The organism is Ruegeria sp. YTSC199 (assembly GCF_059609725.1).
In genome coordinates, this window is sequence record NZ_JBXWMF010000001.1 from 221,343 (window position 1) to 276,329 (window position 54,987).

Consider the following 54,987-nt stretch of genomic DNA (forward strand, 5'->3'; position numbering starts at 1 on the left):
CTTGGCGCTCTCGCACGTAGCTGAGTGCTAAGGCGATAACCGCGCTATCAAGCTAATGTGTTCAGGCAATTTGGGCGGTGCGGACGGCTCCTTGCGCTCATTGGCTATTGCCGCGGCGAACGTCAGCTTAGAGCCCTGAGCGGTCATTGCGGCCAGATTGAGATGCTGTGGGTGCACACGGCTGCTTACAGCGCTTTGCCGACTTTGGGCGCCTATATGCCTGTCAATTGCCTGAGTGAAATGATCGAATGTCGGCTCCGAGCCCGGAAGCGGAAAGAAAATCGTTTTAGCTAGCATCATAATTTGCCTAGTTTTAACTGCCTAACGGCTATCGAAAAACGGCTGAATTAGCTCAGCAACAGCATCTGTGGTAGCGAGTTCACTCGGTAGCAAACCAAGAAAATCGAGTTCTTCGAGCCGACCGATATTAAGCGACCGAAGTCTTTCTTCCATGCATTCTTCGTCGTTCGTCAACTTGCATATTAGAGCGCTGCATATGTCCAGAGACGGTGTGACGAAAGCCAAAACTTCAACTGGTGACAGGGTTAGTCGACCTAACTCAGATAGCTCTTCTGCCGCGTCTGATATTACTCTCTTGACGGTCGCAATTTCGGCAAGACTGTCGGCCGCTGTGCAATTCTTGCTTGTTAATATAGCCACTTGGGCAAGGCCAAACATGCCATTGAGCGTGCTCTTCGGTTCTTGCCATTCGATGAATTCTGTCGCCGAAAGCGCAGCAGTCCAACTGGATAAAGTACATTCCCAGTCTTCTGAGCGATAGCATTCGTTGCCCTTGACCCAATGGTGCAGTCCAACGCTTCTTTGAGACTCATCTGCTTCAATCCTTGTGGTCATCGCGGTGATGAAAACGAAAACTAAGCTTATCAGAATGAAGTGCGTACGGTTCAAGTGTGAATGCCCTATCTACGAGGTTACTTAACTAGTGCACTGTTTATCCAGATTGGTCCACAACCGAACGGCTGCTTTGGTCCGCACAGCCAACCTTGCTGCCGTCTGAACCGGCACGATGTCCAACCGAAACCGTCAGATGACCGGTTTGAGCCCAAACTGACGCCAACCATTCAGTGGATTACTTCTTCTCAATGCACTACAGCGGGACCTGAAGCCCCGCCTTTACCCGGTTCACAACAACGTTAGAATGAAAGCGGCGGATGTTTGGATTATCTGTGAAGACCTGACGGCTGAACTCCTCATAAGCTTCCATGTCGGTCGAAGTGACAATCAGAATGAAATCGGCATGCCCGGTGACGTAATAGCATTGCTGCACATCATCGAGCGCCAGCATTGAGCGGCGATATTCGTCCAGAAGGTCAGTGCGCTCTCGCTCCAGCTCAACCTCAACAATGAAGGTCATAGGGCGGCCCACTGCCTTTGCGGACAACACGGATATGTCGGCCTCGATGATCCCTTCCTCCCGGAAGCGTTTCATGCGCCGCTGCACCGAAGACCGCGAAATGCCTATCTGTTCTCCCAGCTCATCAGCCGACAACCGGTTGTTTCGCTGGAGGACATGAAGAAGCCTTTTGTCTGTATCGTCGAGAGGATATGGCATTCTGTTCGACTCCACCCTTGAATTTGATGCGTTTTGCTCGAAGAGCTTAACCTAATGGGGTAAATTGCCCAGTATTTTTCCATACGCTCAACCTGGTAACCCAAACCCGTTCGCTGAAAGCCCGATCATGAGCAAATTGCCTACTCTGTCCCAAAGACACATTGATTCTCGCAACTATCCCCCGGGGGTGGCCTATATGGACGGTCAGTACCTGCCAATGCATGAGGCAAAGCTCTCGGTGCTGGACTATGGGTTCCTGCATTCGGATGCGACCTATGATGTGGTCCATGTGTGGAAAGGTGCCTTCTTCAGGCTGGACGACCACCTGAACCGCTTCTTTCGCGGCATTGAAGAGTTGCATATGTCCATCCCTTATGATCAGGCGCAGGTGGTTGAAATTTTGCACAATTGCGTGGCGCTATCCGAGTTGCGGAACGCCTATGTCGAGTTCATCTGCACAAGAGGAACTTCCCCGACATTCAGCCGCGACCCAAGGGACGCCGAAAACCGTTTCATTGCCTTTGCCATTCCTTTCGGCTCGGTCGCCAACAAGGAGCAGATGGAGCACGGACTGCATCTGGCAGTGACCGATGTGTTGCGCATTCCGCCAAGCTCGGTTGATCCTACCATCAAGAATTATCATTGGCTGGACATGGTGAAGGGGCTTTATGCGGCCTATGACCAAGGCGCAGATTCTGCGATTCTGGTCGACGGTAATGGCAACGTGTCCGAAGGCCCCGGGTTCAACGTTTTCGCAATCAGGGATGGCGTGGTTTCAACCCCTGACACCAGCGTTTTGCTGGGAGTTACGCGCCAAACCATACTCGATATCTGCGCAGGATTGGGCATCCAATGTCGCACGCAGGACGTGTCTGTCACAGCCCTGAAGACCGCTGACGAGGTATTTGTGACGTCGACCGCCGGGGGTGTCATGCCGGTCACCAAGGTCGATGGGCAACCTGTCGGATCGGGTGTTCTTGGAGCCCTCTCGAATACCATCTTGGCGAAGTATTGGGAAATGCATGACGACTACAGGTTCCGAGATGTGGTTCCTTACCCGGAAGCAGCGGAGCTGTGATACCACACACGCATTCTGCCGGTTCAGTCGAATGGCAGCTTTGTCCGCAAACTGTAAATTCACCCATCTTCTGATTGCGCACGTGCAGCGAATGTCCGCAATGTCGAGCCGTACTGCAGAATGCTGAACGACCGACTAAAGTCCGGTAAGGGCCGCACTGAACCGTACGGGCATGCACAGGTGACTTCGGGCATCGGCCTTAATCACCTAACTCGTCATCTTTCGGAGAATTTCCTATACTGTCCGCAAACGCGGCGCGAGGGATCGGTTTGGTTCAGGAGATGTTTCAACGTCGGCTGGCGGCCATCGTTGCGATCGACATGGTCGGCTACAGCCGCCTCGTTCAATTAGACGAGGCTGGCACCTTGGCGCGCCAAAAGGCGATCCGGACCGATCTGATCGACCCCGCAGTGCGGGGCTTCGGGGGACGAATTGTCAAGACGACGGGCGACGGCGCGCTGCTTGAGTTCTCAAGCGTGGTAAGCGCCGTCGAATGGGCCGTCGCGGTGCAGCGTGAGATGCCCGAACTCGAAGTGGGCATTCCCGAAGACCGCCGTATCGCCTACCGGATCGGTATCAATCTCGGCGAGATCGTGCATGATGGCGACGACATCTTCGGTGACGGGGTGAATATCGCGTCCCGCCTGGAAGGTTGCGCCGACCCCGGAGGGATCTGCATATCCGAACCGGTCTTTCTGAACGTCCACGGTAAGCTCGACCTCGGCTTCGTGAATCTTGGCCCGCAACAGGTCAAGAACATCCAGGATCCAATCACAGCCTTTACGGTGCTTCCGAACCCCGAAGATGCCGGTACCGTCGTCACTGCCCGCCGCACGCGAAAGCCGACCCTGCGCTTCGGGGCCGTGGCGATTGCCTTGGTGCTTCTTGTTGCGGGATATCTTGCCTGGTTTTGGTTGGCACCATCTCAGACGGAGGGCGACCGACTGCTGATACTCCCATTCACCGCTGCCACGGCCGGAGATCGGCAGTTTGCCGACGCCGCAACCGAGGATTTCATCGCTTCGCTGTCGCGGGTTGAGGGCTTGCAAACTGTCCCGCACTCCGTCTCCCTCGGATACAAGGGAATTGCGCCTGAACCCGGTGAGATCGGCTTGGATACCGGCATACGTCACGTTCTCGACGGAATGGCGGCCCGTGTGGGTGACCGGATTGAACTGGCCGTAAGACTCAGGGATTTCGGCGATGCTGGCGCGGTAGTCTGGGAGGAAAGCGCTAGCGGTGCGCCTGGGGACTTCTTCGATCTTTTGGCCGGACTCAAACAAAGAGCCACCGCCGAACTTGTGGGTCCCTTGTCGGCACCGGAACGCTCCGTGTTGCAGGCTCCGGTCACAACCGATATCGGTGCGTTCCTAGCCTATGCCGAAGCCGAAAGGTTCCTAGCCAGCGGGAACTTCTTCGAACTAGAACAATCTCTCCCTCTCTACGAACGCGCGATCGAGTGGGATCCCGATTTTCTGGCTGCCCATGCAGGCTACGCCACCGCAAACTTCATCATCTGGAGCCGCAGCTACAACACCATCCGATATACGCTCGACGCGTTCAACGAAGCGGAGCGAACGGTCAGCCACATCCTGGAAATCGACGATACCCATCCGGATGCCCTCGGGATTCAGATCGGCATAAAAATCGAGAAACGCCAATGGAATGCTGCCCTGACCGAGGCCCGGGGTGCCGTCTTCCTGCAACCTGATGAACCCCGGCTGCGGTACGTTTTGGGTCAGGCTCTTCTCGCGGCCGGGCGCTATGACGAAGCGCGCAACGAATTCACAGCCTACGAAGACCTTTCGCCTCGGCTAAATGCATCGGAATTGCGAGATCTTGCCTTTCATCGCCTTCTCTTGGGCGAGGTCGACCTGGCGCTTGTGCTCCTGAACCGTGTCCCGCCCGAAGAAAGCGAACGGATTGACCAGTACATATTTGCGGCGGCGGCGCATGCCGTGAACGGGGATATTGAGATCGGGAAGCGGTTCATGGACCTGTTTCTGAAGGAAACAGTCTGGAACAATCTCCTTTGGCAAAAGGGTTACTTCGGTCGGTATTCAGATCCGGCTCTCTATGCGGCGTGGGCTGAAGCGCTCTCCGCCGTCGGAATGCCAGCCTCGCCATTCGATTTCGAGAAGGGGCGGGAAGCCGACAGATTGGAGCAAGATGAACTGGTCGCGCTCTTTTCGGATGAGTACGAGGAATTTATCGACACCGGCCCCTTCGGTATGCCCTACCGGCAGGATCATCCGTCCGAGGGTGTGACCGTTATGCATTTCGGCTGGATGGATGGCCAACCAATCACGTCGCGTTGGGCAATCCGGGACAGTCAGTACTGCCATCGCTCGGAGGCGGTCCATGTCGGCCGCGAAGAGTGTAGCAACGTTTATATCGACCGGGAAAAATCAACGGGCGCGGTCAAATTCGTCGCGAATGTCTATTCATTCGGTGTATTCGAGTCCGAATTCCGGCGCCGGGTAGACTAGGCGGCGCTATACAGATGTTGCATGGGCCCGGGCAAAGTAGATCTGCTGTGGGTTCATCCAGGTCCTTACTTTAAGGCTTGCGGCAAATGTCCGCAAAGCGGGCTGCACTCGCAGCATTTCAGGATCCCGGCCAAGGTCTGGTCTGCGCCGGTTTCAAGCGACACTGGTTGAAAGACGATACTTTCGGAACAGCGCTCCATCGTATGTCAACTCGCCTTCAAACTCTGCGCCCATGCGCTTCAAAGCCCCCAATTTTGTGCGACTAGGTGGAAGCAGAAACGTCACGGATGGGATGCGATCGTCGCCGTGCGCAAACTCCAGCGCCTGAACGGTTATCCTCATACCCAACCCGAAGGCCGAGGGTTTTAGAACCAGGCCGAAGTCCCAGTCAAGACCCTCGCGCTGAAAGCCGCCCCATCCCACATACGCGCCGTCTGCCAGAATTGCCCAATGGCCCAACCCGTCCTGCTCCCACTTGGCTTCCTTCATTGCCACGAAGTCAGCTGTGCGCCGCTCGTCCCAATTGCCTTGGAGCAAAGGCATGTGCTGAGCCAGAGCTGTATCGGACATATGCTTCGCAATATCCTCGACCGCGATCTCGGATAGGCGCGTGAAGGTGATTTTTGTCATGTGCTCGTTTGCGACACGCCGTATGCCGCCCCATGGGTCTCAGGGTCGGAGATGGCATCAATCAGGAATTGTGCAAGGGCAAATCGGGAAACTGCTGTTCCGTTTTCGGGGAGAGCATCTCTTTGGGCACGGTATGTCGCCACGTTGGAGACATTGAGGAAACCCGCGCGGGCCGAGGTCCAGTCAAGGCCAGACCTTTCCATGATATCCTCCATGCGACCGGCGCTGCGCACAACGTTCGGCACAACGAAACGAAGGAGCTTTCCCAGCAGCATTTGGTCTGGAAATAGCAAAGCCGTCGAGGTCACCAGAACTCGTTTGAGGCCCGTCACGGACGCAGCTACGACGATGGCGACCGCAGATCGGTAATACACCGATGTCGCGACTTTCGAAGGCAGCCGACCGCCCAAGGCCGAAATAACGACGTCATGATCGCGAAACACTGATGCGAGGAACACGGGGCCACAGGGATCACCGACCACCACTTGCAGTCTTTTATGCTGGAGATCGGGTGCTTAGCCTGCAGAACGAACGACCGATGTGACGTCTATATCCTTTGCAAGCGCAGCTTCGAGTACAAGCTTACCTGTCCGCCCATTCGCGCCCAAAAGAACGAGTTTCAAAGACTTCTCCTTCCAATCGGAAAGTGCGTTTGCCACCTGCCTCAGGCGGAGAGGCAAATCTTGTTTCTGTCCAGATCCCTGACATAGGCGGAGAAGCGTGGTCCACGTTGGTTCGGTTCGCCTTCGCTCATGCCACCAAGCTCGATGGCCAATGCGTGCAGCCTTTCGACCTCTTCAGCCGACCCGACGCTGAAGCCGACCATGGTTCCGTTGCCATTCGTGGCGGGATTTCCGTCGAACGGGATGGCGGCTGCAAAGGCAAAGCCAGGTCCGAGCCAGTATGTCATTCTATCAGTGGGCGAGACACGCTCCACGCCCGATTGACCGAAAAGCTGGTCATAGAAGCGCGTTGCGGCGGCCATGTCGTTGGTACCGACGACGAAGTAGTTCATCTGCATGGTGCGATGTCCTTTGAGTTTGTGCTGAGTATTGTGGGCGTCACTGACCGGTCAGTCTGAAAAACTCGATCAGCTGACCGTTGAGGTCGGTAATCTTGAGCAGGTGGATACCCGGCTCTTCGATGATCTCCGGCGCGGTCACACCGGCAGCGGTGGCGCGGGCGTGCAAGACTTCCAGATCGGCGGATTGCAAGTAGGGAACCGCGCCCGAACCTGCCTCGGACCCCGGTGCGTACTTGTCCCGTGACACGATTGCGAACCAGCCACCAGCCACGTCGAAGGCCACAAAATCCGGCAGCCCGATTGCGGGGGCGCTGTCGAATAGGGCGCGGTAGAAGGCCTCCGATTCCTCCATATCGTCCGTCGGCACGTAGGCGCCCATGGCCATGATCGGCGCGGTTCCCCGCTGCTCTGCTGGCTCCGCAACAAGTGCTGTTGGCATAACAGCGGCGAGCGTTAGAGTAATGAAGTGTCCCATATTTTGACCTCCTTTTTTGATGTCTTTCCTGCTTCTACCGCGCCTATGCTGACAGCGTGTTGTCAGCATCCTGTCAGTATGCTCTGTTTCATCGAAAGGAGATCAAATGAGGCGCGGCGACAGGCTATTTGAAGTCATCGAGATCCTGAGACGTGCCAAAGGCCCGATCTCTGCCCAGTCTATTGGTGAAGAACTTGGCGTGAACAAGCGTACGGTGTATCGCGATGTTGCTGCGCTGATAGGTCAGGGCGTGCCGATCAATGGCGAGGCCGGGGTCGGCTATGTGTTGGAGCCCGGCTTTCATATGCCACCGCTAATGCTGACCCCGGACGAGATCGAGGCCGTTACGCTTGGCATGCTGTGGGTCCGGACCCGAGGCGAACCCGAGCTTGCGCTGGCGGCAGAGAAGCTGATCACCAAGCTGGAAGCAGTCGCACCTGACAAGTACCGGACGTCGTTTCTTCAGCCGGCGGTAAGCGTCGCGCCTGTCGCTCGGCCGGATGAAGTACTCGGCGCCGCTGCCATTCGTCTGGCTATTCGGCGCCGCCAAAAGATAGCCCTGAAGTATTCGGACCACTCAGGTCAAAAGACCCGTCGTGTGATCTGGCCCATACTGCTGGGTTATCGGGACACCAGCCGCATCATCGCCGCATGGTGCGAGATGCGAGATGGCTTTCGTTACTTTCGGACGGAACGGATCATTGAGGCGGAGGTCCTCGAAGACAGTATCCCTCGGCGAATGGACCTACTTCGCGCGGAGTGGCGCAATGCGACGGATGCAGAACGTAAGCGCTATGAAGAAGGGGCATAAGCAAGGGTTGCCGAAGGACTGCTTTGGGGAAGCTGCAGCGCCGCGGAGCGCTGCTTAAGCAAAGGCAGGATTGGGCCGCCCTTGAAGGCGACCCAACTGCACTATATTTCAATGTCTTCGGCGATGGCCAACGCCCAGGTACCTGACCGTACTGTCCATCTTGGTGTGGCCGAGAAGGAGCTGAACGGCTCTAAGATTTCCGGTCTTCTTGTAGATTTGAGTGACCTTGGTTCTTCTCATTGAATGGGTTCCGTAGGCGGTTGCCTCAAGGTCGATTGACGTGACCCAGTCACGAACAATCCGTGCATATTGGCGTGTCGAGATATGTAGCCGTTCGTGGAAACGACCCGGCCATAGGTACTCGGAGCCGACCATCAACTCGTGTTCCATCCACTTTTCGACAGAGGCTCGTGTGCCCTCTGAAATCTCGAAGCGCACAGGCTTCTGCGTTTTGCTCTGAAGAACCGATGCCCGTTCTTTGATTTGGCCGGAAGCCATGACATCGACGACTTTCATCTTCACCAGGTCACAGCCGCGCAATTTACTGTCGATGGCCATGTTGATTAGCGCGAGGTCGCGATGGTTCTCGGCCAGTTCAAGTCGCACCCGGATTGCCCAGACATGCTTTGGTTTCAATGGTCGCTTCTGACCGACAATGCGACCCTTGTTCCATGCAGGGCGAAGTGCGCGAATTGCTGGTAAGTTTGGTGTTTCCATGACTGATCCTCCGATCCGCCATGCCCTCCCAAAACGACAACCCGACGTTGACCGGAGCATCCTATCAAAACGTGTTGCGCTTGCTCCAAGGACTGTTCGAGCCCACTTTGACCGACGCTGCGCAATTCAAGAGCAGCGGCTATGCGTAGTAAGCGGATTTTGCAAAGTTGGGCCTGCGGCCCCCCAAGGGCGCCACGCGATTCTCAACAATTGATCGAAAACTTCGCAATGATAGGATGAACGCGAAGAACTCGTAGCTATTGTTGTTCTTCTTTTGATTTCTTTGGGAGGTTTGATTGATGGTTAGACGCACAACCACTTTGGGGATGATAATTGCCCTGAGTCCGATTGCAGTGTTGGCACAGGATGACCCGGTTATGAAAGAACCTCTCGGCTTTCCTGGCTTCAACGGGAAGATCGAGTTGGATGTCAGAGACTCTCAGTCAGACTGGACGCCGTTCACACCGAAGGCGGCACCAGAAGGTTCACCAAATATCCTGTTTGTCCTTTATGACGACACCGGATTGGGTGCGTGGTCGCCCTATGGCGGCAAAATCAATATGCCGACGATGGATGATCTTGCCGAACAGGGGCTGACGTTTACTCAATGGCATACCACTGCACTGTGTTCGCCAACGCGTTCGACCCTGTTGACCGGCCGCAACCATCATCTCAACGGGATGGCAGCGATCACGGAAACCGCGGACGGGTTTCCGGGGGCCAGCGGACGGTTGCCTCCGCAAGTGACCACAATAGCTGAAGTTTTGCAGGCCAATGGTTATAGCACATTCTGGATTGGCAAGAATCACAACGTCCCCGAGCAGGACGTCGCTTCGGGTGCAAGCCGCACAGAATGGCCGTTGAACCAGGGCTTCGACCGGTTCTATGGATTCCTGGGCGGAGAAACCAACCAATGGTATCCTGACCTTGTCGAAGATAACCGTTTCATAGAACAACCCTATGGCCCAGAAGACGGCTATCACCTGTCCAAGGATTTGGCTGACCAGGCTATTTCGATGCTGCGCGACCAGAAAGCGACAAACCCATCAAAACCCTGGTACATGTGGTTCAACCCTGGCGCCAATCATGCGCCCCATCACGCATCAACGGAATGGTCCGACAAATACAAAGGCGTCTTTGATGAAGGTTATGACGTCTATCGTGAAGAAATCACAAAGGCCATGATCGAAAAGGGAATTGTACCTGAAGGCACGGTTAATACGGAACTGAACTTTCTGCCGGAAGAGATCGCCAACCCGGATGACACCATTCGCCCGTGGGACACTCTCAATGACGACGAAAAGCAACTGTTCGTTCGCATGGCCGAAGTCTACGCAGGATTCTCGGAATATACCGACAGTCAGATTGGGCGAATTGTCGATTACCTGAAAGAAACAGGACAGTATGAAAACACCCTGATCATCTACGCCGCCGACAATGGAGCCTCTGGTGAAGGGTCTCCAAACGGATCTGTTAACGAGAACAAATTTTTCAACGGCTTTCCGGACGAGTTGGCGGAGAATATGAAATATCTCGACACGCTGGGCAGCCCTGACACCTATAATCACTATCCAACAGGCTGGGCCGCTGCCTTCTCAGCTCCGTTCAAGATGTTCAAGCGCTATTCGAATTATGCTGGCGGAACCAATGATCCGCTGGTCATGTCCTGGCCAAACGGCATCAGCGATGGGGGAGAAATCCGACACCAGTATCACCATTCGGTTGATATCGTTCCAACTATTCTGGAGATCACCGGGCTGGAGATGCCCGCGACAAACAATGGCGTCGAACAGTATCCACTATCCGGTGTGTCGATGGCATACACCTTTGACGCAGAACCGGACGATCCCACCCAAAAAGAGGTGCAATACTACACGATGCTTGGCACGCGCGGCATCTGGAAGGATGGCTGGAAGGCCGTCGCCGTTCATGCGCCGCTGACCGGGACAAGCAACTTTGATAAAGATGTTTGGGAGCTTTATCACGTCGACGTCGACCGTTCCGAGGCAAACAACCTCGCGGAACAGGAGCCGGAAAAGTTGCAAGAGCTGATCCAGGTCTGGTTTGATGAGGCCGCCAAAAACAATGTATTGCCTCTCGACGACCGAAGCGCAGTGGAAATCCTTGGAATCGAGCGTCCAACGGCCGAACCCCCACGTGACACCTATGTCTACTATCCGAACACGACCTGTGTGCCAGAAGGCGTAGCCGTCAACATACGTGGGCGGGACTACAAGATCCTCGCGAATGTCGAGATCGAAGATGCAGACGCGGGCGGCGTGATTTTTGCCCATGGCTCGCGCTTTGGCGGCCATGCATTGGTCGTGAAGGACAAGAAGTTGTACTACACCTACAACTTCCTTGGAATTCAGCCCGAGCAGACCTTTGAGTCCAACGCAGAGCTGGAACCCGGCACCTACACCTTGGGCATGGAGTTTGATGCGACTGGCACAGGTGACAACGGTGAGGTTCTGGGCTCAATGAAGCTCTACATTGATGATCAAGAGGTGGCTTCAGGCGATATGCGCGCCCAATCTGGCAAATTCACATTGTCCGGCGATGGGTTGTGTATCGGATACGATAGCGGCGACGCAGTCAGCCAACTGTACAGCACACCGGGAGAATTCGAAGGCGGAACAATCCAGAAAGTGGCCGTATCGGTGTCTGGCGACAGCTATGAAAGTCTGGAAGCCGCTGCGAAACGGATGCTGAAGCGGCAATAAACGGCACCATGCAAAGAATTGGGGTGCGCAACTAGCGCACTCCTATCATCTGAAATCTGCAATCAAACATCTCGATAACAAATCACCCGCCCAGTTTAAAATTGCGGTGACAATTCGTATGCCCGGTTTGGGCTGCCTGCGTTCTTGATCCCGAACAGGCGAAGGGCAGAAAAGTCCCACAAACTGTGAACAGCGGCAGTTCCGTTTTTTGCTCCCGCAGCGAATGGCAGCAAAGCGGGCTGCGGATGCAGCATTCAGGCGGGGTGCACAATGTCGGCTCTGGGCCGTCCGAGTGGTCAGTTCTTAGCGGCCATGCCTCACAAATCGTCAGCTCTTCTGGTCAATGGCAACCCTAAACCAATCAGTCATTTCACCATTGTAGTAAGCTCGGTTTTTGTGCCTTAAAGCCTTTTGCCGTTGGAAAAAGCGAGCGCATCCTTGCAATTAACTCGATTTCTCCTTCAAGCATCGTTTGGACAGTGTTCAACCAATTCTTGAATGTTTCAGATTCCCAATGGTCCTGAACCGCTGTTTCGTCTGTGAACACCTCGTAGAAATAAAAACGGTTAGGGTTTGTTTCATCCATCATGATCTGAAACTGAAAAACCTCGGGGTCTTCGCTGACAACAGTTTGCGCCTTGAATATGCTGGCATCCAAAAAAGACTGTCGATGCTCCGGCTTTACGTTGACTGCTAGAAATCCTCCGAGCATTGCATCTTCCATTTCCTGCCTCCCCCTTTTGCCAATGGACCAATTCAGGGTATCAACCGCGTTGATCCTGTACGTGGGTTGGATCGTTGACGGTAGGTTGATCGTCATCCTATGCGGATATCCTATTCACACCCGCATCATCCCAGCCCAGCGTAAATGAAAGTTCCTGCGACATCGCGGTTAAGGCTTGCCCGACTTTTTCTCGCATATTGGGTGTGAAAACCCGAATGGACGCTGTTGCGCCAATGGATATTGTTGAACCGATACCAGTATTCGCCAAAGCGGTGGCCACAGAACTAATGCCCCGTTCCAGTTCCTCCACACATTCGGCGTAACCCTTCGCTCGGACAGCATCAAGTTCTGCCGCCAGATCTTCAGGATTGGTAATCGTCCGGTTGGTGTATTGTTTGAGTTGCCCTTTCAGTCGGTTGCTGGATAACAACTTTGGTGACACCGCAGCAATTGCCTTGGCACAAGAGCAAGCGTGCAATGGACGCTTGCCCACACCGGGATGAAGATAAGACACACCCGTTTCTGGTGTGACCACGTGAATGATCTCGACCCAATCGCCGCGCAGTCGGGAAAGAAAAAAAGCAGCACCGTAATCCCGCGCGCCCTTGGCGAGGACGGGTGCGATTAATTCTATAAGCGCGGGATCAGAGTGATCACTCAGCGCAATACGCTTCAATCTTGTTCCTACGGAAAATTCTCCTCGCGCGGACGTCTCAAGCAGACCAGACGAAACGAGGTCTTGAACCAGTCTATAGGCGGTCGGTTTGGGGAGATCGGATTGCGCACAAATATCAGCTACAGTCGCACGTCCTTTTTGACCTACGACTTCCAATATCAGCGCTAAACGTTCTAGATGCATTTTTCTCACTATACGATAATATGAATTTTGATATACGATACAAATGTTGTAATCAAGGGAGGGTGCTAAGATGGGTGGTGCTTGTTGCGGACCGGGCTACGCCAGCCCGCAAGAGGCGATTCAGGCCCCTCGCGAGAAGCTTCTGTATACGATTGCGATATATACAGGCACGGGCATTCAGAAGCCCGACTACCTTGCGACGGTAGATGTAGACCCGGAAAGCCCGACATACTCTCAGGTGATCCACCGGCTGGAAATGCCGGGGATCGGGGATGAGCTTCATCATATGGGCTGGAATGCCTGTTCATCCTGTCATGACGACGGTTCCATGTCGCGTAAGTATCTGATCCTGCCTGGCGTGCGTTCCAACAACCTTCACATAGTCGATACCGCCACCGACCCGCGCGCGCCGCGGCTGCACAAGGTTATCGACGGGACCGAGATCAAGGCCAAGGCCGATCTTTCTGGACCGCATACGGTGCATTGCCTGGGTTCTGAAATCATCATTTCCTTTCTTGGAAACGCCAAAGGCGAAGCTCCGGGCGGCTATCTGCATCTCGATAAGGAGTTCAACATCGTCGGCCGCTGGGAAAACTCCATGGGCGGAATAAAATTCGGTTATGACTTTTGGTATCAGCCCCGCCACAACGTGATGGTGAGTTCAGAATGGGCCGCGCCCAACACCTTTATGCCGGGCTTCGACCTGGAGGAAGTGGGCCATCTGAAATACGGGCGTGAGCTGCATTTTTGGGATTTTGAAAAGCGCGAACCTGTTGAAAGCTTTTATCTGGGTGAAGACGGGCTATTGCCGTTGGAAGTCAAGTTTCACCACGACCCAGACAGTACCCATGGGTTCTGTGGCGCGGCTTTGTCGACCAATGTCATTCACTGGTGGAAGGACGACACGAATAAGTGGCAATGGGAAAAGATCATCGACGTCGATAATGAGATGCACCCCGAGTGGCCTATCCCGTTGCCGGGGGTGATGTCGGCGATTCTGATCTCGATGGACGACAAATACCTCTATCTCAACAATTGGCTGCATGGCGACATGCGCCAGTACGATATCACCGATCCACATAACCCTAAGCTGACCGGTCAGGTGTTCATGGGCGGTCTTTTGGGCAAGGCTCCAACCGTTAATGGGGTTGAGGTCGCTGGTGGGCCGCAGATGTTCCAACTCTCTCTCGACGGACGAAGGCTCTATGTCACCACCTCGTTGTTCTCGACTTGGGACAATCAATTCTATCCCGAGATCCGCGAAAAGGGCGGGGTGATGGTTATGATTGACTGCGACCCCGAAAACGGCGGAATGAAGATCAACGAAGACTTCATCGTGGACTTTGGGAAAGAGCCAAATGGCCCCTCGCGATGTCACGAGAGTCGGTATCCAGGCGGTGACTGCACAAGCGACATTTGGCTATGACAACGCATACTGTGACAATCGCCAATAGGGATGGCGCGACATATGAGGTGGACGCGCGACGCCCACTTCTGGACACGCTGCGCGAGCAGGGCGTTGATTTGCCATATGGCTGCAAATACGGCGGGTGCATCACATGCGCGGCCAAGCTGACCGCAGGCACGGTGGATCAGCGCCGACAGGTCGCCCTCAACAATCGGCAAATCACAAACGGCTACGTGATCCTGTGCGTGGCACGCGCGACGTCTAACATCACATTGGAGATCGGGGTCGAGAGTCACGACAAGCTTTATCGTAATCCATTTCTTGATCCGCTCAGACCCGATGAACTCAAGGCGGACATTGCGACGCCAAAGGAAGGTTAACCGATGCCCGAAGCAGATATCGACCGACTGTATGATTACGACCCTAAATATCTTGCCGACATTCTGAAGTCCGTCAAAACTATCGCGATGGTCGGCGCGAGCGCTGACAAAACCAAATTCAGCTACGGCGTACTGCGGCAGCTCAGTGAAATCGGGTACGATATATTGCCGGTCAATCCGAACCCGAACGTCTCTGAAATCAGGGGTTTTAAGGTCTACCACTCACTGGAAGAGATCGACAAACCCATTGATATGGTTGACGTCTTCCGTCCCAAGGAAGAATTCTATGGTTTCGCCGAGAAGGCAATCGCAATCGGGGCCAAAGTTCTTTGGGGTCAGATCGGCGTATACGACGAAAAAGCGGCATTACTCGCCGAAAGCGCGGGTCTCAAAGTCGTAATGGACCGTTGTCCTAAGATCGAACTTTTTCGCCCGTTTTGGAAGCCGCGCCTTGATCTGAAGATATGACCGACATCCAGATCACAGACCCTGTCGGACAGGAGCGCTTCTAGAAAGGTCTTCGCGAGGCAGGGCTTCCAGAATAATGTAGTGTTGATCCAATCCGAAGTGCGGTTGTTGGGCGCTTCAATTTGGCAGGTCCGAGCAGCATCTGCAATCAGCAGCTTAATCCGCACACCAGACGTTGCTACGCCGTGCACGAAGGTCCGGTTCGGGGAAGAAACTTTGTCGACTAGCCGGGTATAAGAATGTCGGCTTTGGGCCGATCCGTGTGATCAGTTATTGGCGGGGCAGGGAGCCTTTCTGCAACGGCACTGGGGTCCGTTGTGAGCCCAAGTTGCTCACGGGTGTTATTACTTTGGATCATACAGGTAACCGATTCCGCGTACGGTTCTGATTATCTCCGGCTTTTCGGGGTTGGATTCGAGCTTGCGACGCAATCTTGAAATTCTGATGTCGATGCTGCGGTCGAAAGGATCCCAGGATCGATCGTGTGCCTGTTCCAATAGCTGATCTCGGTTTAAGACGCGCCCTTTGTTATCCGCGAAAACCTTTAGCAACCTGTATTCCATTGCGGTCAACTGAACTTCGGACCCATCCGGGGCCAGAAGTTTTGCCGCTTCGTTGTTCAGCGTGTAGTTCCCAAAACGTGCTCCATCACTGTCGTTCGTGACAGACGCCGGTTCAGTGATGGCCCCTCGACGTAGGATCGCCTTGATCCTGGCCTCAAGCTCACGAAGATCGACGGGTTTGCCCAGATAGTCATCAGCACCCATTTCCAAACCGATGATACGATCTACAACATCACCCGCCGCAGTGAGCATGATCACTGGTGTTGTGTTTTCTGGGCGAAGGGATCGCAGTATTGATAGACCGTCTTCTTTGGGCATGTTGATGTCCATAATCATGACATCTACGGCCTCTGCTGAAATTATCGTCCGAAGTTCTTCCCCTCCAGACGCGGCGGAAACCCTGTAACCACGTTTGCTTAGGTATTCCTGAAGCATCTCGCGCACATCGATTTCGTCATCGCAAACCAGTATGTGAGTGTCTTGATTATCCATCGGAGAGGTCCTTCTGGTCGGCGAGTAGTGTTCCGACAAGCGTTCTGAGCTCTGACGGAGAGACAGGTTTTTCCAGGTATGGAAGGCCGGATTCGCGCAGCAATCCCAATGAGCTTTCCCCCATTGTGTCGCCGGTAATGTATGCTGTTCTGCTTAGCATATGAGGGAAATGTACCAACAGAGCTTCATAGATCTTTCGACCGTCAATGCCCGGCATGTTCAAATCACTTAGAAAGATATCGTATTTGGCAGATTGCAGACGGCTGAGCGCCTCTTCACCCGACGTGACAAAATCAACATGGAGCCCTTCTTTTCTAAGAATTTCGGCGTTCAGTTCACCTACTTCAACTTCATCATCTACGACCAAGGCCCGGTGTCTGACAACGTTCGGTGAGATTTCAGGCGGCTCGTCAGTAGTGCTGACGTCAGACACCGCGACAGGCAGGGTGATCCGAAAACAAGTTCCAGTTTCGTTGGCTTTTTCCAACCCGATCTGACCACCATGAGACAGGACAATCCGGTGGCAGAATGCCAATCCAATTCCGGTTCCGTCGCCTACTTCTTTTGTGGTGAAAAATGGCTCGAAAATGCGTTGACGAATGGCCTTGGGAATTCCGGGTCCGTTGTCCCGAACTGTAATTTCCACAATCCCTTTGTCCGGTTTGATTTCGGCAGACAACACGATTTCGTCACCGATGCCGGCCGACGTCATCGCTTGTTCTGCGTTGATTATCAGGTTGAGAATGACCTGCGTCAGCTGATCAGCATCCCCGGCAATAGGTGGCAAATCCGCAGGTATGCTTCGCTGAATTCGAATTTCATCCGACGTGCTGCCGTAACCCGCTACATCCGCTGCGGTATCGATCATTCCGGCTACATCGACATGTTCGATCTTGCTGGGTTGTTGACGCGCCATGGCAAGGAAGGTCTTTACGATCTTTGCACAGCGCTCGGCGGCGTTGCCGATCTTGTCGATTCTGAGTGTCAAATCGGGATCCGAAATTTCTTCTCTCAGCATGAGCGAATGGCCCACAACAACGGAGAGCGGGTTGTTCAGCTCATGCGCAACCCCGGCAAGCAGCTCGCCAAGGGCGGACATCTTTTCGTTCTGAAACACCAGCTCTCGTTGTTTTTCAAGTTCTGCTTCGATCGCCAGCTCATCGGTCAGGTCGCGCGTGTTTGAAACAATGACTTCTTCACCATTGAACTCGATAAGGCGGGATGAATCTGCAGCCCAGAACGTCCGCCCATTAACGTCGACAAATTCCATGCGGCGGTCTTTCAGCCAGCCCGCCTGTCGCAGATCCTTCAGATAGCGTTGGCGCTCGTTGGGATCTGCATAATACGATTTTGAGTTTTTGGAGTCGCCAAACAACGCTCTGATTTCCGGGGTGGCGAAAAGCACTTCACCGGTTTCGGCATGTGTCATGTTGATGGCGGCAGGATAGGCCTCCATGACCTGACGGATGAGGGCGTCCGCCTCTTTTTGAACAGTCAGATCGATAATGCTGGTAACGATGACTTCTTCGCCCTTGTAGTCAATCAACTGAGAAGAAATCGAGGCGGGAAAGGTTTTCCCTTCCGCGTTAACCAGATCAAGTTTGTAGTCCTTCACCTGCCCATCAGCCAAAAGCAAAGTGATAAAATCCGCGCGCTCTTCTGGCCTGAGGTAATGCTCTCTTGCTGACCGTGCGGGGCCGAACATCTGAAGAGCGGCGGGTGTGCGGTACAAAATCTGACCGTCACCAATCCGTGCCATTGTAACAATCGCCGAGCTGGCATCCAGAACCTTACGGATCAGAATATCACCGTCGCGTTCTTCGACTTCGGCCTGCTTTCGGGCGGTAATGTCTTCGCGCGTGACAACAAAACCACCGAGTTCCGTCGGATGCACGGAAACCAGATAAGTTCGCCCGTCAGTTTCGGTCAACTCATAGTCTTGAATGAACTCGATACCGTTGGCCAGCCGATCTGAAACCCATTGCTGTTCGTTGCCTATGGCGTCGGCATAGATTCCCCGGCGCGCGGTTTCCCGCATCAGTATTTCCCAGTCTAGACCGGGCTCCAGCAGGTCCGCGACCCCTTTGTTCATCTCGGCATATCTTTGATTGAACATGACAAGTCGACGATCGTCATCGTAAAGGGCGAACCCTTCCTTGAGCGCTTCAATGGCGTCACGAAGAAGATCTCTTGCCTTCTCGACTTCTGCCAGATCGTTTGCCTTACCCATCGTCATCCCTAATTTCTAAGATATCATTGTTTCAGTGCCATTTCAAAATCAGAGCCTAGTGTTTCAATTGTTTCAGAGTGTGCGACTCCGTTCCAGTGGCTGCCTAAAATCTGTTTTTATTCTAGGTGGATAGCGCGTTGAGTGACCTGGTTCACATAGCTACAAATGAAACATTTTGCGCTGCTTTCAGAAATCACATTGAAACATTGGAAGGTCAGTTAATTCCCATCGCTAATGCAATTGGGTGAGTACGATGACCATTTCATTTAAACCTACTGAAACGATAAACGCACCTGTTGTTGCCTTACATTCTTCAGCGTCGAATGGTGGACAGTGGAGCCAGCTGGCAGCAGATCTGGAGGGCCGCTTTGAAGTGCATGCTTTCGATCTGCCTGGCTATGGCAGCGCCCCTCTGGTCGGAGACTTCGCGCAGAAGGGGGCAGCAGTTTCAGCAATCCCCGTGATCCGGGAAATTGAGGCCATGGGACGTGCCGTACATCTGGTTGGTCATTCCAATGGGGGCGGCATTGCCATCAAGATCGCGCTGATGCGTCCCGATCTTGTCAAAAGCCTGACGATTTATGAACCCGCCGCGTTTCACTTTCTCAAGCATGGGGACATGGTCAGCCGGCAACTGTTCAATCAGATCCAATTGTTATCTGGCGTAGTGACGGCTGCGGCTGCGGATGGCGACGCCGAAGCTGGGATGCGTCATTTTCTGGACTTCTGGAACGAAAAGGGGTTCTGGGATGCGCTGTCCGTTCCCGCTCAAACCCGCTTTGCTCAGCAGATCGTTTCAATCATGACCGATTTTGCCAACGGGTTTGCTGAAAACTGGACGCTAAAGGATCTGTCCAGTCTGGAAGTTCCCACGCTGGTCATGACCGGCCTGGAATCACCAGAGATCACCCAGCATGTGTCGGTGGCTATTGCTAAGGCTTTGCCAAACGCAAGGAGCGCATTGCTGCCAGAGCTTGGCCACATGGCGCCGGTTTTTCAGCCCGAGTGGACCAATTCGAGAATTCTTGAGCACGTGGCCAGCGCAGAACGGCCCGTCGTAAACATCAGCTGGCCGGAACGGGAAGCTGCATAAGCCGTCTGCGCTCTGTGTCGCAGCTCGGATTTCAACCGCTGGTGTCAAGCCAGTAACTGCCAAGAGGAACAAGAAATGAGTATTCAAACTGCAATCGATTCCACAACGGATTTCACTGTGATCAAAGCCAAGCAAAACGTTGCTTGGGGGTCAGGCGATTACAGCAAAGTTGGGGTGACGCTCCAGATCACCGGCGAAGAACTTGCCGAGGCCATGGATATGATGCCGGATGCCAAAGTGCTTGATGTTGCAGCCGGGAATGGTAACGCCACACTGGCCTTTGCGCGGCGCTTTTGCAATGTCACCTCGACGGATTATGTCGAGGCCCTGCTAGAAGCCAGCAGCCAGCGCGCCAAGGCAGAAGATCTATTTGTCACCTACAAGGTCGCTGATGCGGAAAACCTGCCGTTCAAAGATCAATCGTTTGACGCCGTCGTATCTACGTTCGGGGTAATGTTCACGCCAAATCAACAGCAATCCGCAGCGGAGCTGCAGCGCGTCGTGAAACATGGCGGCAAGATCGGTATGGCGAACTGGACACCTGAGAGCTTCATCGGCCTGTTGTTCAAAACAATTGGCAAGCACGTGCCGCCGCCCGCTGGCGTACAATCACCCGCTCTGTGGGGAAGCCAGGACTGGGTCGAAGACACCTTCGGTGCCAATTGTGATGTTACGTCGTTTAGACGCAAGAACTTCATGTTCCGTTACAGATCAGCGGAACACTTTCTGGAGTACTTCCGGACTTTCTATGGCCCCATGCAAAAGGCGTTTGACGCTCTGGATGCGGAAGGGCAAGCCGCTCTGCGCAATGATATCATGGCGCTGATCGAGAAATTCGATATCTCGACCAATGAAACGCTGTGCATTTCATCGGAATATGCCGAGTTTATCGCGCAGCGTCGCTAGTCGTATTACCCGCACTCACTGCTCTTTGGCTTTATGCGAAAGAGCAGTGACGATTTGCGACAGGCATGTCCGATTAGTCAGTTTTGGAAAGGTTTTAGTATGGCTGCACCTACACTTTATGAGAAATACGGTGGTTTTTCGAGGATCAGCAAGATCGTGATCTCATTCTATGACATTCTTCTTGAAAACGATGAGGTCGGACCCTTCTTTGACAATGTCGACATGAGCCGGATGGTCGACCACCAGACCAAATTTATTGCGTCACTTCTTGGCGGTCCGGCTTCGTACACGGATGAACAGTTGCGTCGCATGCATTCTCATCTGGACATCACGAACGCCCATTTCGATGAGCTTGAAGCAGTGTTGCAAGGTGCTCTGGAAAAACACAACGTAGCGGCAGAAGACATTGACGCGGTTGTTACGGAATTCGGCAAACGCCGTTCCCTGATTGTTAGGTAAGCCATGACTATAGAAGCCATCAATGAACAACTGCTGCGCGCGATTGGTGTGGGCGTTGCACTTTTGGATCGTGAAACGCTGAAGTTCGGTTTCCGCAATGACACATTTGACGAGTGGTTCATTGGTGATAATCAGTCGGATCACCTGCAGCAGCTTTTTCCTGATCTGGATCTGATTGCGGTTCAAAAAAGCTTGTTTGAGACACGGCGATACACGTCTGAGATCAGTTTCAAGAAAAAGCGCAGAACGTTAGTCATCGCGCTCGACTTTACGGTCGCAGATGAGGATGTGCTTGTTCTTGTCTGCCAGAATATCACCCGCATCAAAGAACTGGAGTCGATGATCGATTCATACTCGATGATGGTCGAACGCAATACGCGCGAGCTGAAGCGGGAAAAGGAACAGGTGGAAAAACTACTGCTGAACCTGATGCCGCGATCTGTTTATGAAGAGTACAAAACATTTGGCGTCGTGACACCTCAGCTTTATGATCCGGTGTCGGTGCTGATGCTCGATTTTGTCGGGTTCACGGAGATGGTCGCCGCGCAAGATCCAAGCGTCACTGTAACCGAACTGAACGATATCTACAGCGCGTTTGATCGCATCGGTGAACAGTTTGGTTGCGAACGTATCAAGACGATCGGTGATGCCTACATAACCGTCGCTGGTTTGCCAGACCCAACCCCAGATCACGCCAAGGCGATTGCCAATACGGCAATAAGGTTCGTGCGCTATCTGAATCGCCGAAACCTGAGCCACCCCCACCAGTGGCGGTGCAGGATCGGGTTGGCTTCGGGTTCCGTTGTGGGGTCAGTCGTTGGCATTCAAAAGTACGTCTACGACATTTTCGGACCAGCGGTTAATCTGGCTTCCAGGCTTCAGGAGTTTTCCGAACCTATGCAGATTACGGTGCAGGGCAACGTTGCGCATATCCTCAACGATGAGTTCGACATGGAAGATATGGGCGCGAAGATGATCCGAGGCTTTGGTGAACAGCCAGTTTGGCGCCTTTCCGATAAAAAATAATCGGCTTCGTCGCAAGGTGCTGAGCCGAGCGAATTGTCTTGGCGAGGCAGCCTATTCCGGTCCACCGATACTCCCCTAAAATCAGAACTTGCCGTTCCCGCATGCCATTTCCGTTGGGGTGAATGAAGCGACATCCCAATGCTTGACGATCTTTCCATCCTCAACACCCCATAGGTCGAAGAAAGACCAGGATTTCTCACTGACGCTGGCATCTGAGTTGACGGAGACAAAGTTGCCTTCTGCCACGGCTATCTGAGGCTCAAATTTGATAATCACATTTCTCTGTTTGGGCCGCAGTTTGTTGGATATCCTTAAGTCATTTGTATTCTGATCGTATGAACAAATGGATCGAGTCAGATTATTTCGCATGCAATTCGACCGTGAGCTGGCGTGTTGATCGCAAAGCAGACCTAAAACCGACGACTTCAGGTGGCGGCTTTGCCCGCAGATTGTAAGTTCTACAAACCCTAATTTCGCAAGCGCAGCGAACGGCAGGTTCGACGGGCCGCAGCGCAGCATCTCGGTCGCCGGTCCAATGTCCGCAAAGGCCCGTCCTCGGCATGGCGGTTCGGGACTTGAGGAGAGATGCTGCGGTGACTGCGATGACTGCAACGAGCTCAGAGCGACGGATGCTGCAGAAATGACGAACGGCAGCTTCACAGGTTTGCAGATCTATGGATACCTGCAAGACCGGAAATAGAGATCGGCGACCTGCAAATCTCTCGAAAACGGTCAACCAACGCTGTCTGCGCGGCTTGGCGCGAGCGGGCAATCACCACCCTGTAATGACCGATGCTTTCCTTGAGCGGCCGCGCAACGATTGGGTCGCCTTCAGTTGTGCAGTCCTGTTTGGGCGGGAAGCCGGCAAGCGTGAAGCCGAACCCCTTGCCGACGTAAGCCTGAACAAGCTCGCGTGACTGGGACTGGAACGGCACTTCGGGGTGAATGCCTGCGGCCTGCAGCAGTTGCAGGTAACTGGGCCCGGGGCCAGCGGGCGAGACGGAGATATATGGCAGACCGGTCAGGTCGGACAGGCTGATCCGCGCTTTCGCTGCCAAAGGGTGCGAGCCTGACAACAGAATCAGGGGCGGCAGCTCCAAAAGAACTTCAATCTCATGCCGGCCGGGATCGAACCCCTGGTCAAAGACCACCAGCGCATCAACCTCGCCAGTGTCCAGCGCGGCCACCAATGCCGGGTAGTCCGCTTCCTTCACCTCAATACGGACGCCCGGATGGCTTTCGCGGAAAGCAAGCACCGCAGGCAGGACGATCTGCTGCGCCAGTGCGTGATGGGTGCCAATGTGGATCCTGCCGGTGCGGCCAAACGCCAGATCCGCGGCTTGCCGGTCCAACGCAGCGGCCTGCGTCAGCAGTGCCTCGGCCTGGGTGGCGAACGTCTCGCCAGCACGGGTCAGCCGCATGCCTTGTGCCGGAAACCGGTCAAACAGGGTCAGGCCGGTGGCGGCCTCCAGTTTGTCCAGTGCCGAGGCGATAGCCGCCGCAGAGACATTCAGCTGCCGCGCCGCCTGGGCAAAACCGCCCTGCCGTGCGGTTTCCGTTAGGTAGGTGAGCTGGCGAAGGGTGAAGCGAACCATTGGAAAAATCTCTCTTTGAGTCAGATTTAATCAGTTTTTCCGGTTTTAGGACAGACCCTATACTGCCTGCAGGCGACAGCGGAGGATGTCATGGAGATTTTGCCAATGACCGGCGGTTTGGGTGCGGAAATCCTGGGGGCGGATATCCGCCGCAGCGAGGATTTCAGCGCCATCCGGGACGCATTTGCGGAATATTCGGTGATCGTGCTACGGGGGCAGACCGCAGGGCCAGAAGATCACCTGGCCTTTGCCCGCCGTTTCGGGCCGGTGAATGTCAACAGGTTCTTCAAACCGGTCGAGGGCCACCCGGAAATCGCCACGGTCCTGAAAGAGAAGGACCAGACAGAGGCCGTTGGTGAGGGGTGGCATACCGATCATTCCTATGATCAGGAACCGGCGACGGGTTCCATTTTGCACGCCATAGAGATGCCGCCCTATGGCGGCGACACGCTGTTTGTCTCGATGGGCGCCGCCTATGAGGCGCTCTCAGCGCCCATGCGCCGGTTTCTAGATGGTCTGACGGCCGTGCATTCCTCGCGTCATGTGTTCGGCGCCGCCGCGATGGACAGCGAGGCGGTGAAATCGGGCCGTCTGAGCAATGCAGAGGCTGCCACCCAGGACGCCCGGCATCCGGTGGTCATCACCCATCCGCTTAGTGGACGGCGCGGCCTTTTTGTGAACCCGGTCTTCACTACCCGCATTGAAGGGCTGACCCCGGAAGAATCCTCGGCGCTTCTGGCCATGCTTTATGCCCATTGCCAGCAACCGGAGTTTCAATGCCGCGTGCGCTGGCGGGCCGGTGACATTACCATGTGGGACAACCGTGCCACATGGCACAAAGCGATCAACGATTATCGCGGCTTCCGCCGCCTGATGCACCGTGTCACTGTCGAGGGCGGTCCGCTTGCCTCCGCCCCCGTATCCTGACCGCTGATGAAAGCTCAGTATGACCAGCAATAGCCCCCAGGGTAAATCCACCCGGCCCAATGTCATCCTGATCCTGGCAGACGACATGGGGTTTGCTGACCTTGGCTGCACCGGGTCTGAAATCCAGACTCCCAATATAGACGCCCTTGCGCGCGAGGGCTTGATGCTGTCTGCGATGTACAACTGTGCCCGCTGCTGCCCGACGCGGGCGTCACTGCTGACGGGGCTCTACCCGCATAATGCCGGCGTCGGACATATGGGCGCCAATCTGGGCACGCCTGCCTATCAGGGCTTCCTGCGCAATGACAGCGCCACCATTGCCGAGCATCTGCGCGCCAGCGGTTATGCCACATTGATGTCCGGCAAATGGCATGTGGCCGGCGATTTCGAGCCGCGAAGCGTGGACTGCTGGCGGGTGGGTGACGTTGAACACCCGACCCCGCGCCAGCGCGGCTTTGACCGCTTCTACGGGATCATGGACGGGGCCACCCATTTCTTTTCGCCGCATTACATACTGGAGGATGACAGCCGGGTCGAAACCTTCCCGGACGATTTCTATTTCACCGACGCCATCACCGATAAGGCTATCGGTATGATCGAAGGCGCTGTGGCGGATGAAAAACCCTTCTTCCTCTACCTCGCCCACACCGCGCCACACTGGCCGCTGCACGCCCACCCCGAGGACATCGCAAAATACGATGGAGTCTATTCAAGAGGCTGGGACCATATCCGCACCGCGCGCCATGAAACCATGAATGGTCAGGGCGTGTTCCAGCGCGGCTGGGAAATCTCGCCCCGCGACAGCACCGTACATGACTGGGAACAGGAACGGCACCGTGACTGGGAGGCCGGCAAGATGGCCACCTATGCGGCGATGGTGGATCGCATGGACCAGTCGATCGGCACGCTGGTTGCGGCCCTGAAACGGCTCGGACAATTCGACAACACGCTGATCCTGTTCCTGTCCGACAATGGCGGCTGCGCCGAGTTCATGGCCGAGGACGGTTGGGCCAAGTTCTACCCGGACAAGACCCATGACGGCAGGCAGATTACCATGGGCAATGTCACCGGTCTGCGCCCCGGCGATGCCCAGACCTTTCAGAGCTATGACAAGCCCTGGGCCAATGTATCAAACGCACCCTTCCGCCTGTACAAGCACTATGTGCATGAGGGAGGCATATCGACCCCTCTGGTGGCCCATTGGCCAAAAGGATTCAAGCCGCGCGGAGCGGCTCATGCGGCCTGCCATGTGGTCGATATCCTGCCGACCATCCTGGAAGCCACCGGCGGCGCCTATCAGTCAGAGGTGGGCGGCCATGAAATCCAGCCTCTGCAGGGGGAATCTCTGCTAGGCCTTATGAAGGGTAAGGACTGGCAACGCGAGCAGCCAATCTTCTGGGAGCATGAGGGCAATGCCGCCATCCGCCTGGGTCAGTTCAAGCTGGTTCGACTGCATGATTGCCCCTGGGAGCTTTACGACATCGAGGCCGACCGTACCGAGTTGACCAACCTTGCGGGTCGCAACACCGCCCTTGAGAAAGACCTGATCCGCCAATACCAGGCTTGGGCGGAAACCGTCGGCGTGATGGACTGGAACGAAGCGCTGCCGAAACTGCTGGCGGCGTGGGGAATGGAAAACGCGGATGGCTAAGCGGCCACTGAAGGTCCCCTGGTAAATGCTGGGTTTGTCCGCAGACTGTGAGTTCGCTAGCTCCTGATTTCGCAGCGGTAGCGAAAGTCCGGTCTGGAGAAGCTGCATCGCAGCGCTTGACGAGATCGGCAAGGTCAGGATTGGGCCGAGTTAACGTTCGCACTTGGGGCGAGCATTTCTCGACTGCAACTGAAAGTGCAGCTTTCGAGTGGGTAAAGGGGGCTGCCCCCGCCGCTCTTCCCGGGCGGCTCTCCCGGGATATTTTGGGGCCAGATGAACTGGGGGTACGCTCTTCATCTGGCCAATAGTGTCCCAGCCGGCGGCACCACGCGCGGCACGGTTCCTATCTGCGGCGAATTACCGGTTTCCCTGTCGCTTTGTCCTCGTTATACGAGCCGAGTTTGGTAATTCAGCGCAAAAGGACCGGATATGGCCAATGTGGTTGTTGTCGGCGCCCAGTGGGGTGACGAAGGAAAAGGCAAGATCGTCGACTGGCTCAGCGAGCGAGCAGACGTGATCGCGCGTTTTCAGGGCGGGCATAATGCCGGTCATACGCTGGTCATTGACGGTGAGGTCTACAAGCTGCACGCGCTGCCCTCGGGCGTGGTGCGAGGTGGCAAGTTGAGCGTCATCGGAAACGGTGTCGTGTTGGACCCGTGGCATTTGATCAAGGAAATCGGAACCATCCGTGCGCAGGGCGTCGATATCTCGCCTGAAACGCTGATGATCGCCGAGAATACGCCGTTGATCCTGCCCATCCATGGTGAATTGGATCGCGCACGCGAAGAGGCCGCCAGCAAAGGCACCAAGATCGGAACCACTGGCCGTGGCATAGGCCCAGCGTACGAAGACAAGGTTGGCCGCCGGTCTGTTCGCGTCGCAGATCTTGCCGACGAGGCCACGCTTGAGGCCCGCGTGGACCGTGCGTTGCAGCACCATGATCCTCTGCGCAAGGGGTTGGGGATCGAATCTGTTGACCGGGACGCGCTGATTGCTCAGTTGAAAGAAATCGCGCCGCAAATCCTGCCCTTTGCCGCTCCGGTCTGGAAGGTTTTGAACGAAAAACGCAAGGCGGGCAAACGTATCCTTTTCGAAGGGGCACAGGGCGCGTTGCTGGATATCGATTTTGGCACCTATCCCTTCGTGACCTCGTCCAACGTGATCGCCGGTCAAGCGGCAACAGGTGTAGGTATTGGTCCGGGGTCGATCGATTTCGTTCTGGGCATCGTCAAAGCCTACACGACCCGTGTAGGTGAAGGCCCGTTCCCGACCGAGTTGGACGATGCAGACGGCCAGCGCCTCGGTGAGCGCGGGCATGAGTTCGGCACCACTACCGGGCGCAAGCGCCGCTGTGGTTGGTTCGATGCCTGCCTGGTGCGCCAGACCTGTGCGACCAGTGGCGTGAACGGAATTTCTCTGACCAAGCTGGACGTACTGGACGGGTTTGAGACGCTGAAGATCTGCGTCGGCTATAATCTGGACGGTGAACGTCTGGGCTATCTGCCCACTGCTGCCGATCAGCAGGCGCGCTGCAAGCCGATTTACGAAGAAATGCCAGGGTGGAGCGAATCCACAGAAGGCGCGCGCAGCTGGGCTGACCTTCCCGCCAACGCCATCAAATATGTGCGCCGCGTCGAAGAACTGATCGAATGCCCCGTAGCCCTTCTGTCCACCAGCCCGGAGCGGGACGACACCATTCTGGTGACTGACCCGTTTGCTGACTGATGGGTGACGACGGGAAGACCGGCCTCAGCTACAAGGCCCGGCGCCGCTGGTCGCTGGTGCTGCTGTTGATTGGGTTGCCGGTCTATATCGTGGCGGTGGTGACAATTGTGAATTGGCTCGACCGCCCGCCAATCTGGCTGGAACTGCTGGTCTATATCGCTTTGGGTATTGTCTGGGCGCTGCCGTTCAAATTTGTGTTCAAAGGCGTCGGCAAAGAAGATCCGGATCAGCCGCTTGAGTAACAGGTCCAGACGCTGCCCGGGGCGACGGCTTGGGTCAATTCACCCCGGATGCCGATCCGGCCCGGGCCAACTGAGGATTGCGCGTGCCATTGCGTAGTACTCGCCCGAAATCTCTTCAGCAACGCTGAGCGGGGTAGGCCAGGGCGCGGTCAGAGTTGCCTGAATCTGCCCTGTCATCAGGTTCAGGTCTGCATCATGCTTTGCGGCCAAGCGGCGCATTTTCTGGTTGGTGGCCAGACACACCATGTGCACTTCGCGAATTCCGCGGTTCCGGGCAGCTGTGATGATCCGCGAAAACAGAGCATCCCCGATGCCGCGATCCTGCCACGCGGTTTCGACAGTAAAAGCGGCCTCGGCCACATGCGCCTGATTGTCAGGCAGAACGCGCAACTCCCCCACGCCGCGCAGACAGGAATCCGGAAACGCGCCGAAGATCAATGCCGCGTTGCCAAACATCCCGGACAAATAGGTCTGAACATATGCGGCACCGACCGGAGCACCAAAACGCGACGTAAGAGCCTCGGTATCCAAGCTGTTGAAATGACTCTCTATTTTAGATCTGTCGTACATCCTGAGGCGTCGAATAGGCAGTTCATACATGGTGTGGCCCTTGTTTGAACGGGAGCTGGATAAGCTGTCACCCTACGCCTGATCGTACCATTTTTCTGCGACGCAGCATAGCGGGGCGCCTGCAAATGAAGAAAAAGGGAAAAGCGGTACCTTTGTGCAAGAAAAATGGGCCGAAGAAATCTCCGGCCCATCGTCAATAGATTTCGTTGGGATTACCCTGCGGCGCGCGCGTCATCCGGGCGGAACCCGATCTGAGTCGAGGCTGCGAAACGCCCACCGCCTGCCTTTTCGATCTTGCCGTCGCGCAGCAACTGGCCGAACGAACGCAGGCTTTCCTCACGGTTGAATTCATCTTGCTTTAGCGACCGAATCTTGTTCATCAGTTGCGGGCGCGAAAACTGCTCCTGCCCTTCGATGAAGGACAGATAGGCGGCCGCCGCTTCCAGCAAATCCGGTAGTGATTGCGCACCTTGTTCCTGAGCGAACAGGGCAAATCCACCTTCTTCCGCAGCACCTTCCTCGCCCTCGGCCTCGGATGTCACGCGACGGGGGGTCACCGGTCCGGCATCCTTGGTCTGGTTGTCGATGCGCTGTTCAGCCACCAGCTTGAGCGGCGCCGATGTATCATTGGTCGGGCGTTTGCTGGTGACCTCTACTTCTGGACGGCGCGGGCTGACGACCGAGGACAGATCGCCGCGGTAGTCCTGATCACCATCCTTCTGATCGGTCTGACCTTTTTCACTGCGTTCGGCCTCGGTTACTGCAACCGCTGCACGCAACTGAGAGTAGGCTTCACGATTGTTGTTTGTGTCCGGGTTGTCCAGATGCTCGCCGACCTTGTCCATCAGGCGCGAAACATCATGTTCCAAGTCCGGTTTCTCAGCGTCCGAGGTGCTGGCACGATCGGCCAAGATGGATTCCACACTGGAAATCTCATCCAGCAGTAGGACCTCGTCCTTTTCCGTCATGACACCTTCAGGTGCGGCCGCAACGGGTTCTACGTCAGTGCTGGCATCGCTGAGTATGTTGGTCATCTCATCGCCTTCAGGCTCGCTCTCATCGTTCTCATCGCTCTCGTCGAGATCCGAGAACAAGGCATCTGATGTGGTGGCTTCGTCTTCGACTTCTTCCGCTATTGCCGCAGCCGGGGTCTCGGGTTGGGTTTCAACAGCCGGAGCGGCAGATTCTTCGATCTCGACCTCGACCTCGATTTCAGTGGCCGAGATATCCGGTTCGATTTCCAATGTCGGTGCGGCAGGCTCTTCAGCCTGTGACATTGCCGGTTCAGCTTCGGGGGCTTCGGACAGTGTGTCGACCTCTGCGGAGGTTTCCAGATCAGTCGGGTTCAGCGAACCGGCCGCAAATGCCGCCGCGACCGCGTCTGACGGACCGGTCGTGCTTTTCATCAGGGCCGTTTCCTCGTCCTCGGTGTAGATGACCGAGTTTTCTTCGGAATGGGATACGACGGCGCGGATGCGCTGTAGCTTGGCGGCGATGCTATCACCGGCAGGGGGGGGCGAGTCCTCGACGGCTTCGGCGTCGGTGAACACGGGTTGAGTGGGGGGCGAGGGGGGGGGAGTGTTGATAATGTTAAGGTCCGGCGTGTTGGTGGCGGGTTCGTTTGTAGCGCGGATAAGCAGGCCGGCGTCGCTCTGGCTGGTTTCGACCTTGCGGGACGCATCGCGCTGCGCGATTTTCGTCAGCATTTCTGTGTCAGGTTGCGGAGGTTCAGAACCGAAAAACCGATCATCGGCGGCAAGATCGCGAAAGTATTCCGTAATCGCTTTCATCGTCTCAAAGGAATCGTCAAAACCTTCTAAAGTGCACGAGAAGGTTCCATAGGAGACGGTTAAAACCTTGTTATTCTGTACCATCAGACGCACGTCCTTTACAAACTACAAGAGCCATTCACCCGGCGACGGGCACACCTATGGCTCGCAACTCTCAGCATGAACCTATCATTTTGTGGTCTCAATGTGTCCAAATCCGGGAAAAATGATCAATCTTCAAAAAAATATCCAAATTGTGCTCTCTGAGGCGCCAATCGGGCTGGTCGGGGGCGGTGAAATCGGACCCGATGACCTGAATCTGATGCTTATTCGCGTCAATACCGTCGTGGCAGCGGATGGCGGAGCGATTCCAATTATGGATTCGGGGCGGACGCCGGACGCGGTGATCGGTGACTTTGATTCGCTGAGCAGCACGTATCTTGATCGGATTCCTGCGGACCGCCTGTTTCCTATACGTGAACAGGACAGCACGGATTTCGACAAGGCTCTGCGCAGCATCGAAGCGCCCCTTGTGCTGGGGGTCGGGTTTCTCGGCGGTCGGCTGGATCACCAGATGGCAGTTCTCAATGCTCTGGTACGGTTGCAGGATCGGCCGTGCATCCTGTTAGGAGAGCACGAGGTCGTTTTCCACGCGCCCCCGCAGATCGGGTTAAACCTTACGCCAGGCGATGTGATTTCATTGTTTCCGTTTCAGCGCGTAACCGGCCACTGCACCGGGTTGGAGTGGCCGATCGACGATCTGGTGCTGGAACCGAATGGCCGCGTTGGTACATCCAACCGGGTCATGGCGGATGTGGAACTGACCGTGGACGGTCCGGGCCTGTTGGTGATGGTCCCGCGCGAAGCTTTGGATCAGGTCATGCAGGCGTTTCTGTCGGGTCGGACTAGGCGCTGGCCCGCCCGCGCTGATTGATCTCGGGGCAGATCGTCTTGCTGCGGACCGCGCTTAGGGCAGGGGCTGGACCTTGGTATAGTCGGGCCCGATGCAGGTGGGCAGGTCGTCGCCCAATTTCAGCCAGCACAGCTTTTCCTCATGCGCCACGTGCAACGTGGGTTCCAACTGGCTCGGGTCCTCCAGCGTCGCCACGTACAGGTGCAACACGCCCGACATCGATTGTGAGCGGAATGAGATAGGCGTACCGCAGTTCGGGCAAAAGCTGCGCTCGACCCCGGGGGAGGAGTTGAAAACTTTCGGCGCGTCGCCGGTCCAGCGCCACTGGCCGTCGCGTACGCCGAAATAGGTCGTCATCGGAGCAGCACACTGCCGTCTGCAACTGTCGCAATGGCAGGTGACGCAGGACAGGGCCGGAGGATCAACCTCGTACCGAATGGCGCCGCACAGACAATGACCCCGCATGGTATCCCCTCCTGTCGTTGTATCAGCAGTTGGGTACGTTCACCGCCAGACCACCCAAAGACGTCTCCTTGTACCTTTCATGCATATCGTGACCAGTTTGTCGCATGGTTTCGATCGCTGCGTCCAGCGGCACGAAATGCTGACCGTCGCCACGCAGCGCCAGTGAAGCCGCTGAAACCGCCTTGATCGCCGCCAGACCATTGCGCTCGATGCACGGCACCTGCACCAACCCTTTGACCGGGTCGCAGGTCATACCAAGATGATGCTCCAGCGCGATCTCGGCGGCGTTTTCCACCTGTTCCGGTGTACCGCCCATCACAGCGCACAGACCTGCCGCAGCCATGGCCGAGGCGCTGCCGACCTCAGCCTGGCACCCTGCCTCGGCGCCCGAGATCGAGGCGTTGTATTTGACCAGTCCGCCGATGGCGGCGGCGGTCAGCAGGAAATCCTCAACATGGCTTTCCGAGGCGCCGGGCACGTGGTCGAGGTAATACCGCAGCACTGCAGGCAGCGTACCCGCCGCGCCATTGGTCGGTGCAGTGACGACCTGACCACCGGCGGCGTTTTCCTCGTTCACCGCCATGGCATAGACGCTCATCCAGTCATTAATGGTGTGCGGTGCGTTCAGATTCATGCCGCGTTCGGCCAGGAGAGCTTCGTGAATGCCTTTGGCGCGACGTCGCACGTTCAGGCCGCCGGGCAGTATGCCGTCGGTCTTCAGGCCGCGTTCAATGCAATTGTTCATGACCTCCCAAAGGCGCGCGGAACCCTTCGCAAAACTAATAGGGCAGCCGCGCGCGACTTCGTTTTCGCGCTTCATCTGGGCGATGCTCTTGCCACTGGCTTTTGCCATCTCCAGCATCTCCGCAGCCGAATGGAACGGGTAGGGCACGGCCGGGCCGTCATTGGTGTCCTTGCCCTCGGCCAGCTCCTCTTCGGTCAGTACAAAGCCGCCGCCGACCGAGTAATAAACCTGCCGCAGGATCACGTCGCCTTGCGCGTCGGTTGCCATCAGGATCATCCCGTTGGCGTGGCCGGGCAGGTTGTGGTCGTAGTCAAAGATCAGGTCGGTCTTGGGGTTGAAATGTAGTGTCGGCAGACCTTCGGGTGTAACCGAATGGGTATCGGCGATCTCGGCCAGCGCGACCTCGGCCCTGTCGTTGTCATAGGTGTCGGGCACGAACCCGGCCAGCCCGAGAATGGTGGCGCGGTCAGTGGCGTGACCCACCCCGGTAAAGGCCAGTGAGCCGTGCAGTGAGCCGCGCAGGCCTGCGAATTCGAACGGCGACGCACGCATCAGGTCCAGAAACCGGGCGGCCGCAACCATCGGCCCCATGGTATGAGACGAAGACGGGCCGATGCCCACTTTGAACATATCGAAGACAGATAGAAACATGTCAGGTAGCTGAGCCTTCTTGAGGAGTAGCGTAACTCGGGGATGTGAATGGTGTAACCCCCAACCCTTCGGCTGCGGTTGCGGCTTGGGTTGCGGGGCGGGTTTCAAGCCGCGTCAGGATCGATTGCAGATGAGGGGTATCCGACAACTGAAACCAGCTGCGGTCGGCGCTGGCGGGGTAGAGCGCCATCCACCGCATCTGGCAGGCCAGATAAATGGTCAGAACCGAGGGCTGCTCAGGGTGCAGCCAGTTTGGTGCGTTCTCCGCCTCAGCATCCAATACCTGTAAATGTCGGCGCAGGCGCGGACGGATACCTGCGCGCAGATTGTCGGCCTGCGCGGCGTCAATGTATTTCTCGGCATAGAACAGAATGCGGAGGTCCGCGTGCAGCGTGTTCGATGCAAAGAACAGCCATTTCAGAAGTGCCGCCCGTTCTGGGGCTTCGGGCGACGGGGCCAGGTGCCCGTGTGTATCAGCCAGCCACAACAGGATGGCCGCCGTTTCAAAGATTGGTCCCTGTGGGGTGTCCAGCACCGGAATCAGCCCGTTTGGGTTCAACTGCCGGTAGGCTGCACTGTCTTGCTCATACCGGCGGCGGTCAACCAATACGGCATCATAAGGCAGGCCCATCTCTTCCAGCGCCAGTCTGATCACCAGAGAGGCGTTGTCGGGGGCATAATGCAGGCGATAGGGCGCGTTCATGAAATCTATGTATATCGTCGGAGCTACCGCGAAAGCCTCGATTGCGACGTTTCCAATCGGAAACGCGTATTTTCGAGATATGTTTGCGCGCCAGTGGGTCGAATTGGCTCTCGCAGTCGGCGTTTGCATTCCGTATAAACCCTACAGCAATACAGGGAAACGCTGCCATGACCCGAGATATGTCCCCCATCGACAAGGCCAAATATGTCGCCGCCCGCCGTGCCGCCGATATGGTTCAGGATGGGATGCGCGTCGGGCTGGGTACCGGATCGACCGCCGCTTGGATGGTGCGTCGTTTGGGTGAGAGGGTGCAAAACGAGGGGCTGCAGGTCAAAGGGGTTCCGACCTCGATCCGCACCGCGCAACTGGCCCGCGAGGTCGGAATCGAGGTGGTCTCGCTGGATCAGGCCGGATGGCTGGACCTGACCATCGATGGCGCTGATGAGTTCGACGGTGAGCTGAACCTGATCAAAGGCGGCGGCGGCGCGCATCTGCAGGAAAAGATTGTGGCAACGGCGAGCGATCAGATGGTTGTGATCGCCGATGCCGGCAAAGAAGTTGAAACGCTGGGTGCGTTCCCCTTGCCGGTCGAGGTGATCCCATTTGGCTGGCAAACTACGCGGACGCTGATCCAAGAGGCCTTGGACACGATGGATGTTCTCGGCAACTCGGCGATGCTGCGGATGAACGGTGAGGCGCCTTTTGTTACCGACGAGGGCAACCATGTTCTGGACCTGCACCTTCAGCGTATCGGCAATGTTCGCCAGCTGGCTCTGGTGCTCAATCAGGTGCCGGGTGTGGTCGAAAACGGATTGTTTATCGACATCTGTGACAAGGTTGTGATCGGCCACGGCGATGGCCGGGTTGAACTGCGCGATATCAATGCCGGCACCACCGAACTGGACCAGTTGGTTGAGAGTGGCGACAATCTGTTCTCGGATTTGGCCGATTGAGACCTGAAACTGACGCCACAGCGGTAGCGCAAAACACACTTCGGGGCGGTGCCTTAAACAAAGTTTACACACCGACAAGGGTTGGCAGCGCGTCTTTCGACCCCAGATAATCATCGAATTTTGGCCTGACGAAATGAAGGAACTCAGGATGAGCTTTGACTATGATCTGTTCGTCATCGGAGGCGGCTCGGGCGGTGTCCGCGCGGCACGTGTGGCAGCCGGTGAGAACGGCGCCAAGGTGGCACTGGCCGAAGAGGACCGTTATGGCGGAACTTGCGTCATTCGCGGCTGTGTGCCGAAAAAGCTGATGGTCTTTGCCAGTGAATACGCGGATATGGTCAACGATGCACAGGCCTATGGCTGGGATGTTAAACCTGGTGCGTTCAACTGGGACATCTTCCGCGGCAAGCTTTACGCCGAGCTGGACCGGCTGGAAGGCATCTATCGCAACATCTTGAACAACAACGGCGTCGAAAGCTTTGATCAGCGCGCCCATGTGGTCGATGCGCATACGGTCGAATTGGCTGATGGCACCCGCAAGACGGCCAAGCACATTCTGGTCGCTACTGGTGGCCGTCCGGTCGTGCCCGAGTTTCCGGGCTCGGACCTGGCCATCACGTCAAACGAGATATTCCACCTGGAGAAGCTGCCCGAAAGCATCCTGATCGTCGGCGGTGGCTATATCGCAAGCGAATTTGCCGGGATCATGAACGGGATGGGCGTGAAAACCACTCAGTTCTATCGCGGTGCGCAAATCCTGCGCGGGTTCGATGAAGAAGCGCGCGGGCTGATCAGCGAAGAGATGTGCCAAAACGGCATTGATCTGCACCTTGGTACAAACGTGCTTGAGATGAAAAAGCAGGGCGACAAAATCTGGGTCAAAGCCACCAACGGAACCGAACAGGTTTTTGACGTGGTCATGTACGCCACCGGGCGTGCGCCAAATGCAGACAACCTGGGCCTTGAAGCAATCGGCGTTGAACGTGGCCGCAAGGGCGAGATCGTGGTGGATGAATACAGCCAGACCGGAGTGCCGTCGATCTATGCCATCGGGGACGTGACCGACCGCGTGAACCTGACACCAGTTGCGATCCGCGAAGGCATGGCATTTGTCGAAACCGTGTTCAAAGGCAACCCGACACCCGTGGATCACGAACTAATCCCAACCGCGATTTTCACTCAGCCGGAATTCGGCACCGTGGGCCTCAGCGAGGAGGAAGCCGCGGCGCAGGAACCGATCGAGGTTTATGCAACTTCTTTCAAGCCGATGCAGAAGGCCTTCGCAGGCGGGACGCAGCGTGTCTTGATGAAGCTGATCGTCAGCCAGGCCACCCGCAAGGTGCTGGGTTGTCATATCGTTGCGCCGGGCGCGGGCGAGATGATCCAGCTGGCGGGGATTGCCGTAAAGATGGGTGCAACCAAGGAAGATTTCGACCGCACAGTTGCCGTTCACCCGGTCATGGCCGAGGAACTGGTAACACTGCGGCAACCTGTGCGCACTGCTTGATTTGCAAGTACGCGTACACAAGTTACAAGGGAAACCGTGATCACACGGTCCAACACAAGGAATAGATACATATGGCGGGCAACAGCGGTGGCCCCTGGGGGGGCGGAGGCTCCTCGGGTGGCGGAGGAAATCGGGGTAACAACGGGGACGGGCGCAAGCCCCCCGAAGGCGACGGCCCGCAGATCCCCGAGATCGATGAACTAATGAAGAAAGGCCAGGAACAGCTGCGCGTCCTGATGGGCGGCCGCGGTGGTTCAGGCCGAGGTGGCAACGGTCAGGGCTCTGGCGGCGGTGGCCCCATCTTCACAAAGGGTACGGTTCTTATTGGTGTCGTCGTCGCGGCGGTATTGTGGGGGGCGGCCAGCTTTTATACGGTCAAGCCCGAAGAACAGTCGGTTGAGTTGTTCCTCGGCGAATTCTCGGCCATCGGAAATCCGGGTCTGAACTTTGCGCCGTGGCCTTTCGTTACCGCCGAAGTCATCCCGGTCACCCGCGAACAGAACGAAGATATGGGCGGCGCGCGCGGCAGCGATGATGGCTTGATGCTGACCGGTGACGAAAACGTGGTCGATATCGATTATCAAGTCGTCTGGAACATCAACGACCCTGCGAAGTTCCTGTTCAACTTGCGTGATCCGCGCCAAACGATCCGTGCGGTGTCGGAGTCAGCGATGCGCGAGATTATCGCTCAAAGCGAGCTTGCACCGATCCTGAACCGGGATCGTGGTGTTATCGCAGATCGCTTGCAGGTATTGATCCAATCCACGATGGACAGTTATGATTCAGGGATCAACATTGTCCGCGTGAACTTTGACAAAGCCGACCCACCGCAGGATGTGATCGCGGCCTTCCGAGACGTTCAGGCTGCTGCGCAGGAACGGGACCGGTTGCAGAACGTAGCCGATGCCTATGCGAACAAGGTATTGGCAGAAGCGCGCGGTGAAGCAGCCCAGGTTCTGGAAGAAGCCGAAGCCTATCGCGCTCAGCAGATTAACAGCGCACAGGGTGAAGCCAGCCGATTCAGCGCAGTTCTGGAAGAATACTCCAAAGCACCCGATGTGACGCGTAAGCGTCTGTATCTGGAGCGTATGGAGCAGATTCTGGGTGACGTTGACAAAATCATTCTGGACCAGAACTCATCCGGGCAAGGGCAGGGTGTTGTGCCCTATCTGCCGCTGAACGAGCTGCGTCGTAGCCCTGCCGGGGAGAGCAACTGATGCGTAAATCACCCATTATCCTCATTCTTGTCGTGATCCTTGGCGTCGTTGGCCTGTCTTCGATCTTTATCGTTGATGAACGTGAACGCGCGCTGGTCTTGCAGTTTGGCCGTGTCGTCGCGGTCAAGGAAGACCCCGGGCTAGCGTTCAAAATCCCAGTGATTCAAGAAGTTGTCCGCTATGACGACCGTATCCTGTCGATTGACGTACAGCCCCTTGAGGTGACCCCTCTGGACGATCGGCGTCTGGTTGTCGATGCATTCGCACGTTACCGGATTTCAGATTTGAATCAGTTCCGTCAGGCCGTTGGTGTCGGTGGTATCCCGGTTGCCGAGGATCGCCTGGATCGTATTCTGCGGGCCGAAACCCGCGAAGTGCTGGGTTCGGTTTCGTCCCGTGACATCCTGAGTTCGGACCGTGCGGCGCTGATGCTGCGCATCCGAAACAGCGCGATTGCCGAAGCACAGGCTTTGGGCGTGACTGTAATCGACGTGCGATTGAAGGCGACCGACTTGCCACAGGCCAACCTTGAGGCGACATTCGATCGCATGAAGGCCGAGCGGGAGCGTGAAGCAACAGACGAACGTGCCCGCGGTAACGAGGCGGCGCAGCGTGTGCGTGCGCAAGCTGACCGGACGGTGGTCGAACTGGTGTCAGATGCGCGTCGTGAGGCCGAAATCACCCGTGGTGTAGCAGACGCCGAGCGTAACGCGATCTTTGCCGAAGCCTACGGCGCGGACCCGGAGTTCTTTGAATTCTACCGTTCGCTGACCGCGTATGAGAATGCGTTGCAGGGCGGCAATAGCTCGTTGGTTCTGAGCCCGGATTCCGAGTTCTTCAACTACCTCGCTTCGCCGACCGGACGACAAGCTCCGGCTGCTGCGGCCTCCGAATAATGGGGCTGATCCTTCTGGCTTTCGGGCTGGTATTAATTGTCGAGGGGCTGGCCTATGCGCTGGCCCCTTCGCTCATTGAACGTATGTTAGAGGCGCTGCGGTCGCTTCCCGAACAGGCGCGGCGGCTGGCGGGGCTGCTGTGTGTCGTCAGCGGTCTGGTGTTGCTTTGGGGTGCGTATCAGGTCGGGTTTTAGTACAGTCATTTCAATTGCCGGTGATTTCCCCGCGATCCCGAGTTGCGGGCTTGGACAAACTGACTACATTGGTTGCTAAGAAGGGTTGCCGAGGGGCGGCAACAGAAGAATTGTCGACAAGGAGTTCCCAAGTGCAGGCACAAGCACGAAGTATTTCCGTCCGGCGGGACGATAGTGTTGGTTTCATGCGGCTGATGTGGCTGGCTTTTGCGGGGATGCTGCTTGTTCTGGCGCAGACCGTCGCTGCGCAGGCGCGGGGCGAAAGCTTGGCGCCGCTGGCCGAAAAGATTAGTCCGGCGGTGGTCAACATCACCACCACAACCCTGATCGAAGGGCAGACCGGGCCGCAGGGGATTGTGCCCGAGGGCTCTCCGTTCGAGGACTTCTTTCGTGAGTTTCAGGACCGCAACGGTGACGACGATAACCGCCCGCGCCGCAGCAACGCGCTGGGTTCTGGCTTCGTGATTTCCGAGGACGGCTATATTGTCACCAACAATCACGTCATCGCCGAAGCTGACGAAATCCTTGTGGAATTCTTCCCCGGTGACGGGCAACCCATGAAGGAACTGCCGGCCAAAGTGATTGGTACGGATGAGAAAACCGATATTGCGCTGCTCAAGGTCGAGGCCACGAGTCCGCTGCAATACGTGAAATTCGGCGACAGCGACATTGCGCGCGTTGGCGATTGGGTGATCGCTATGGGCAACCCGCTCGGGCAAGGGTTTTCGGTCTCGGCGGGCATTGTCTCAGCTCGAAACCGCGCGCTGAGCGGGTCGTATGACGATTACATCCAAACCGATGCGGCCATTAACCGGGGCAACTCGGGTGGTCCTCTGTTCAACATGGATGGTGAAGTGATCGGCGTGAATACCGCGATCTTGTCACCTAACGGTGGTTCGATCGGGATTGGCTTCTCGATGGCCTCTAATGTGGTGGTCAAAGTAGTCGATCAGCTGCGCGAATTCGGTGAGACCCGCCGCGGCTGGCTGGGCGTTCGTATTCAAGACGTAACCGAGGATATGGCCGAGGCGATGGGGCTGGACAAGCCCGGCGGTGCGCTGATCAGTGACGTGCCGGATGGTCCGGCCAAAGAGGCGGGCCTGCTGGCCGGTGACGTGATCCTCAGCTTTGACGGTGTCGAGGTCGAAGATACACGCGGTCTGGTCCGTCAGGTTGGCGAAACCACCGTTGGCAAATCGGTTCGCGTGGTGGTCCACCGTGACGGAGGCACCCAAACCGTTCTGGTGACACTGGGCCGGCGTGAGGACGCAGAGCGCGCCGAAGACGCAGACGAAGAATCGCCGGACGTTCCGGCCGAGGAAAACGCCGATGTTCTTGGTCTGACCATTTCGCCGTTGACCGATACGTTGCGCGCGGATCTTGGTCTGGATGCGGATGCTGAAGGGCTGGTTGTGACCGAGGTGGACGAGGCGTCCGAAGCCTTTTCCAAGGGTCTGCGCGCCGGTGACTTGATCACCGAGGCTGGTCAACAGAAGGTCAGCTCGATCCAAGATCTAGAGGCACGCATGGACGAGGCGCGCGAAGCAGGGCGTAAATCGCTGCTGCTGCTGGTGCGCCGCGGTGGCGAACCCCGCTTTGTGGCGCTGAGCCTTGGCGAGTAAGTAACCTGATCAGGAACGAGATAAGGCCGGAGCTGATGCTCCGGCCCTTTTTTTGTGCTGTGAGGTAATGAGCCACGCACCGGGGAGGTGCGTGGCTCTGGTACAGGGAGAGGTCAGTGGACAGATATCGGGGATGATTCTCTGACCTCCTACGGTAACAACTATGACGATAGGCTTAACGCCACTCATGGTCTGTGAAGCAGGTCACAGGGGTCAGATCAGGTCGGATTCGGCCAATTCCCGCAGCGCTGCGAAATCCTGAATCATCAGCCCGCCGCGCGACGCTTCAACCACGTTATCGCGTTTCCATGTGGAAATGGTTTTGGATACCGCTTCCCGCGTGGCGCCCACGAACTCGGCCAGTTCGCTTTGCGACAGGGTAATCCGCTTGGATGGGTCATCCTGCAATTCCGACAGGTGCAACAACTTGCGGGCCAGGCGGATCGGCATCGGCAGAAAGACCTGCTCGTTCAGTTGTGATCCCATCCACCGCATGCGCAGGCCGGCCAGACGGATCAGATCAACCGCAAGGTCGGGATGTAGCCGTATCTGATCCATTACATCGCCTTGCCGCACCCGCAACACGCGTGAATGCTCGGCGGCCGCAATGGTGGCAGTGCGTGGGCCGCTGTCAAACAGGGCAATCTCGCCAAAAATCTCCCCGGGTCGCATCAGGGTCAGTGACAGTTTCCGTCCGCTCATGGCCAGAAAGGAAACCTCGAGCGTGCCTTCGAGAATGGCAAAGAGGGCATCGCCTTCGTCGCCTTGCTCGAACAGAACCTCTCCACGTTCCAAAGTTATTTCGGTCGCCTGCGCGGAAAGCATGGCTTTGAGTCTGTCAGATGCCTCGGACAGAAAGCCGCTGTCTGGAAAAGCCGTCATGAGTTTCTGGTGCTCCGGCTGTGAGTGGTGCCACAACTTTCCACAGCTTTGGCGTTTAGCCAAGGATTTTGTCTGTTTGTTCCTGTGTTACGTCTGGGAACAAACAAGATTTCGTTGTCGCATGAGGCGAAAGGGGACGCGTATGTTCCCCTACTGATGGTCAGGATCGTCCATGTAGCTTTGCAGCAGATTGAATTGCAGCATCAGGAACACCATCAGTGCGATAGGGAACCCGAAGGTTTCGATCTTGACCCAGAGGTCGGTCGACATCGTGCGCCAGACGAATTCGTTGGCCACTGCCAGAACGGCAAAACAGCCGCAAAGCCGTCGGGTCAGGATCATCCAGCCCTCGTGGCGCATCGGCAGCATCTCGTCCAGGACATAGGCGAGGTAAGACTTGCCCTGCAGGAGGCCGATGCCAAGGATCACCGAAAAGAACCCGTAGACAAGCGTGGTTTTCATCTTGAAAAATCGCTCGTCATTGAACCATGCAGTCAGGCCACCAAAGAAAATGACCATGAATGCCGTGAATATTTGCATCCGGCTGAGCTTGCCGGTCAGGTACCAGAGTATGCCCATGGCGGCCAGCATCAGCGGGACAAAGATGATTGTGGCGACGATAAAGCCGGAATACTCAATGCCGCCGATCAGAAAACTGTCGTCACGCAGACGCAGGTAAATGAAGAAGAACGCCAGCGGAGGGCCAAGCTCCAGCACCTGCTTCAGAAACGGGTTGATCTCTTTTTTGCCTGTCATAACGGTTTCCTGCTGCTTACCCGCCCATTTCAACTATTACGGCGCCAAGTGCAATCAATGCCATCAACCCGATCCGCCTTGGGCCCACGGTTTCTTTTAGAACCAGCCAACCGATCAGGGCGGCAAAGACTGTCGAGGTTTCCCGCAAGACGGCGGCTTCGCCGACCTTGTCGAGTCTTGTGGCCAGCATGATGGCTCCGAAAGATAAGGGGGCGATGATGCCGCCGGCCAGTCCGCGCAACATCAGCGGACCGACGGCCGGGCGGTTGATCATCGCCCGCCATCTGAGGAAGGCATAGATCGGCATTGCCGCCCCGTCGATCATGAAGAACCACGCCAGAAAGGTGAAGGGGTCAGCGGTGGCGCGGATGCCGTAGGCGTCGTAGGTGGTGTAGAGAGCCACGAAAAGACCGGTTGCGACGGCCAGCACCAATGCGATGCCCAGCGTTTCGCGGTTGGTTTCGAGGAAGCGAAAGTTATATGCGGCTAGCCCGAAAATACCGGCTAGCAGGACGGCCACACCGAACCATTGGGTGCTGGTAAAGGTTTCTCCGAACAGAAGATAGGCGCCGATGACGGTGAACAGCGGGCCGGTGCCGCGGACAACCGGGTAGACGACAGTGTAGGAGCCCTTGGAATAAGCCATGGCCTGCAGAGTTTTGTAGGCGATGTGGATTACCCATACGGTCGCAAAAATCGGCCACATATAGGGTTCGGGCCAGGGCACCACGAAAAACGCGAAGGGGGCGGCCAGAAGACAATAGCTGGCGTCGATGGCGCCGCGCGACATCCATGGATCGTGGCGACCTTTTTGCAGGGCGCCGAAAACCGCGTGCAGGAAGGCTGCCATCAGTGCAAGCCCGAGGGCGAGTTGGTGGCCTGCTTCGGTGCCTTCCAGAGAAATCAGCCAGTCACTCAATTCTTAGACCGGGAAGATGAAATTGTTGACAATGCCTTCGACCGTTTCGACTGTGTCCAAACGATCTACCAAAAAGAAGATACGATGTCGCGTCGCTTCACCGACACGAACGTTTGGGAGCTCTTTGCAAAAAACATCACTGACAGTGTCATGTGACTTCAGGTAGTCGACAGCTGAATTCGGATCTCCTGATACGTCCACGAAAAACTTGAACTGTGTCCCAAGTCGTTTGTGAACCTTGAGCCTCACTCGGATTGGACCGCCGTTACCGGTTGGCCTTTCAGGCACCCGAATGATCTTGTTCTGCAATCTTCCGTGGTAACGCTCTCGATCGCTAGCAAGCTGCTCAAGGTATTTGTCGTTCCCGTAGCGAATAACAAGCAGGTTGAGGTTGGTGATACTCTCCGGCGCTTGGCCCTTAGGATTTAGCTCGAATTCGATTTGATGTGTTCGCAGGGATAGTAAGAAATAAAGTTCTTGAGCGATTTTCCGTGCAAAAGTCCATACAACGCCTGCGATTGCCACCAGTAAGGTGACATCAAAGTAGAACTCAAAAGACCCAAATTTGGCTATCAAATTATCAAAGACCAAAAGCTACCTTCTTTCCAATCCAGTCAGCGCGGCGGCAAATTCTTCAGGATCAAAGGGGGCAAGGTCGTCGATTTGTTCTCCGACGCCGATGGCGTGGATGGGCAGGCCGAACTTGTCCGCCAATGCGACCAGCACGCCACCCTTGGCGGTTCCGTCGAGCTTGGTCATGACCAGACCCGAGACGTCGGCCAGATTGCGGAAGGTTTCCACCTGGCTCAGCGCGTTTTGGCCCGTGGTGGCGTCCAGCACCAGCAGAGTGTTGTGCGGCGCTGTATCGTCCACCTTACGAATGACGCGGACGATTTTGGCCAGTTCCTCCATCAAATCAGCGCGGTTTTGCAGGCGACCTGCAGTGTCGATCATCAGAAGGTCGGCTCCGTCTTCCTGTGCTTTGGTCAACGCGTCGAAAGCGAGGCTGGCCGGGTCGGACCCTTCTGGCGCAGTCAGGACGGGAACGCCAGCGCGCTCGCCCCAGACCTGAAGCTGTTCGACTGCGGCTGCGCGAAAGGTGTCGCCGGCTGCGATCACGACCTTTTTGCCGGCCGATTTGAACTGGCTTGCCAGCTTGCCGATCGTGGTGGTTTTGCCCGAGCCGTTCACACCAACGACCAGCACTACCTGCGGGCGTTTGGGGTAGATGGGCAGAGGCTTGGCAACCGGCTCCATCACGCGTGAAACTTCCTGTGCCAGAAGCTGTTTGATTTCCTGGGTCGAGAGTTTGCGGCCATAGCGGCCCTCGGCCATGTTTGCGGTGACGCGCAGGGCAGTATCGACGCCCATGTCCGAGGCGATCAGCAGCTCTTCGAGCTGTTCCAGCATGTCGTCATCCAGCGTGCGGCGCATGGCGGCTTTGGCCTCGCTGCGACCGAACAGACGGCCCAGCACGCCCTTGGAGGGCGAAACCTCGGGCGGGGGTGGGGCAGGGGTCGGATCAACGGGCGCGGGCTCAGGCACCTCGACCGGCTGTGGTGCCGGTGCGGGTTCCGGCACTTCGGGGACCGGTTGCGGAACTTCCGGCACGGGTTCGGGCTGCGGCTCGGGCTCGGGGATGATCGGGTCGGGGCCGGTCGTTTCCTCTCCGCCGTCTTCGACGATAGCCTCAAGCCCCTGTTCGAGGCGGGACGAGGATTTGAACAGCTTGTCCTTGAGCTTTGAGAAAAACGCCATTTTTGGTCTCCGCAGGTGTTCTCTTCACCTAATGCGGATTTGCGGCAGTTGCAAAGGGTCAGAGAAAGGCAATCAGCAAACCAGCCTGCGCACCCCAATAAAGCGGCCAGACCAGATAGGGCGTGATCCTCAGGGCGGGGTGGTTTGCGGGCAACAGGAACTTTTCGGTAGCCAGGATCAGGTCAGATGCGATAAAGGCCAGGGCCGCAGGCAGGGCCCAACGCAGGCCGCCGGTTTCTGGCAGGGCCAGAACGGTAATGCCCATCCCCAGAATGATCGGGATATAGCCCAGCACCGGGCCTTTGAGGTCTCCGGCGCGCGGCGCCAACAGGGTGGCGGCAATGATCCCTAAGATAATGAGCGACCAGAAAAAACCGGGTTTGTCGAAGATCAATGCGGGGTCGCTGGCGGGATGTGTCAGGAACAGCGCGATATAGGCCAGATGTCCGGCAGCAAAGGCTCCGATACCCGCAATGAAGGTGCTGTCCGTCTCGCGCGACAACAGCGCGTCGCCAAGGGCGCACAGGGCTAGCGCCAAAACCAGTAAAAGCGGCGCTGCGTCCAGCAAGGCAATCACGGCCAGCAGGGCCACCGATGCGGTTTTCAACAGCGACCGCAATGCGCTGGCCGGACGCGGCGACAGGGGCATATAGGCCAGAGCACAGATACCTGCGAGCCAGAACATAGCGGTTGTCATGAAGTCCCCTCCCGTTTTTCGCAGCATGTTACGGGTTGTCGGTTCACCTCAACCGGTGACGTCAAGGCAGGTGGTTGTGCGGAAATGGCAATGGCACCGGATAACCGCATCTGACACAATGTGATCATGTTCAGATATCTAGCGATTCTCCTTATGTTGCCCGCGTATTCAGCGTTGGCCCAACCAGCGCTGACGGCGTCGGATTTCGATGAGTATACGCGCGGAAAAACCCTGTATTATGGCTTTCAGGGAAAGGTCTACGGGGTCGAGCGTTATTTGCCTAACCGCCGCGTCATCTGGTCGTTTCTGGATGGCGATTGCAAGGAAGGCGTCTGGTATGAACAGGACGAACAGATCTGTTTCATCTACGAAGATCGCCTGGCTCCGCAATGCTGGGTTTTCACCCGGTCTGGGAATGGCCTGATCGCTCAGTTCGAGGGCGACCCGGCGCAGACCGAACTCTACGAGGCCGAAGACATCGGTGAAGAGATGATCTGCTATGGACCGGATGTCGGAGTTTAGTCTGCACTCAGAACAGTGAGCCCTGATCCGGCGCGTCTTTCTTTGGCACTTTTTTCGGAACCGATCGTGGGGTGGCGGACTGTCCGGTGGTCAGCACGCCATCGGCAAACTCAATCTGCAAAGTTCCGTGTTTCTCGGCCTGCTTTTTCGTTGTCAGAACCTGATCGTCGGCGCGTACCACGGCATAGCCCCGTTGCAAGGTTGCCTTGTAGCTGAGCGTTTCGCGCAGCCGGTCTGTCGCGGTCAGTTGTTGGCGCATCCGATCCAGCCGGGTTTTCTGCGCTGCGTTCATCCGTTCGGCCAGCCGGGTGATGGTCTGGCGCTGTACCTCGATCTCTCGCTGAATGGGACGCAGGGACAGGCGCGAGGATAGGTTGCGGACAGCTTCCTGACGATTATTAACGAGGTTACGCAGGGTTGATGGACGCAGGTGGGCAGACAGCTTCACCACTTGTAGCTGTCGGTTTTGGACGCCGCGTTCCAGCGCTGGGGTCAGGCGATCGGCAATCAAATCAAGCCGTTGGCGTGGAGTGTTCAACAAGCTGTCCGGGCGAGGTAAGGCACGGGAAAGATCACGCAGGCGCTGCGACCTCCGCTGCACCGCATCTGTTGCAGCGCGGGACAGGCGCGCGCCTTGTTCACCGGTCCAGGCCAGCAGTTCCATCCGCACGGGCACTGCCAGTTCGGCGGCGGCGGTTGGGGTCGGTGCACGGCGATCCGAGACGAAGTCGATCAACGTGGTGTCCGTCTCGTGCCCAACGGCTGAAATCAGCGGAATGTCCGAGGCTGCCGCAGCACGGGCCACAATCTCTTCGTTAAACCCCCAAAGGTCTTCGATAGACCCGCCACCCCGGGCGACGATGATCAGATCCGGGCGCGGCAAGGTTCCGCCGGGTGTCAGCTGGTTGAAGCCTTTGATCGCATTGGCGACCTCGGGGGCGCAGTTCGATCCCTGAACAGCCACCGGCCAGACCAGAACCTTGCGCGGAAAACGATCACGCAGGCGGTGCAAAATATCCCTAATTACCGCCCCAGAAGGCGAGGTAACCACGCCGATGATCTGGGGCAGGTAAGGCAGCGGCCTTTTGCGCTCAGGTGCAAACAGCCCTTCGGCCTCCAGCTGCTTCTTGCGTTTTTCCAGCAAGGCCATCAGCGCGCCTTGTCCGGCAACCGCAACCTCATCGACGTTCAGGTTGTATTTCGATTGCGCGCCAAAGGCGGTCAGGCGACCTGTGACGACAACCTCGAGCCCTTCTTCGGGAACAACGGAGAGGCCTGAAATCTGACCTTTCCACGTCGTGCAGGCCAGAACGTTCCGGTCGTCCTTGATGTCGTAATACAGATGCCCCGAGCGCGCCTTGAACACGCGCCCGACCTCACCGCGCACACGGATTCGCCCAAACGTGCCTTCGAGTGTCCGTTTCACCTCTCCCGAGATGTCCGAGACGGAGTATTCAGGGGTGTTTTGGCCGGGAATGGGGTCGTCAAGCAGGTCGGACATTTCAGCGCCTTGTGTCAAATGCCCGCCCAGCTTAGAACGCCCGCAAGGCGAGGCCAAGCAGATCGGAGAGCAGTCATGAATATCCTAATTCTCGGCAGTGGTGGGCGGGAACACAGCCTGGCCTGGGCAGTGATGCAGAACCCCAAATGTGACCGTCTGATCGTGGCGCCGGGCAATGCCGGGATTGCGCAGATCGCGGATTGCGCCGCACTGGATATCGAGAATGGCGGGGCGGTCGTTAGCTTTGCCGAGGCAAACGCGATTGATTTTGTGATTGTCGGCCCCGAGGCGCCCTTAGCGGCTGGAGTGGCGGATCGCCTGCGTGAGGCGGGCGTGCTGGTATTTGGCCCTTCGGCAGCTGCGGCGCAGTTGGAGGCCTCGAAGAGCTTTACCAAGGAAGTCTGCGATGCGTCGGGTGCTCCGACAGCGGCTTATGCGCGGTTCACCGAGGCCGAGCCAGCGAAAGAGTATATCTGCGCACAGGGCGCGCCGATTGTGGTCAAGGCCGACGGTCTGGCCGCGGGCAAGGGCGTGATCGTGGCAATGGACGAGCAGACCGCGCTGGACGCAATTGACGACATGTTCGGCGGCGCTTTTGGTGGGGCCGGTGCCGAGGTTGTCATCGAAGAGTTCATGGAAGGTGAAGAGGCTTCGCTTTTTGTGTTGTGTGACGGTGAGGACATCCTGTCCGTTGGCACGGCACAGGACCACAAGCGGGTGGGTGAGGGCGATACCGGCCTGAACACCGGTGGTATGGGTGCCTATTCCCCGGCACCGGTTCTGAGCGCAGAGATCGAAGCGCGCGCGATGGAAGAGATCATCCAGCCCACCGTGGCCGAGATGAAACGGCGCGGTATGCCCTTTCAGGGCGTTCTTTATGCCGGCCTGATGATCAAGGACGGCCGGCCGCGTCTGGTTGAATACAATGTTCGCTTCGGAGATCCCGAATGCCAGGTCCTGATGATGCGTCTTGGCGCGCAGGCAATGGACCTGATGCACGCCGCCGCCGAAGGCCGGTTGGGTGAAGCACAGGTGAACTGGGCGGAAGATCACGCCCTTACCGTTGTGATGGCGGCGAATGGGTATCCTGGTTCCTATGAAAAGGGCAGCGTAATTAAAGGGCTCGAGGGTTTACCCGAAGACAGTGCCAACATGGTGTTCCATGCTGGAACCAAAGCCTCGGACGGGCAGGTGCTGGCCTCGGGTGGGCGTGTGCTGAACGTCACCGCGCGGGGCGCGACTCTGCAAGTTGCGCGGGATCAGGCCTATGAAATGGTGGATGGCATCGACTGGCCGCATGGGTTTTTCCGTCGCGATATCGGTTGGCGGGCGCTTTAACCGAGAGGCTCCCGCGCCCTGACGCTGCATCAAAGATGCATCGCCAAAGGCCTTGGGCCGGGCAGCCCGCGGGAGCGGGCTGCGGGCGCGTTTAGCGTTGGCAGTCCAGGGCTTGTTTCATTGCTGTTCGGTTGAACGGGATCAGCCCCTGCCTGATCCAGTCTTTTTCGTGGCTGACGCTAACGATCTGCTGCCAGTCCGCGCTGACGACGATCATTTCCGGGCCGGTACCGCAATCTCGGATCCCGCCGGTGATGAAGTCTTCGCCGATGCGATGGTTGGTCAGGCCGGGCAAAGCGGCGATCTCGGTCAGGTCGCCATCCTTGAAACGCCAGATGCGCAGGGTCTTGGCAAGGTGGGGTCGGTCGACATAGGCGACCTCTACGAAGCCATCGCCGTCCAGATCCGCTGCGCCAACGGGTGCGAGCCAGCGAAATCGGGTGCCGATGTAAGGCGTTGCGGCAACTAGGCCACCGCCATTATAGATCGCAAGCCGTGCACCCTTGTCGCGGTGGCTTTCGACCACCATAGCTTCGCGCTTGCCGTCGTTGTCTATATCGACGAGACGTGGATTGATGTCTTCAAAGACTCGTTCTTCGGGTAGCCGGATCGTATATTCAGCCCATCCGGGCAGGTATTGCAGGACCAGCGCACCGTATTCAATCTGATCGCCGAGAACCCAATGCGGGTAACGCGCCGTAGGCTCGGAGTATTCCGCCGAAACTAACGGCTCGTTTTGCCAGATTTGCTGGGGCCGGGCCGCAATGGGACAAACGCAGAGGGCGATTGCTAGGGCGGCGACCGGCCGGGGCGTCATTAGATCTGCTTTTCGGGCATCTGTACCACCAGTCCGTCCAGCTCATCCGTGACCTTGATTTGGCAGGTCAGGCGTGAACGCGCTGGGTCGGGCTCATAAGCGAAGTCCAGCATGTCTTCTTCCATGTCGTCCTTGGCCGGAACTTTCTCGACCCAGTCGGGGTGGAGGTAGACATGGCAGGTCGAGCAGGCGCAGGCGCCGCCGCAATCGGCCTCGATGCCGGGGATATTGTTGTCACGGGCGCCTTCCATGACGGTCAGCCCATTAGCGACCTCGACTGTGTGTTCGGTACCGCTGTGCTCGACATAGGTGATCTTTGCCATTGCGTGCGTCTTCCTTATTTCGATTGTCGAATTCTTCCTTAGTGAAGGCATTTAGGTCTTTCCAGCCTCATTTGCGACTCATCACGCCGCGTCTGGACTTTCCTGCCGTTTGTTCTATCTTTGTTCTCATGCTTGTTACCCCTGTTCGCCCTACGGTTTCAAACCGGGACTGGCCGCGCCCGCCTTCCTGTTTAACTTCTGACAGGCTGGACAACCCGCCCGAGGGCGCGCGCGTGACGGTGGCGGGGCTGGTGATTTTGCGACAAAGGCCGGGGACGGCCAAGGGGGTGATATTCGTCACGCTTGAGGATGAGACCGGCATCGTGAACGTGGTGGTTTGGCGCAAGATTTATGAGCAATTCCGCCGCGCGGTTATTTCGGGCCGGTTGCTGAGGGTCACCGGTCGCATGCAGCGGGCGCATTCGGTGATCCATGTGATTGCGGAAGAGATCGAGGATATCTCGGGCATGCTGGATGTGCTGGTGCAGGGGGAAGGCTAGACTAGTCAAGTAAACCGGCACAACTCAATGTTAGAGGACTCAACCAACGTCCCGAACCATGTGCAGATGCAAGCCAATCCCATGTCCATCGTCCAAAGCCGGCACACGCGTTTCAACTTCGACTCGGAATCCAATGTGTTGATAGAAGCCAACAGCTTGATTGTTGGCAGCTACATCAAGGCAAACTTGCTTGCACCCTTCCGCTGATGCACGCGTTTCTGCCGCGTCAAACAACCGACTAGCAATGCCTGATCCTTGCACATCGGGGCGCACAGCAAACTCCAGAATGTAATAGGAGTTCTGACGCGGGGAAGGAAACAGTCGATCCATCCAATGCAAGGCGGATTTCAGATGCTCCGCTTCATCATCGCCAAGTGCATTCGCTTGATGATCGACGGAAAAATTAAAATTTACAGCGTACTCTTCTTCCGTATGCCCAATGAGAAGCCCGATGACCTTGTTATCGTCCAGGGCAGTTAAGGAATGCTTGTGGGAAAACAAACCCTGTCCCTCAGGCCATTCAGTTCGGATGATCTTATGCAGGACATCCATTTTGCTAAACATGTAGCCGTTTAGTTTTGGATCAGTGCTCCAAAGCAAATCGGCCAAATCTTCGGGGGCACTGATTTAGCCGCTGGTTGTACCAAAACCGACATTTTTTTGCTCCTAAGCCCGAGTTTGAAAACAGTTTTGAAAAAGACTTTCGACAGCGAAGCGTTCAGCCGGCAGTCGAGAGGAAAAAAACGAAGTAGCACCAGAGAACACGATTTACCGCTTGAACAAAACCCCCTGTGCTTGCTTGTCCCGATGATCCCCGCGCAACTCAGCGTGCAGGGCGCGTCCGGCTTGAACACCGGGGCGAGCATTCACCGTTTCAAGCCATCGGGCAAAGTGGGGCTTGTCCTCAAGCACCTGCTGCTGGCCTTCCCAAAGACTCGCCCAACCCCAGATCGACATGTCGGCGATGGAATAGAAATCGCCCGCGACATATTCGTTTTCGGCAAGTCGCCGGTCGAGCACGCCGTATAGACGTCCGACTTCGGTGCGATAGCGGTCTTGGGCGTAGGGCAGGTCCTGCGGCGGGTCCAGTTGCGGGGCGTATTTCAGGAAGTGGTGCGCCTGACCGGCCATCGGACCTACGCCGCCCATCTGCCACATCAGCCATTCTTCGACCGCGATCCGGTCACGCTCGGTTTTGCCATAGAAGCGCCCAGTCTTGCGGGCCAGATACATCAGGATCGCGCCGCTTTCGAACACGGAAACCGGTTCACCGTCCGGGCCATCAGGATCGACGATCGCAGGCATCCGGTTGTTCGGCGAAATCTTCAGGAACTCGGGGTCGAATTGATCCCCCTTGCCAATATCGATCAGGTGGGTGGTGTAGGGAAGCTCCATCTCTTCCAGAGCAATGGAGGCCTTCCAGCCATTCGGCGTGGGCCAGAAATACAGATCGATCATGATGCCTCCTCAGATTGAGGCGATCATGAGGCTTTCTGAGCAAACGGCAAGAGAGCTTTGGGACGAGGCAATGCAAAAAGCCGTGACCAGCGGCGCGAGGGAGCTTTGGGAACGCCGTTGCGCAGCAGGGCGTTATAGACGCGCAGCACACCGGGGCGGGTATAGCTGGACCAGTGGCAAATGCGACGCTGCGGGTCTCCGACAGAGAAGATGGCGCGCGACAGGTGGTCCAGTGTATGGGCGCAATCGAGTTGTAACGTGACCGCGTTTGGGGCGTGCAGGCCAGTGCCGATGCTTCGGTCACCGCGCTGTGCTGGTTGGATCATCCATTCGAACAGAAAATCGAACGGGTCGTTTTCGCGGCTGGTCATATTGATGAACTCGGCCATTTGTCCCGCAGGTGTGGTCAGCGCGTTCAGTGTGCGGCTTTGATACACGGCCCCGGACATCGAGATGATACGGTTCATTGATCCGGGCGCAACGTGGTGCAGAGCCTCGAGCGCAAGTTAGGTGCCCATCGAATGCCCGATGAAGTGAATGGGGCGATTCGGGTTCAGGTAGCGTAATTCGCGGACCAGACTTGCCAGTGCACGACCGGCCTCGACCGCGCGGCGGCGAACTGCCCAGAGCGGACCTTGTGCATTCCAGCCGAACGCTATGCCCAGCCCTTCGTCGTTCAGGCCCGACCCGAAGCCCAGCTGTTGCGACCAGCTTGGGCAATGCAAGGGCACCGGAGTGGGACGCAGCGCTAGAATATGCCGATGCGGGCAGGATTTGGCATCATCGGGGCGATACTTGTACCCATGGGTCATGATTATGACAGACCCCTGCGCGCCGCGCGTCTGCTGCAAGGTGTCCAGCGGAGATCGCGGGCTGCGGTGCAGGGCGAACGAGTCACCGATGGCATTGATCCTGATTACTGGCATTGTTCTGCCTCACACAAGATGTTGTGGTGCCGGTGTGGCATAACGCTATGACGCTTTGGTGAAGGGACGGTTGCAGAACTGGGACGTTGCCGTTGCAAGGGTTGACGTGTCTGAATGTGCGGCGTAAGGGCAACATCACTACGTGGCGATTTGTTACCGGATTGCGGGCCACGCTAAACAACACCGCTAAAAGGTCAGGATGAAAGGCCCCTTTCGCTTGACCGCGTCTGGGGTTTTTTTGATGCCCTTGCCTGGCAAGGGTCGAGAGGAATGATATGAGCGAGAGCTGGAACAAACGCACCCAAGCCGTCCACGGCGGTATCCGTCGCAGCCAATACAACGAAGTATCCGAAGCGATTTTTCTGACGCAGGGCTTCGTTTATGAAAACGCCGAACAGGCCGAGGCGCGATTCATTGAGGCCGGACCGGATGAGTTCATCTATGCCCGTTACGGCAACCCGACGGTTTCGATGTTCGAACAGCGCATCGCCGCGCTGGAGGGGGGCGAAGACGCTTTTGCTGCAGCGTCGGGCATGGCGGCTGTCAACGGTGCGTTGACCTCGGTACTGCAGGCCGGGGATCACGTCGTGTCCGCCAAGGCGCTGTTCGGGTCGTGTCTCTATATTCTGGAAAACATCCTGGCCCGCTATGGCGTTGAGGTGACCTTTGTGGACGGCACCGATCTGGACGCGTGGAAAGCGGCGATCCGTCCGGATACCAAGGCGGTGTTCTTTGAATCCATGTCGAACCCGACACTTGAAGTGATCGACATCGCAGCGGTTGCCGAGTTGGCGCATGCTGTTGGCGCGCTGGTGGTCGTGGATAACGTTTTTTCCACGCCGGTCTTCTCACGCGCGATCAAGCAGGGCGCCGATGTGGTCGTCTACTCCGCGACCAAGCATATTGATGGGCAAGGGCGCGCGCTTGGCGGCGTTGTCATCGGCACCAAGGAATTCATCCGCGGTACACTTGAACCCTATATGAAGCATACGGGTGGTGCGCTCAGCCCGTTCAACGCCTGGGTCATGCTGAAAGGTCTGGAAACGATGGCCCTGCGGGTCAACGCGCAGGCCGAGACGGCTCAGACCGTGGCCGAGGCGCTGGAAGGTCACCCTGCGCTGGAGCGGACTCTGTATCCGGGGCTGAAAACCCACGCGCAGAATTCGCTGGTTCAAACGCAGCTGGGTGGCAAGGGCGGTACGGTTCTGTCGCTGGACATCAAGGGCGGAAAGGACGCGGCGTTTGCGTTTTTGAATGCCCTGACGATCCCGGTGATCTCGAACAATCTGGGCGACGCCAAGTCGATTGCGACGCACCCGGCCACGACGACGCATCAGCGGCTGAGCGATGACCAGAAAGATGAACTGGGCATCACGCCGGGATTGATCCGCCTGTCCATCGGTCTGGAGGACGCAGGCGACCTGCTTGCCGATATTAAGCGCGCATTGGACGTTTCCCAGCGCTGAGGCCAGTCTATATCCTGCTAAACCCGGGTCGAACCTGCCCGTAGGGGGCGCAAATTTACGTGTCCCTTACGGAATTTCGATCCGGGCTGTGTTTCGGCGCGTATACAGTTACACTGGAAAACGCGCCGAACCTGTATATAGTCCGGCGACCAACCCGAGGAGCCCCGATCGATGAACGTGCACCCCCGCAGCATTGATGACGCACCTGACCATGATGAGGCCGCCGCCGCGCTGAAAACGCTGCGTAAGTGGGCCGAATCCGTGACCGAGACCGAGATCAGCCAGCTTGATCCCGCCATCGCGCGTCTTGTGCCGGGGCTGGCTCCAACGAATTATCCGTCCTTGTCGCGAGAGTACCCGGAAGGGTTTCAGGCCGATGATGCCTATCGCGCGACATTGCCGGACTTACAGAACGGCCCGTCCAGCCTGATCCGCGGGGCCAAACAGCAGATTCAGCATGTGGGCATTTCGAACTTCCGCCTGCCAATCCGGTTCCACCGTAAGCAGGGTGACGACCTTACGCTGGAAACATCCGTTACCGGCACGGTCAGCCTCGAGGCTGAAAAAAAGGGCATCAACATGTCCCGGATCATGCGCTCGTTCTACAAACATGCCGAGCGCACGTTCAGCTTTGAGGTCATGGAAGCTGCG

General features: G+C 56.8%; 57 protein-coding genes, 1 pseudogene and 1 riboswitch (1 of these 59 cut by a window edge). Of the genes and pseudogenes, 27 read left to right on the plus strand and 31 right to left on the minus strand.

The features are described from left to right. Positions 1-321 precede the first annotated feature (321 nt). Positions 322-909 carry a hypothetical protein gene (locus AC2FEE_RS01165; protein WP_496862495.1) on the minus strand — a complete coding sequence of 196 codons (588 nt, stop codon included), beginning with the start codon at positions 907-909 and terminating at the stop codon, positions 322-324. Positions 910-1,108: 199 nt separating this feature from the next. Next, positions 1,109-1,573, minus strand: coding sequence for an Lrp/AsnC family transcriptional regulator (locus AC2FEE_RS01170; RefSeq protein WP_496862496.1), 465 nt, complete (start codon positions 1,571-1,573; stop codon positions 1,109-1,111). Positions 1,574-1,700: 127 nt separating this feature from the next. On the opposite strand from AC2FEE_RS01170, the gene AC2FEE_RS01175 reads away from it, so the two are divergent. Both AC2FEE_RS01175 and AC2FEE_RS01180 read left to right on the plus strand, forming a co-directional pair. Continuing rightward, positions 1,701-2,651: an aminotransferase class IV gene (locus AC2FEE_RS01175; protein WP_496862498.1), complete on the plus strand. Its 951-nt coding sequence runs from the start codon at positions 1,701-1,703 to the stop codon at positions 2,649-2,651. Positions 2,652-2,932: 281 nt separating this feature from the next. Next, positions 2,933-5,140, plus strand: coding sequence for an adenylate/guanylate cyclase domain-containing protein (locus tag AC2FEE_RS01180; protein ID WP_496862499.1), 2,208 nt, complete (start codon positions 2,933-2,935; stop codon positions 5,138-5,140). 153 nt (positions 5,141-5,293) lie between these two features. On the opposite strand, the gene AC2FEE_RS01185 is transcribed toward AC2FEE_RS01180, so the two are convergent. The 4 genes and pseudogenes from AC2FEE_RS01185 to AC2FEE_RS01200 all read right to left on the minus strand — a co-directional run bounded on the left by AC2FEE_RS01185 (position 5,294) and on the right by AC2FEE_RS01200 (position 7,269). Continuing rightward, complete coding sequence (locus AC2FEE_RS01185) at positions 5,294-5,770, minus strand: GNAT family N-acetyltransferase (protein WP_496862501.1); 477 nt, start codon at positions 5,768-5,770, stop codon at positions 5,294-5,296. Continuing rightward, positions 5,767-6,270: pseudogene (locus AC2FEE_RS01190) on the minus strand (NAD(P)-dependent oxidoreductase); the annotation flags it as partial. The gene AC2FEE_RS01185 and the pseudogene AC2FEE_RS01190, both read right to left, overlap by 4 nt. Positions 6,271-6,434: 164 nt before the next feature. Then, complete coding sequence (locus AC2FEE_RS01195) at positions 6,435-6,791, minus strand: VOC family protein (RefSeq protein ID WP_496862502.1); 357 nt, start codon at positions 6,789-6,791, stop codon at positions 6,435-6,437. Between the two features lie 40 nt (positions 6,792-6,831). Next, positions 6,832-7,269: a VOC family protein gene (locus AC2FEE_RS01200; protein WP_496862504.1), complete on the minus strand. Its 438-nt coding sequence runs from the start codon at positions 7,267-7,269 to the stop codon at positions 6,832-6,834. Between the two features lie 106 nt (positions 7,270-7,375). On the opposite strand from AC2FEE_RS01200, the gene AC2FEE_RS01205 reads away from it, so the two are divergent. Next, positions 7,376-8,080 (plus strand): helix-turn-helix transcriptional regulator, encoded by a 705-nt coding sequence (locus AC2FEE_RS01205; RefSeq protein WP_496862506.1) that lies wholly within the window; start codon positions 7,376-7,378, stop codon positions 8,078-8,080. A 108-nt stretch (positions 8,081-8,188) separates the two neighbouring features. On the opposite strand, the gene AC2FEE_RS01210 is transcribed toward AC2FEE_RS01205, so the two are convergent. Next, on the minus strand, positions 8,189-8,797 hold the full coding sequence (locus tag AC2FEE_RS01210; RefSeq protein WP_496862507.1) for a tyrosine-type recombinase/integrase: 609 nt from the start codon (positions 8,795-8,797) through the stop codon (positions 8,189-8,191). 299 nt (positions 8,798-9,096) lie between these two features. On the opposite strand from AC2FEE_RS01210, the gene AC2FEE_RS01215 reads away from it, so the two are divergent. Continuing rightward, on the plus strand, positions 9,097-11,520 hold the full coding sequence (locus AC2FEE_RS01215) for an arylsulfatase (RefSeq protein WP_496862508.1): 2,424 nt from the start codon (positions 9,097-9,099) through the stop codon (positions 11,518-11,520). Positions 11,521-11,890: 370 nt separating this feature from the next. Here AC2FEE_RS01215 and AC2FEE_RS01220 read toward each other — a convergent pair whose 3' ends face one another. Next, positions 11,891-12,244, minus strand: a complete 354-nt coding sequence (locus AC2FEE_RS01220; protein WP_496862510.1) for a putative quinol monooxygenase — start codon at positions 12,242-12,244, stop codon at positions 11,891-11,893. A 97-nt stretch (positions 12,245-12,341) separates the two neighbouring features. Next, positions 12,342-13,103, minus strand: a complete 762-nt coding sequence (locus tag AC2FEE_RS01225; RefSeq protein WP_496862511.1) for an IclR family transcriptional regulator — start codon at positions 13,101-13,103, stop codon at positions 12,342-12,344. Positions 13,104-13,173: 70 nt separating this feature from the next. On the opposite strand from AC2FEE_RS01225, the gene AC2FEE_RS01230 reads away from it, so the two are divergent. The 3 genes from AC2FEE_RS01230 to AC2FEE_RS01240 are packed head-to-tail and all read left to right on the plus strand — an operon-like array spanning position 13,174 to position 15,359. Further along, positions 13,174-14,529 (plus strand): selenium-binding family protein, encoded by a 1,356-nt coding sequence (locus tag AC2FEE_RS01230; protein ID WP_496862513.1) that lies wholly within the window; start codon positions 13,174-13,176, stop codon positions 14,527-14,529. After that, positions 14,526-14,891, plus strand: a complete 366-nt coding sequence (locus tag AC2FEE_RS01235) for a 2Fe-2S iron-sulfur cluster-binding protein (protein ID WP_496862515.1) — start codon at positions 14,526-14,528, stop codon at positions 14,889-14,891. Before AC2FEE_RS01230 ends, AC2FEE_RS01235 begins: the two co-directional genes overlap by 4 nt. A 3-nt stretch (positions 14,892-14,894) precedes the next feature. After that, entirely contained in the window at positions 14,895-15,359 is a 465-nt protein-coding gene (locus AC2FEE_RS01240; RefSeq protein WP_496862516.1) for a CoA-binding protein, read from the plus strand. Positions 15,360-15,703: 344 nt separating this feature from the next. Here the strand turns inward: AC2FEE_RS01240 and AC2FEE_RS01245 are convergent, their stop codons facing one another. After that, positions 15,704-16,414 (minus strand): response regulator, encoded by a 711-nt coding sequence (locus AC2FEE_RS01245; protein WP_496862517.1) that lies wholly within the window; start codon positions 16,412-16,414, stop codon positions 15,704-15,706. Continuing rightward, a complete protein-coding gene (locus tag AC2FEE_RS01250; RefSeq protein ID WP_496862518.1) occupies positions 16,407-18,644 on the minus strand; it encodes an ATP-binding protein in 2,238 nt (745 codons plus the stop codon). Before AC2FEE_RS01250 ends, AC2FEE_RS01245 begins: the two co-directional genes overlap by 8 nt. A 253-nt stretch (positions 18,645-18,897) precedes the next feature. Between AC2FEE_RS01250 and AC2FEE_RS01255 the strand changes: the two genes are divergently transcribed. The 4 genes from AC2FEE_RS01255 to AC2FEE_RS01270 all read left to right on the plus strand — a co-directional run bounded on the left by AC2FEE_RS01255 (position 18,898) and on the right by AC2FEE_RS01270 (position 22,128). After that, positions 18,898-19,737, plus strand: coding sequence for an alpha/beta fold hydrolase (locus AC2FEE_RS01255; protein WP_496862519.1), 840 nt, complete (start codon positions 18,898-18,900; stop codon positions 19,735-19,737). Between the two features lie 75 nt (positions 19,738-19,812). Next, the gene (locus AC2FEE_RS01260; RefSeq protein ID WP_496862520.1) at positions 19,813-20,643 is read left to right on the plus strand and encodes a class I SAM-dependent methyltransferase; all 831 of its coding nucleotides are present in this window, start codon (positions 19,813-19,815) and stop codon (positions 20,641-20,643) included. A gap of 99 nt (positions 20,644-20,742) precedes the next feature. Beyond that, a complete protein-coding gene (locus tag AC2FEE_RS01265) occupies positions 20,743-21,102 on the plus strand; it encodes a group I truncated hemoglobin (RefSeq protein WP_496862522.1) in 360 nt (119 codons plus the stop codon). Between the two features lie 3 nt (positions 21,103-21,105). Then, the gene (locus tag AC2FEE_RS01270) at positions 21,106-22,128 is read left to right on the plus strand and encodes an adenylate/guanylate cyclase domain-containing protein (RefSeq protein WP_496862524.1); all 1,023 of its coding nucleotides are present in this window, start codon (positions 21,106-21,108) and stop codon (positions 22,126-22,128) included. An 81-nt stretch (positions 22,129-22,209) separates the two neighbouring features. Here AC2FEE_RS01270 and AC2FEE_RS01275 read toward each other — a convergent pair whose 3' ends face one another. Beyond that, positions 22,210-22,647: a hypothetical protein gene (locus AC2FEE_RS01275; protein ID WP_496862525.1), complete on the minus strand. Its 438-nt coding sequence runs from the start codon at positions 22,645-22,647 to the stop codon at positions 22,210-22,212. A gap of 137 nt (positions 22,648-22,784) precedes the next feature. After that, on the minus strand, positions 22,785-23,723 hold the full coding sequence (locus tag AC2FEE_RS01280; RefSeq protein WP_496862526.1) for a LysR family transcriptional regulator: 939 nt from the start codon (positions 23,721-23,723) through the stop codon (positions 22,785-22,787). 90 nt (positions 23,724-23,813) lie between these two features. Here AC2FEE_RS01280 and AC2FEE_RS01285 point away from each other — a divergent pair, with 90 nt between their 5' ends. The 4 genes from AC2FEE_RS01285 (at position 23,814) to AC2FEE_RS01300 (ending at position 28,268) form a co-directional block, all read left to right on the plus strand. After that, a complete protein-coding gene (locus AC2FEE_RS01285; RefSeq protein WP_496862527.1) occupies positions 23,814-24,650 on the plus strand; it encodes a TauD/TfdA dioxygenase family protein in 837 nt (278 codons plus the stop codon). 19 nt (positions 24,651-24,669) lie between these two features. Then, a complete protein-coding gene (locus AC2FEE_RS01290) occupies positions 24,670-26,301 on the plus strand; it encodes an arylsulfatase (RefSeq protein ID WP_496862528.1) in 1,632 nt (543 codons plus the stop codon). Between the two features lie 429 nt (positions 26,302-26,730). Then, a complete protein-coding gene (locus AC2FEE_RS01295) occupies positions 26,731-28,026 on the plus strand; it encodes an adenylosuccinate synthase (RefSeq protein WP_496862529.1) in 1,296 nt (431 codons plus the stop codon). Next, positions 28,026-28,268 carry a DUF2842 domain-containing protein gene (locus AC2FEE_RS01300; protein ID WP_496862530.1) on the plus strand — a complete coding sequence of 81 codons (243 nt, stop codon included), beginning with the start codon at positions 28,026-28,028 and terminating at the stop codon, positions 28,266-28,268. Before AC2FEE_RS01295 ends, AC2FEE_RS01300 begins: the two co-directional genes overlap by 1 nt. A 39-nt stretch (positions 28,269-28,307) precedes the next feature. On the opposite strand, the gene AC2FEE_RS01305 is transcribed toward AC2FEE_RS01300, so the two are convergent. Together AC2FEE_RS01305 and AC2FEE_RS01310 are read right to left on the minus strand one after the other, a co-directional pair. Next, on the minus strand, positions 28,308-28,868 hold the full coding sequence (locus AC2FEE_RS01305) for a GNAT family N-acetyltransferase (RefSeq protein WP_496862531.1): 561 nt from the start codon (positions 28,866-28,868) through the stop codon (positions 28,308-28,310). Positions 28,869-29,050: 182 nt separating this feature from the next. After that, entirely contained in the window at positions 29,051-30,628 is a 1,578-nt protein-coding gene (locus tag AC2FEE_RS01310; protein WP_496862532.1) for a hypothetical protein, read from the minus strand. Positions 30,629-30,833: 205 nt separating this feature from the next. On the opposite strand from AC2FEE_RS01310, the gene AC2FEE_RS01315 reads away from it, so the two are divergent. Further along, positions 30,834-31,541: a thiamine diphosphokinase gene (locus AC2FEE_RS01315; RefSeq protein WP_496862534.1), complete on the plus strand. Its 708-nt coding sequence runs from the start codon at positions 30,834-30,836 to the stop codon at positions 31,539-31,541. 33 nt (positions 31,542-31,574) lie between these two features. Here AC2FEE_RS01315 and AC2FEE_RS01320 read toward each other — a convergent pair whose 3' ends face one another. From AC2FEE_RS01320 to AC2FEE_RS01330, 3 genes are read right to left on the minus strand one after another with little or no spacing between them, the layout of a single operon-like run. Continuing rightward, the gene (locus tag AC2FEE_RS01320) at positions 31,575-31,985 is read right to left on the minus strand and encodes a GFA family protein (protein ID WP_496862536.1); all 411 of its coding nucleotides are present in this window, start codon (positions 31,983-31,985) and stop codon (positions 31,575-31,577) included. 22 nt (positions 31,986-32,007) lie between these two features. Then, positions 32,008-33,381 (minus strand): L-serine ammonia-lyase, encoded by a 1,374-nt coding sequence (locus AC2FEE_RS01325; protein WP_496862537.1) that lies wholly within the window; start codon positions 33,379-33,381, stop codon positions 32,008-32,010. A 1-nt stretch (position 33,382) separates the two neighbouring features. After that, positions 33,383-34,084, minus strand: a complete 702-nt coding sequence (locus AC2FEE_RS01330) for a glutathione S-transferase family protein (RefSeq protein WP_496862539.1) — start codon at positions 34,082-34,084, stop codon at positions 33,383-33,385. A 167-nt stretch (positions 34,085-34,251) separates the two neighbouring features. Here AC2FEE_RS01330 and rpiA point away from each other — a divergent pair, with 167 nt between their 5' ends. From rpiA to AC2FEE_RS01360, 6 genes are all read left to right on the plus strand, one after another. Then, complete coding sequence (gene rpiA / locus AC2FEE_RS01335; protein ID WP_496862540.1) at positions 34,252-35,037, plus strand: ribose-5-phosphate isomerase RpiA; 786 nt, start codon at positions 34,252-34,254, stop codon at positions 35,035-35,037. A 148-nt stretch (positions 35,038-35,185) separates the two neighbouring features. After that, the gene (gene gor, locus AC2FEE_RS01340) at positions 35,186-36,544 is read left to right on the plus strand and encodes a glutathione-disulfide reductase (RefSeq protein ID WP_496862542.1); all 1,359 of its coding nucleotides are present in this window, start codon (positions 35,186-35,188) and stop codon (positions 36,542-36,544) included. A 71-nt stretch (positions 36,545-36,615) separates the two neighbouring features. Then, a complete protein-coding gene (gene hflK, locus AC2FEE_RS01345) occupies positions 36,616-37,761 on the plus strand; it encodes an FtsH protease activity modulator HflK (protein ID WP_496862543.1) in 1,146 nt (381 codons plus the stop codon). Then, a complete protein-coding gene (gene hflC / locus AC2FEE_RS01350) occupies positions 37,761-38,657 on the plus strand; it encodes a protease modulator HflC (RefSeq protein WP_496862545.1) in 897 nt (298 codons plus the stop codon). The genes hflK and hflC overlap by 1 nt, the downstream gene beginning before the upstream one ends. Next, entirely contained in the window at positions 38,657-38,851 is a 195-nt protein-coding gene (locus AC2FEE_RS01355) for a DUF2065 domain-containing protein (RefSeq protein ID WP_170324515.1), read from the plus strand. The genes hflC and AC2FEE_RS01355 overlap by 1 nt, the downstream gene beginning before the upstream one ends. A 185-nt stretch (positions 38,852-39,036) precedes the next feature. Next, a complete protein-coding gene (locus tag AC2FEE_RS01360) occupies positions 39,037-40,473 on the plus strand; it encodes a DegQ family serine endoprotease (RefSeq protein ID WP_496862628.1) in 1,437 nt (478 codons plus the stop codon). 213 nt (positions 40,474-40,686) lie between these two features. Here the strand turns inward: AC2FEE_RS01360 and AC2FEE_RS01365 are convergent, their stop codons facing one another. The 6 genes from AC2FEE_RS01365 to AC2FEE_RS01390 form a co-directional block, all read right to left on the minus strand. Continuing rightward, entirely contained in the window at positions 40,687-41,355 is a 669-nt protein-coding gene (locus tag AC2FEE_RS01365; RefSeq protein ID WP_496862546.1) for a Crp/Fnr family transcriptional regulator, read from the minus strand. 150 nt (positions 41,356-41,505) lie between these two features. Then, entirely contained in the window at positions 41,506-42,111 is a 606-nt protein-coding gene (locus AC2FEE_RS01370; protein WP_496862548.1) for an inner membrane-spanning protein YciB, read from the minus strand. 16 nt (positions 42,112-42,127) lie between these two features. Beyond that, the gene (locus AC2FEE_RS01375; protein ID WP_496862549.1) at positions 42,128-43,030 is read right to left on the minus strand and encodes an EamA family transporter; all 903 of its coding nucleotides are present in this window, start codon (positions 43,028-43,030) and stop codon (positions 42,128-42,130) included. A 3-nt stretch (positions 43,031-43,033) separates the two neighbouring features. Beyond that, complete coding sequence (locus tag AC2FEE_RS01380; RefSeq protein WP_496862550.1) at positions 43,034-43,621, minus strand: hypothetical protein; 588 nt, start codon at positions 43,619-43,621, stop codon at positions 43,034-43,036. A 3-nt stretch (positions 43,622-43,624) separates the two neighbouring features. Further along, a complete protein-coding gene (ftsY, locus tag AC2FEE_RS01385) occupies positions 43,625-44,788 on the minus strand; it encodes a signal recognition particle-docking protein FtsY (protein ID WP_496862551.1) in 1,164 nt (387 codons plus the stop codon). Between the two features lie 58 nt (positions 44,789-44,846). Further along, positions 44,847-45,485 carry a lysoplasmalogenase family protein gene (locus AC2FEE_RS01390; protein ID WP_496862552.1) on the minus strand — a complete coding sequence of 213 codons (639 nt, stop codon included), beginning with the start codon at positions 45,483-45,485 and terminating at the stop codon, positions 44,847-44,849. Between the two features lie 126 nt (positions 45,486-45,611). On the opposite strand from AC2FEE_RS01390, the gene AC2FEE_RS01395 reads away from it, so the two are divergent. After that, a complete protein-coding gene (locus AC2FEE_RS01395) occupies positions 45,612-46,007 on the plus strand; it encodes a hypothetical protein (protein ID WP_496862553.1) in 396 nt (131 codons plus the stop codon). Between the two features lie 7 nt (positions 46,008-46,014). Here AC2FEE_RS01395 and xseA read toward each other — a convergent pair whose 3' ends face one another. After that, positions 46,015-47,508, minus strand: coding sequence for an exodeoxyribonuclease VII large subunit (xseA, locus tag AC2FEE_RS01400; protein ID WP_496862554.1), 1,494 nt, complete (start codon positions 47,506-47,508; stop codon positions 46,015-46,017). 75 nt (positions 47,509-47,583) lie between these two features. On the opposite strand from xseA, the gene purD reads away from it, so the two are divergent. Next, complete coding sequence (gene purD, locus AC2FEE_RS01405) at positions 47,584-48,846, plus strand: phosphoribosylamine--glycine ligase (protein ID WP_496862555.1); 1,263 nt, start codon at positions 47,584-47,586, stop codon at positions 48,844-48,846. A 91-nt stretch (positions 48,847-48,937) separates the two neighbouring features. On the opposite strand, the gene AC2FEE_RS01410 is transcribed toward purD, so the two are convergent. Beyond that, the gene (locus tag AC2FEE_RS01410; protein ID WP_496862556.1) at positions 48,938-49,663 is read right to left on the minus strand and encodes an FG-GAP repeat domain-containing protein; all 726 of its coding nucleotides are present in this window, start codon (positions 49,661-49,663) and stop codon (positions 48,938-48,940) included. After that, positions 49,663-49,986, minus strand: a complete 324-nt coding sequence (locus tag AC2FEE_RS01415; RefSeq protein WP_170324526.1) for a 2Fe-2S iron-sulfur cluster-binding protein — start codon at positions 49,984-49,986, stop codon at positions 49,663-49,665. Before AC2FEE_RS01415 ends, AC2FEE_RS01410 begins: the two co-directional genes overlap by 1 nt. Positions 49,987-50,114: 128 nt before the next feature. Between AC2FEE_RS01415 and AC2FEE_RS01420 the strand changes: the two genes are divergently transcribed. Then, a complete protein-coding gene (locus tag AC2FEE_RS01420; protein ID WP_496862557.1) occupies positions 50,115-50,486 on the plus strand; it encodes an OB-fold nucleic acid binding domain-containing protein in 372 nt (123 codons plus the stop codon). Between the two features lie 39 nt (positions 50,487-50,525). Here AC2FEE_RS01420 and AC2FEE_RS01425 read toward each other — a convergent pair whose 3' ends face one another. The 4 genes from AC2FEE_RS01425 to AC2FEE_RS01440 all read right to left on the minus strand — a co-directional run bounded on the left by AC2FEE_RS01425 (position 50,526) and on the right by AC2FEE_RS01440 (position 52,870). Next, positions 50,526-51,095, minus strand: coding sequence for a GNAT family N-acetyltransferase (locus AC2FEE_RS01425; protein ID WP_496862558.1), 570 nt, complete (start codon positions 51,093-51,095; stop codon positions 50,526-50,528). A 159-nt stretch (positions 51,096-51,254) separates the two neighbouring features. Beyond that, positions 51,255-51,944, minus strand: a complete 690-nt coding sequence (locus AC2FEE_RS01430; protein WP_496862559.1) for a glutathione S-transferase N-terminal domain-containing protein — start codon at positions 51,942-51,944, stop codon at positions 51,255-51,257. A gap of 23 nt (positions 51,945-51,967) precedes the next feature. Further along, positions 51,968-52,411 (minus strand): hypothetical protein, encoded by a 444-nt coding sequence (locus AC2FEE_RS01435; protein ID WP_496862560.1) that lies wholly within the window; start codon positions 52,409-52,411, stop codon positions 51,968-51,970. Positions 52,412-52,450: 39 nt separating this feature from the next. After that, a complete protein-coding gene (locus AC2FEE_RS01440) occupies positions 52,451-52,870 on the minus strand; it encodes an alpha/beta hydrolase family protein (RefSeq protein WP_496862561.1) in 420 nt (139 codons plus the stop codon). A 132-nt stretch (positions 52,871-53,002) separates the two neighbouring features. After that, a riboswitch (SAM riboswitch) is annotated at positions 53,003-53,080 on the plus strand. A gap of 65 nt (positions 53,081-53,145) precedes the next feature. Between AC2FEE_RS01440 and metZ the strand changes: the two genes are divergently transcribed. Together metZ and folE2 are read left to right on the plus strand one after the other, a co-directional pair. After that, entirely contained in the window at positions 53,146-54,336 is a 1,191-nt protein-coding gene (metZ, locus tag AC2FEE_RS01445; protein WP_496862562.1) for an O-succinylhomoserine sulfhydrylase, read from the plus strand. Positions 54,337-54,507: 171 nt separating this feature from the next. After that, a protein-coding gene (folE2, locus tag AC2FEE_RS01450) for a GTP cyclohydrolase FolE2 (protein WP_496862564.1) crosses the window boundary here: on the plus strand, positions 54,508-54,987 show its 5' end (the start). The gene runs 624 nt beyond the window's last position; the window shows 480 of its 1,104 coding nt (coding positions 1-480); its start codon is at positions 54,508-54,510; the stop codon falls past the right edge of the window.

What these genes read in the sequence shown, in the direction of transcription:
- AC2FEE_RS01240 (WP_496862516.1), top strand. Translation starts at nt 14,895, where the DNA reads ATGCCCGAAGCAGATATCGACCGACTGTATGATTACGACCCTAAATAT.
- hflC (WP_496862545.1), top strand. Translation starts at nt 37,761, where the DNA reads ATGCGTAAATCACCCATTATCCTCATTCTTGTCGTGATCCTTGGCGTC.
- AC2FEE_RS01310 (WP_496862532.1), bottom strand. Translation starts at nt 30,628, where the DNA reads ATGAAAGCGATTACGGAATACTTTCGCGATCTTGCCGCCGATGATCGG.
- AC2FEE_RS01205 (WP_496862506.1), top strand. Translation starts at nt 7,376, where the DNA reads ATGAGGCGCGGCGACAGGCTATTTGAAGTCATCGAGATCCTGAGACGT.
- AC2FEE_RS01255 (WP_496862519.1), top strand. Translation starts at nt 18,898, where the DNA reads ATGACCATTTCATTTAAACCTACTGAAACGATAAACGCACCTGTTGTT.
- AC2FEE_RS01430 (WP_496862559.1), bottom strand. Translation starts at nt 51,944, where the DNA reads ATGATCGATCTGTATTTCTGGCCCACGCCGAATGGCTGGAAGGCCTCC.
- AC2FEE_RS01270 (WP_496862524.1), top strand. Translation starts at nt 21,106, where the DNA reads ATGACTATAGAAGCCATCAATGAACAACTGCTGCGCGCGATTGGTGTG.
- AC2FEE_RS01180 (WP_496862499.1), top strand. Translation starts at nt 2,933, where the DNA reads ATGTTTCAACGTCGGCTGGCGGCCATCGTTGCGATCGACATGGTCGGC.
- AC2FEE_RS01170 (WP_496862496.1), bottom strand. Translation starts at nt 1,573, where the DNA reads ATGCCATATCCTCTCGACGATACAGACAAAAGGCTTCTTCATGTCCTC.
- AC2FEE_RS01370 (WP_496862548.1), bottom strand. Translation starts at nt 42,111, where the DNA reads ATGACAGGCAAAAAAGAGATCAACCCGTTTCTGAAGCAGGTGCTGGAG.
- AC2FEE_RS01215 (WP_496862508.1), top strand. Translation starts at nt 9,097, where the DNA reads ATGGTTAGACGCACAACCACTTTGGGGATGATAATTGCCCTGAGTCCG.
- AC2FEE_RS01225 (WP_496862511.1), bottom strand. Translation starts at nt 13,103, where the DNA reads ATGCATCTAGAACGTTTAGCGCTGATATTGGAAGTCGTAGGTCAAAAA.
- AC2FEE_RS01285 (WP_496862527.1), top strand. Translation starts at nt 23,814, where the DNA reads ATGGAGATTTTGCCAATGACCGGCGGTTTGGGTGCGGAAATCCTGGGG.
- gor (WP_496862542.1), top strand. Translation starts at nt 35,186, where the DNA reads ATGAGCTTTGACTATGATCTGTTCGTCATCGGAGGCGGCTCGGGCGGT.
- rpiA (WP_496862540.1), top strand. Translation starts at nt 34,252, where the DNA reads ATGACCCGAGATATGTCCCCCATCGACAAGGCCAAATATGTCGCCGCC.
- hflK (WP_496862543.1), top strand. Translation starts at nt 36,616, where the DNA reads ATGGCGGGCAACAGCGGTGGCCCCTGGGGGGGCGGAGGCTCCTCGGGT.
- AC2FEE_RS01210 (WP_496862507.1), bottom strand. Translation starts at nt 8,797, where the DNA reads ATGGAAACACCAAACTTACCAGCAATTCGCGCACTTCGCCCTGCATGG.
- AC2FEE_RS01440 (WP_496862561.1), bottom strand. Translation starts at nt 52,870, where the DNA reads ATGCCAGTAATCAGGATCAATGCCATCGGTGACTCGTTCGCCCTGCAC.
- AC2FEE_RS01295 (WP_496862529.1), top strand. Translation starts at nt 26,731, where the DNA reads ATGGCCAATGTGGTTGTTGTCGGCGCCCAGTGGGGTGACGAAGGAAAA.
- AC2FEE_RS01300 (WP_496862530.1), top strand. Translation starts at nt 28,026, where the DNA reads ATGGGTGACGACGGGAAGACCGGCCTCAGCTACAAGGCCCGGCGCCGC.
- AC2FEE_RS01175 (WP_496862498.1), top strand. Translation starts at nt 1,701, where the DNA reads ATGAGCAAATTGCCTACTCTGTCCCAAAGACACATTGATTCTCGCAAC.
- AC2FEE_RS01220 (WP_496862510.1), bottom strand. Translation starts at nt 12,244, where the DNA reads ATGGAAGATGCAATGCTCGGAGGATTTCTAGCAGTCAACGTAAAGCCG.
- AC2FEE_RS01250 (WP_496862518.1), bottom strand. Translation starts at nt 18,644, where the DNA reads ATGGGTAAGGCAAACGATCTGGCAGAAGTCGAGAAGGCAAGAGATCTT.
- AC2FEE_RS01435 (WP_496862560.1), bottom strand. Translation starts at nt 52,411, where the DNA reads ATGAACCGTATCATCTCGATGTCCGGGGCCGTGTATCAAAGCCGCACA.
- AC2FEE_RS01410 (WP_496862556.1), bottom strand. Translation starts at nt 49,663, where the DNA reads ATGACGCCCCGGCCGGTCGCCGCCCTAGCAATCGCCCTCTGCGTTTGT.
- AC2FEE_RS01320 (WP_496862536.1), bottom strand. Translation starts at nt 31,985, where the DNA reads ATGCGGGGTCATTGTCTGTGCGGCGCCATTCGGTACGAGGTTGATCCT.
- AC2FEE_RS01355 (WP_170324515.1), top strand. Translation starts at nt 38,657, where the DNA reads ATGGGGCTGATCCTTCTGGCTTTCGGGCTGGTATTAATTGTCGAGGGG.
- AC2FEE_RS01315 (WP_496862534.1), top strand. Translation starts at nt 30,834, where the DNA reads ATGATCAATCTTCAAAAAAATATCCAAATTGTGCTCTCTGAGGCGCCA.
- AC2FEE_RS01395 (WP_496862553.1), top strand. Translation starts at nt 45,612, where the DNA reads ATGTTCAGATATCTAGCGATTCTCCTTATGTTGCCCGCGTATTCAGCG.
- ftsY (WP_496862551.1), bottom strand. Translation starts at nt 44,788, where the DNA reads ATGGCGTTTTTCTCAAAGCTCAAGGACAAGCTGTTCAAATCCTCGTCC.
- xseA (WP_496862554.1), bottom strand. Translation starts at nt 47,508, where the DNA reads ATGTCCGACCTGCTTGACGACCCCATTCCCGGCCAAAACACCCCTGAA.
- AC2FEE_RS01245 (WP_496862517.1), bottom strand. Translation starts at nt 16,414, where the DNA reads ATGGATAATCAAGACACTCACATACTGGTTTGCGATGACGAAATCGAT.
- AC2FEE_RS01305 (WP_496862531.1), bottom strand. Translation starts at nt 28,868, where the DNA reads ATGTATGAACTGCCTATTCGACGCCTCAGGATGTACGACAGATCTAAA.
- AC2FEE_RS01200 (WP_496862504.1), bottom strand. Translation starts at nt 7,269, where the DNA reads ATGGGACACTTCATTACTCTAACGCTCGCCGCTGTTATGCCAACAGCA.
- AC2FEE_RS01365 (WP_496862546.1), bottom strand. Translation starts at nt 41,355, where the DNA reads ATGACGGCTTTTCCAGACAGCGGCTTTCTGTCCGAGGCATCTGACAGA.
- AC2FEE_RS01195 (WP_496862502.1), bottom strand. Translation starts at nt 6,791, where the DNA reads ATGCAGATGAACTACTTCGTCGTCGGTACCAACGACATGGCCGCCGCA.
- AC2FEE_RS01265 (WP_496862522.1), top strand. Translation starts at nt 20,743, where the DNA reads ATGGCTGCACCTACACTTTATGAGAAATACGGTGGTTTTTCGAGGATC.
- AC2FEE_RS01290 (WP_496862528.1), top strand. Translation starts at nt 24,670, where the DNA reads ATGACCAGCAATAGCCCCCAGGGTAAATCCACCCGGCCCAATGTCATC.
- AC2FEE_RS01420 (WP_496862557.1), top strand. Translation starts at nt 50,115, where the DNA reads ATGCTTGTTACCCCTGTTCGCCCTACGGTTTCAAACCGGGACTGGCCG.
- AC2FEE_RS01390 (WP_496862552.1), bottom strand. Translation starts at nt 45,485, where the DNA reads ATGACAACCGCTATGTTCTGGCTCGCAGGTATCTGTGCTCTGGCCTAT.
- AC2FEE_RS01275 (WP_496862525.1), bottom strand. Translation starts at nt 22,647, where the DNA reads ATGCTGCGCTGCGGCCCGTCGAACCTGCCGTTCGCTGCGCTTGCGAAA.
- AC2FEE_RS01280 (WP_496862526.1), bottom strand. Translation starts at nt 23,723, where the DNA reads ATGGTTCGCTTCACCCTTCGCCAGCTCACCTACCTAACGGAAACCGCA.
- purD (WP_496862555.1), top strand. Translation starts at nt 47,584, where the DNA reads ATGAATATCCTAATTCTCGGCAGTGGTGGGCGGGAACACAGCCTGGCC.
- AC2FEE_RS01185 (WP_496862501.1), bottom strand. Translation starts at nt 5,770, where the DNA reads ATGACAAAAATCACCTTCACGCGCCTATCCGAGATCGCGGTCGAGGAT.
- AC2FEE_RS01235 (WP_496862515.1), top strand. Translation starts at nt 14,526, where the DNA reads ATGACAACGCATACTGTGACAATCGCCAATAGGGATGGCGCGACATAT.
- AC2FEE_RS01230 (WP_496862513.1), top strand. Translation starts at nt 13,174, where the DNA reads ATGGGTGGTGCTTGTTGCGGACCGGGCTACGCCAGCCCGCAAGAGGCG.
- AC2FEE_RS01325 (WP_496862537.1), bottom strand. Translation starts at nt 33,381, where the DNA reads ATGTTTCTATCTGTCTTCGATATGTTCAAAGTGGGCATCGGCCCGTCT.
- AC2FEE_RS01330 (WP_496862539.1), bottom strand. Translation starts at nt 34,084, where the DNA reads ATGAACGCGCCCTATCGCCTGCATTATGCCCCCGACAACGCCTCTCTG.
- AC2FEE_RS01415 (WP_170324526.1), bottom strand. Translation starts at nt 49,986, where the DNA reads ATGGCAAAGATCACCTATGTCGAGCACAGCGGTACCGAACACACAGTC.
- metZ (WP_496862562.1), top strand. Translation starts at nt 53,146, where the DNA reads ATGAGCGAGAGCTGGAACAAACGCACCCAAGCCGTCCACGGCGGTATC.
- AC2FEE_RS01360 (WP_496862628.1), top strand. Translation starts at nt 39,037, where the DNA reads ATGCGGCTGATGTGGCTGGCTTTTGCGGGGATGCTGCTTGTTCTGGCG.
- AC2FEE_RS01260 (WP_496862520.1), top strand. Translation starts at nt 19,813, where the DNA reads ATGAGTATTCAAACTGCAATCGATTCCACAACGGATTTCACTGTGATC.